The organism is Lysobacter sp. Soil_N_23 (assembly GCF_057656135.1).
This window is the reverse complement of record NZ_JBDGKY010000013.1, coordinates 1-56,889: the sequence shown is the minus strand read 5'-3', so window position 1 is coordinate 56,889 and position 56,889 is coordinate 1. Positions and strand designations below refer to the sequence as shown.

Genomic DNA, 56,889 nt, shown 5'->3' with positions numbered 1-56,889 from the left:
ACGGGCCGAGGTTATCGTTGCAACACGGCTAATGGACACTGGCAGAGTGGTGACATGGAACGCACGACACACGACACCGCAGCGGACTTCGCCTTGCTGTTCCCGGATTACCGGCCGACGGCGCTGATCGAGCTGCCGCAGCTGGCCAGGACCGCGCGCGTAGGCCGCGTCCTCGCCAAACTCGAAAGCCAGCGACCCTTCGGCAACTTCAAGGTGCTGGGCGGGATGATCGCCGGGCTGCGCGCGCTGATGCGCGCCAGCGGTGCGGCGTCACTGCAGGACCTGCTCGCCGCTGCCACGCGTGCGACGCCTCTGCCGCGACTGATCTGCGCAAGCGATGGCAACCATGGCCTGTCGGTGGCGCTGGCCGCGCAGCGCGCAGGCTCGGAAGCGTGCATCTACCTGCCATCGTCCGTCGGTCCGCTGCGCGTGCAGCGCATCGTCGATCGCGGCGCGCGGGTCGTCATCGTCGATGGAACCTACGACGATGCCGTGGATGCCGCAGCCGCGGTGGCCGCATCCGGCGACGGCTTGCTGATCGCCGATACCGACCCCGACCCCGGCAACCTCGTGGTCGCCGATGTCATGGCCGGCTACCGGTTGATCGCCGACGAGGCGGGAGTGCAGTTGCGCGAGCTGGGCGTGCGGCCGGGTCATGCCTTCATCCAGGCCGGGGTCGGCGGGCTCGCCGCGGCCATGGCCGACGGTTTGCGCGGGCACCTGCGCGATGGCGGGCGCCTGGTCGTGGTCGAGCCGCAAAGCGCTGCCTGCGTCGGCCGCGCGCTGGAAGCCGGCGAGCCGACACTGTTGGAGGGCGACCTGCACTCGGTCGCCGAAATGCTCGCCTGCGGCCTGGCCTCGGCGGCCGCCCTGCCTGCCCTGCGTCGCGCCGACGCGACAGCAGTGGCCGTCGACGAGTCCGGGCTGGCCGAGGCGGTGTACCTGTTGCGGGAGGCTGGCGGACCGGAGTCGACGCCCTCGGGCGCCGCCGGGCTGGCAGGGTTGCTGCGGGTCGCCGGGGATCGGGCCCTGGCGCAGGCTCACGGCCTGGGCAGCGACAGCGAGGTGTTGATCCTGGTCACCGAGGCGGCGCCCAAGCTTGACGAAAATTCGGCCTAACTCGCGGCCAACGTCCGTGATCCTGCAATGATCATGCGAACCATCATGGTCAGCTGACGGATCAGCTCCGGGTCTTTCCCGGGCGGCGAGTCCATCGCCGCCGCACCCATTGCGAACACGAGACGGGTAATGGCCTTGGCCACCAGCGCCGGTTCGCGCAGGGTGATGCCCTGGGCCCGGGTCAGGCGGATCAGGTCGACCCGCAATTCTTCCTCGAAGAAGTTCAGCTCACGGTCGACCGCGTGCTTGAAGGCGTCCGAGCCGACCGTGCCCTCGCGCAGCAGCACGTGCAGCAGCTTGTCGTCGGCGCGGACCTGTTCCATGAACGCTTCCACCGAACTGCGCACGATGCTGCGATCGGTCTTCGCCCGGTAACGCGCCTCGCCCACGATCTTGCGCAGGGAGCGGCCGGCCAGGTCGATCAGCGCCACGGCCAGCTCGTCGGTGTCGCGGAACTGGCGGTAGAAGCTGTTGGGGGCGATCCCGGCCTCGCGGGCGATCTCGCGCAGGCTCAGGGTCGAGACGCTACGGTGCGGGCCGATCAGCTTCAGCGCCGCGGCGAGGATGTCCTCGCGCGAAATCGAAGCCTTGCGACCAGCCGCGTGTTCGCCTTCGGCAGGCTCGCTTTTGGCAAGCGTGGCGGGGCCAGGCAGTTCAGGACGTTGGGTCACGAAGTCGGCTGGGCTGATCGAAGCTGGCATCATACGCGGGACCTATTAATGCACACATGTATACACACTTGTATGTGTGACTGTATAGTGGCCCCATGAACGCTGTCACCCGCCCCCGGCCCCCCCGAGCCGCCCGCGCGAGAAGTCCGCTGTCGCTGCTGCGCGCCTGGGTCGCCCCGGATGTCTTCGATTTCTGGGCCTCGCACCTGCACCCGACCTGGTCCTGGAACCGCCCGCTGGCGCGGATCGTCGCCAAACAGGCCCAGTCGCGCGATGCCGTCACCCTGCTGCTGCAACCCAATCGCCACTGGCGCGGCTTCCTGCCCGGCCAGCATGTCAACCTGGGCGTGGAAATCGACGGCGTGCTGATGACCCGCAGCTACAGCCTCAGCGACGCCCCGCGCGCCGACGGCCGCATCGCGGTGACGGTCAAGCACATCGAAGGCGGCCGCCTGAGCCGTCACCTGTGCCAGGACGCGCGCGTCGGCGACGTGGTCGATCTCGGCCAGGCCTTCGGCGAGATGACGTGGGCGAAGGGTGCCGACGGCGCCTGGTTGTTCCTTGCCGCCGGCAGCGGCATCACGCCGCTGATGGCATTGATTCGCGCACACGCGGCGAAGGAAATGCCGACGGCGCTGACGCTGCTCTACTGGGCACGCAGTCGCGACGAGCTGTGCTTCGTCGACGAGCTGCGCGCGCTGGCGCAGCGCTACCCGCAGTTCAACGTGCACTTTGTCCTGACCCGCGAGAGCGAACTGGCCGAGGGTGAGCGCAGCGGACGCATCGGCGGCGCACTGCTGTCGGATCTCGTTCCCGACCTTGCCCAGCGCGGTGTGTATGCCTGCGGCCCGGGCGGCTTCGTCGACAGCGCACGCGCATTGGTCGCGCCGAACGCACGCAGCTTCAGCGCCGAGGCATTCACGCCGCCGCCGCGCGACATCGAAGCGGAGGCAGATGGCCACGTTGAAGTCACCCTCGCCGCCAGCGGACGCACGCTGAGTGTGTCTCGTGGGCAGTCGCTGCTGACCGCACTGGAAAGCCAGGGCTTGAAGCTCGCCAGCGGCTGCCGCATGGGCATCTGCAACACCTGTGCCTGCGGCAAGGTTTCCGGCACTACCCGCCATCTGCATACCGGCGACGCCATCGGCGAGCCGGTGTCCGCGCTGAGGCTGTGCGTCAACGCCGCCAGCAGCGACCTCGTACTCGACCTGTGAGCGATCGAATGACCGCCCCGACTCTAAGCAAGCATGCCGCAAAGAAGCATCGCAACCGCCCGTTGACACCGGCCGAACTCGACCGTTTCGGCGAGGAGCTCGACGCCCTGCGCGCGCGCACCGTCGCCACCCTCGGCCAGCGCGACGCCGATTACATCCGCACCATAGTCAAGGCGGTGCGCTACATCGGCGTCGCCGGTCGCGTTGTGCTGTTCGCCGGCGCAATCCTCGGCAGCACGCTGCTGCCGGCGCTGTTCTGGCCGGGCTGCATTGCCGGCACGCTGCTGCTGGCGCTTGCCAAGATCCTGGAGAACATGGAGCTGGGCCACAACGTCATGCACGGCCAGTACGACTGGATGCGCGACCCCCATCTCGATGGCAAGACCTACGAGTGGGACATCGCCGGCACCAGCGACAACTGGCGCAAGACGCACAACTACAAGCACCACACCTACACCAACGTGCGCGGCATGGACGACGACATCGGCTATGGCCTGCTGCGGATCTTCCCCGAGCAGCGCTGGCGCCCGTTCTACCTGGTGCAGCCGATCGTGGCGGTGGTGTTCGCGCTGCTGTTCGAGTGGGGCGTGGCGATACAGGACCTGAAGGTCGGCCGCTGGATCGCCGGCAAGACCAGCAACGCGCAGATGCGCAAGGCGCTGCGCCCGGTCGCGCGCAAGATGGGCCGCCAGGTGGTGAAGGACTACCTCGTGTTCCCGCTGCTGGCCGGTCCGTTCTTCCTGCCGGTGCTGCTGGGCAACGTGGTGGCCAACGTCCTGCGCAACCTGTGGACCTACATGATCATCTTCTGCGGCCACTTCACCGCGGACGTCGAGACCTTCCCGAAGGAATCGGTGCGCAACGAATCGCGCGGCCACTGGTACCTGCGCCAGCTGCGCGGCTCGTCGAACATCGCCGGCGGCCGCCTGCTCAACGTGATGTCCGGCAACCTGAGCCACCAGATCGAGCACCACTTCTATCCCGACGTGCCGGCCAACCGCTATTCGCAGATGGCGACGGAAGTGCGCGAGATCTGCGCGCGCTACGGCCAGCACTACAACACCGGCTCGCTGCCCAAGCAGTTCGGCGAGGTGATCTGGCGGATCCTGCGTCACGCTTGGCCGAGCCGGCCGCGGAAGACGGCACCGCTGGTGCGGCAAGAGGCCTGATAGCCCCTCCCCCTGCGCGCAGGGGGAGGCTGGGAGGGGGTCGAGGCCGAAGGCCGAGTGGCCTCCGCAAGCTTTCAGACCACCGGAAACCTCAGGGCGCCGACGCCTGCGCCGCCTCGCACTTGCTGTCGCGACCGAACAGGTTGCCCAAGCGGAAGCCTTCCTTCTCGCATTCCGGATCGACTTTCACAGGCACAACCACCGGCACCTTCGCCGCCTGAGCCGCAACCCGCGCGCTCTGCATCTGCGCCAGCTTCGCGCGGATCTGCGGAATCGCCGCCAGTGTCGCGCGCTCGCCTTCCATGATCGCGTTGTTGCGCTGTTCGAAATCGGCCGGGCCGATCTCGTTCACGCTCGGGCGGATGACGACATCGGCGCGCGCCAGCTCCTGCTGGCCCAGGCGCTGGCCCATGATCGTGATCGACTGGTTGATGTTGCCCAGCACGCTGCCCGGGTTCTTGCCGCTGGCCTTGCTGGAAATGTCGACGGCGACGACGAAGTCGGCACCGAGCTGGCGCGCCGCATCCACCGGCACCGGGCTGACCACGCCGCCGTCGACGTAGTGGTACTGGCCGATGGTCACCGGCTCGAACACGCCGGGGATGCTGCTCGATGCCCGCACTGCCTGGCCGGTGTTGCCGCGCACGAACACCGTGCGCTCGCCGGTTTCCAGTTGCGTGGCGACCGCCGCGAACGGCTTGCGCATCTGCTGGATCGTCTTCTGCCCGACCTGCTGGTTGACGTAGTCCTGCAGCTTCTGGCCCTTCACCACGCCGCCGGAGAACAGGCTGTAGTCGCGGATCTGCGCCTCGTCGAGGGCGAAGGCCTGCTTCTGCATGGCGAAGGCGTCCATGCCGCTGGCGTACATCGCACCGACCACGCTGCCGGCGCTGGTGCCGGACACGACCTCGGGCTGGAAGCCGTTGGCTTCGAGCATCTTGATCACGCCGATGTGGGCGAAGCCCTTGGCTGCACCACCGCCGAGGGCCACACCAATCCGGATCTTCGGCGGCGGCGCCACAGGCGGCACGACCACCACCGGCGGCGGCGTCGGCTTGACCGCCTCACCGCCCCCGCAGGCAGCGAGCAGGACGGCGATGGAGGCCAGCAGCAGCGGGCGCAGGGCGGTGGAGGGCTTCATGGGGAACAAGGCGCTCAGGGCGATCAGCGGCGCAGCATACACGCGGGGAGGCGGGGGAAATCGGACTGCGGTAGCAACCATTCACCCGCTGTCTCGCGCCTCACCCGTCATCTCCCCGTAACCCGTCATCCCCCCGCAACCCGTCATCCCCGCGCAACCCGTCATCCCCGCGAAGGCGGGGACCCAGTGCCTCTGCTTCGAACTGTGAGCAAAGCAAGTCGCTGGGTTCCCGCCTTCGCGGGAATGACGGGATATGGGGAGGCTCAGAAGCCGTTGTCGCCGTCGAGGATCCGACCGAGCCCACCCAGCACCGAGCCCTCGCCACGATTCTGCCCGCCACCTTGCGGCGCCGCCGCCAGCATCCGGCCGGCCATGCGCGAGAACGGCAGCGACTGCAGCCAGACCTTGCCCGGTCCGGTCAGCGTCGCCAGGAACACGCCCTCGCCGCCGAACAGCATGCTTTTGATGCCGCCGACCGCGCGCACGTCCATCTGCACGCTGTCGTGGAAGGCCATCACGCAGCCGGTGTCGACATCCAGCCGTTCGCCGGCGCGCAGCTCGCGCTCGACCACGGTGCCGCCGGCATGGACGAACACCCAGCCGTCGCCCTCGAGCTTCTGCATGATGAAACCCTCGCCGCCGAACAGGCCGGTGAGGATCTTGCGCTGGAAGTGGATGCCGACGGTGACGCCGCGCGCGCCGGCCAGGAAGCTGTCCTTCTGGCAGATCAGGCGGCCGCCGTGCTCGTCGAGCTTCATCGCCAGCACCGTGCCCGGGTACGGCGCGGCGAACGCGACGCGCGCCTTGCCGTTGCCGGCGTGGGTGAACACCGTGGTGAACAGGCTCTCGCCGGTCAGCACGCGCTTGCCGGCCGACATCAGCTTGTCCATGAAGCCGCCGCCCTGGCCGGTATGGCGACCGTCGCCGAACACCGTGTCCATCTGGATCGAGGCGTCCTTGTACATCAGCGCGCCGGCTTCCGCTATCGCGCTTTCGCCCGGGTCGAGTTCGACCTCGACGAACTGCATGTCGTTGCCGACGATGCGGTAGTCGATGTCGTCGCTGCGCCCGCGCGACGGCGGCGGCGACGGCGGCAGGTGCGCGGGCGTTGTGTCGACCGACTCGGCGAACTCCGGCACCGACTTCACCGCCTGCCAGCCGGCCATTCCCTCGCGCCAGCACAGGTCGTTGGGATTGCGGCGCGCATGCGCCTGCGCGGCGGCCAGGTCGAGCGGGCCGATGCGCTGCGTGCTACCGGCGGGGACGAAGTACCACTGCGACATGACGGCATCCTGCGGGGGTATGGAAGCGGCGAGTTTAGCCGTGCCCGCCGCTGCCGAATCGGCCGGAAGTCATCCGCGAATCCCGAGTTCAGGCCAGCGCCTGGACCATGGCCTGTTCCAGCGAGCGCTCCGGATCGCGACGGATCTCGTCCAGTTCGCTCAGTTCCCAGCTGCGGCGCAGCCGCCCCTCGACCAGCAGCAGCGCGCGGTCGATGAACCGCTCGGCGACGTCGAGCGAATGCGTGGCCAGCAGCGCGGTCGTGCCGCGCTCGCTGCACAGGGCCCGCAAGTGGTTCTTGAGGGCGTAGGCGCTGGCCGGGTCGAGGCCGTTGAGGGGCTCGTCGAGCACCAGCAGCGGCGGTTCGCCCAGCAGGCCCAGGGCAACGCCGAGCTTCTGCCGCGTGCCCAGCGAGCACTCGGCCACCGGGTGATCGAGCATAGGTGTCAGCGAAAGCACGTCGCAAAGCCGCTGCGTGCTGTCGGGAATCCGGTCCAACCCGCGCGCGCCGGCGAACAGCTGCAGGCATTCGCGGCCGGTCAGCAAGGGTGGCAGACGGCCGGGATCCACGGTCATGCCCAGCTGCTGCTTCGCCATCCGCGGATCCAACGCCAGATCGATTCCATTGATCCGGATCCACCCTCGGCGCGGCGCCAGCACTCCCGCCAGGCACTGCAACAGCGTGGTCTTGCCGGCGCCATTGGGGCCGATCAGCGCAACGAACTCGCCACGGAGCAGCTGTAGGTCGATGCCGTCCAGCACCGGCCGCTGCGCGTAGCCGAAGCAAACCTGGTCCAGCTGAAGGATGGGGGTCATGGCGAGCGCCGAAAAAGTGGAAGGCAGAACCGCAGTGCAGGTAGCGACAGCACGGCCAGCGAGACGCACCAAGCCGTCATCAGCCCACTCACCGCGCCGCACAGACATGCTCCGGCCGCCGCCCACGTCAGCGCGCAAGCCAAAGCGAAAGCGGGATAGCGCAAAGCTGCGGCGAGAACTCGCCGGAGTGGCGCAGGCGCGGCCCGCAAGAGTTGGATCGACTCCAGCGCGACTTCTGCAGCGGCACGCAGCACGACCGCCATCCACGCCAGCGACAACACCATCAGCAGCGGCCCGAGGGCGGACAACGGCGCTGCGCCGGTCGGCATCGCCAGCAGCAGCACGCCGGCAAGCCAGGCATTTCCACCTTGCCGCCAGCGCGACAGCGCCGCGCGGCGTTGCCAGTCGAACAGGCAAGGCAGGCGAGGGTCGCCGAGTCCGTCGAGCGTCAGGGCCGCCTGTCGGCGCCCGCCAGTCGACCGCGGACGCGATGGACGCGACCGCGCGCGCAAGCCGATCAGTCCCAGCGCGGCACCGGCGCCGACGCCGGTGGAAACGACGATCAGTGCTGCCCCGATCAGGTCAAAGCGTCTTGCAACGGTCGCGACGAGGGTCAATGCAACCGTACATGCGCATAGAACCGCCAGCGCCAGGCCGATGCCGAACAGGAGTAACGCGTGGCGCGACTGCCGCGGCGGCACGGGTGCTGCGGCCCACCAGCCGGTGTGCAGCTCGTGCGCGAGCGCCTGCACCCGCCGTCGCAAGCCCATGCCGACCAGCATCGCCAGCAGCAACGCGATCGCCACCGGCCACCGCGCGATCATCTTCAGGCTCGCCTCGGCGGCGGCCAGGGGTGCGGGCCCGAAGCTGGCGGCGCTGGCGACGATCGGCGCGAGGACCATCAGGCCCAGCAACGCCAGCGCCGGAACCCGCAGCCACTGCACACCGGGCCGTCGCGACCAGGTCAGTCGTTGTTCGGCGAACCAGGGATGCCAGCTCATGACGTCATGCCTGGCTGAAACTCAGCCGTCCGACAGCGCTGCCAGCGCCGCATGCCGTGCGTGCAGTGCTGCGGTGTCGAACAGCGGCACGCTCGCATCATCGTTGCCGACCAGCAGTCCGATCTCGGTGCAGCCCAGGATCACGCCCTGGGCGCCGCGCGCGACGAGGTTGGCGATGATCCGGCGGTACTGCTCGCGCGACTCGTCGCGGACCTGACCAAGGCACAGTTCGTCGTAGATCACGCGGTGGACGATGCCGCGGTCGTCGGCTTCCGGTACCAGCACGTCCAGACCGTGGCCGGCCAGGCGCTGGCGGTAGAAGTCCTGCTCCATCGTGAAGCGGGTGCCGAGCAGGCCCACGCGCTGCAGGCCCTGGGCGCGGATCTCGTTGGCGGTGGCGTCGGCGATGTGCAGCAAGGGCAGGCCGCTGGCGGCTTCCACCGCGTCGGCGACCTTGTGCATGGTGTTGGTGCAGATCACCAGCAGCTCGGCGCCGCCGGCGCGCAGTGCGCGTCCGGCGTCGGCGAGGACCTGGCCGGCGGTGTCCCAGTCGCCGCTCATCTGCAGGCGCTCGATCTCGGCGAAGTCGACGCTGTACAGGATCAGCCGCGCCGAGTGCAGGCCGCCCAGCTGCTGCTTCACGGTCTGGTTGATCAAGCGGTAGTACGGCACCGTCGATTCCCAGCTCATGCCGCCGATCAGACCCAGCGTCCTCATCGGGTGTGTGCCTCGGCTTTGGCGGCGGCCTGCCTGCCGAAGCGCTCTCCGAAGAAGTCGCCGGCGTTCCAGGCCGGACGCTGTGGCGCGTCGGCGATCAGGCTGCCGATGCGGGCATTGAGCCGGGCCAGTCGCGCCGCGTCGGCGTACTGGATCGGTTGGCTGGTGTCGTCACCGGGCTGGTGGTAGCGCTGGCGCAGGAATTCTTCCTGGATCTTCTGCGCGCCCTCGCCTTTGTAGCCTCCGTCCAGATACACCGCCGGCACGCCGGCGCGGATGAAGGCGTACTGGTCGCTGCGCACGAACACCACCTCTTCCGGCGACGGATCCGGCGAGAGGTCGACGCCCACTTCCTTGGCCGCCTGCTGCACCAGCGCCTGCAGGCTGGAGTGCTCGATGCCGATCGGGACGACGTCGGCGGTCGGCGCCAGCAGCATCGGCATGTCCATGTTGACGTTGGCCACGAGCGCTTCGCGCGGCACGGTCGGATTGCGGGCGAACCACTCCGCACCCAGCAGGCCCTTCTCCTCGGCGGTCACGGCGACGAACAGCAGCGAGCGCTGCGTCGGTTCCGGTGCGTGGGCGAGGCGGTTGGCGGCTTCCAGCATCACCGCGATGCCAAGTGCGTTGTCGAGCGCGCCGTTGTAGATCGCGTCACCGTTGACCGGCGCGCCGATACCGACGTGGTCGAGGTGGGCGCTGAACACCACGTACTCGGCTTTCTTCGCCGCGTCCGTGCCGTCGATGCGGGCGACGACATTGCGCGAGTCCACCGGCGTGATCAGCGTGCGCGCCGCCAGCCTGACCGTGCCCGGAAGTTCGAACGCGCGCAGCTTGCCATCGCGCAGATCCTGGAACAGGCCCTTGGCGCTGCGGCCGTTGGCCGACAGCAGGGCATCGGCACTGGCGGCGCTGATGCCGGCGGCCACCTTCAGCTGCGGCCAGGTATCGATACCCTTGCCGTCGCTGCCGCGCAGGCGCATGCCCGGGCGGTTCCAGTTGCTGGCGCTGCGCGCCCACGGACGCTTCTTCTCGTCGTCATCGCTTTGCACCACGATCACGCCGACGGCGCCGCGGCGGACCAGTTCCTCGGCCTTGGTGCGACTGGAGGAATAGAAGGCGCGGCGATCATTGTCGAAGCGCGCCGGCGCACCGTTGAACAGCACCGCGATCCTGCCCTTGACGTCGACCCCGGCGAAATCGTCGTGGTCGAGCTCCGGGGCGTACACGCCCTGCCCCACGAACACCGCCTGCGCTTCCACGTGCGCGTCGGCCTCGTTGTAGTTGACGTTCGGCAGGAACTGCTCGCGGAACTCAAGTGCACGGCTGCGGCCGTCGCGATTGATCACCAGCTCGTTGCCTTCGGCCTGGATCACGCCACGCAGCATCGGCACGCGCTGGAAGTAGCTGCCGTCGTCGCCCGCAGGAGCCAGTCCGGTTGCGCGCATGCGCTGCGCGACATACAGCGACGCCAGGTCATAGCCGCGCGTGCCGGCCTCACGGCCTTCGAGCAGGTCGTCGGCGAGGAAGCGCACATCGGCTTCGATGCGAAACGCATCGGCCCCGGCGTTGGCGTCGTAGGCCTCCTTCGTCTGGGCAATGGGCGCGGTCGCCTCACGTTGGCAGGCAACGAGCAGGAAGGCGAGGCTTAGCAATGCGGCAGTGCGCATGTCGGATCCTATTGCCGAGGTCAGGGCGCGACGCTAGCACCGCGGGCCTGTCGGGCCAAATGCTGGCCGGGCTATGCTCGGCCGCACCGGAGGACCGCCATGACGTCAGTTGTTGCTTCCCTGCCCGCCCACCACATCGCGCAGCCACCCGCGCGCGGCGAGGCCTGGGGACTGGTCGCCGTGGTCGTTGGCGCCCTGCTCTGGTCGGCCTTCGCCCCCAGGGACCGGCTGACCTGGTTCATGGAAGTGGTGTGGGTGATCGTCGGCCTGCCGGTGGTGATGCTGGCCTGGCGACGCTTTCCGTTGACGCGACTGCTGTGCTGGCTGCTCGCCGCGCACGCGCTGGTGCTGATCTACGGCGGGGCCTACACCTACGCCGAAACGCCGCTGGGATTCTGGTTGCGCGACCTGCTCGGCTTCTCGCGCAACCCCTGGGACCGCGTCGGTCACCTGATGCAGGGCTTCGTCCCGGTGATCCTCGCCCGCGAGCTGCTGCTGCGCAGCACGCCGTTGCGTCGGGGCGGTTGGCTGGTCTACCTGGTGCTGGCCTCGGCGTTGAGCTTCAGCGCGCTGTTCGAGTTGATCGAGTGGTGGGCCGCGCTGATCTACGGCGCCGACGCCGATGCATTCCTCGCCACCCAGGGCGATGTCTGGGATACGCAGTGGGACATGTTCCTGTGCCTGTGCGGGGCGATCGCGTCGCTGCTGCTGTGGTCGCGACTTCACGACCGCCAGCTGGGACGCTGACGCCGACTCAGGGCTCCCGGCGCGGGGGGAAGCGCAGCACGGTGCCGTGCTGCTGGTCCGGGCGGTTCCACAGCACGGGCACTTCGCGCGGGCTGGGCGGTTCGAGTTCGTCGACTGCCGGGACCATCGAATCCTCTTCGTCTTCCCAGCTATAGCGCTTGCGCGGCGGCAGCGGATCCACCCGGCGCAGCAGCCACGCCGCCAGCACGCCCGCCGCAGCGCCGCCCAGGTGCGCCTGCCAGGACACGCCCGGCTCGCGCGGCAGGACAGTGAGCAGCATGCCGCCATAGAACATGAAGGCCAGCATCGCCGCGGCGATGCTGGCGCGATCGCGGCGCAGCAGGCCGAGTACGAACACCAGGAACATCAGGCCATGGCTGAGGCCGCTGGCGCCCAGATGATGCGAGCCCGGATCGCCAAGCAGCCAGGCACCGAGGCCCGAACCCACCCAGATCAGCGGCAGCGCCCGCAGCGTGGCGCGCGGGTACAGGCCGCCGGCGAGCGTGCCGAGCATCAGCAGGGCGATCGAATTAGCCGCCAGGTGCTCGAACGAGCCGTGCAGCAGCGGCGCGGCCAGCACGCCCAGCAACCCCTGCAGCGACCACGGCTGCACGGCCCAGGCGGCGACGTCGAAATGGCCCTGGGCGCTGAACACTGCCGCCAGCACCAGCACGAAGGCCAGGCTGAGGTTGAAGGCGCGCAGCCAGCGGTGCTTGTCGGCCTTGCGCTGGGCCGGGGTGTCGGGGACGGCTTCGGGCGTGGGCAGGTGCATGTTGAGCACATTGATCCGGCTGGCGGCGAAAACAAGCTGGGGCGGCGGGTTTCAATATCCCGAACCTCCACTTCCCGTCATTCCCGCGAAGGCGGGAACCCAGTGTCGTGGGCCTTCCGGATGATGGAGAGCCCAAAGTCGCTGGGTTCCCGCCTTCGCGGGAATGACGATTTCGGATGACGGTTTCGCTCGAATACCGGTTTGCGGCGGGGTTTACCAAGCAGCGGACACCCCCACCCCGTAAAATGCCCCGATGAACGCCCCCTACCCCGCTGTACGCCTCAAGAACGCCTGGAAATCCACCCACCCCTGGATCTTCCAGCGCCTGGTCGAAAAGCCCGCGCAGAAGCCCAAGCCCGGCACGATCGTCGATGTCTACGGGGTCGAGGGCGACTGGATCGGCCGCGGCTTCTACAACGGCCACTCGCGCATCGCCGTGCGCATCCTGGAAACCAACCCCGACGTCGAGGTCGACGCCGGCTGGTTCGCGCGCAAGATCGCCGAGGCCGTCTCGCTGCGCCGCGACGTGCTCAAGCTCGACGCCGTCAGCGACGCCTGGCGCGTGTGCCACAGCGAAGGCGACGGCCTGTCGGGCCTGGTCGTCGACCGCTACGGCGACTTGCTGGTGGTGGAGTTCTTCAGCGCCGGCATGTTCCGCCACCGCGAATGGATCTACGACGCGCTCAAGGCGCAGTTCCCGGGTTGCCGCTTCTACAGCTTCGCCGACGAGCACGTGCAGAAGCAGGAAAGCTTCGACTTCCGCGGCAGCGAACCGGTGCAGCCGGAGGTGATCAGCGAGTACGGCATCAAGTTCCGCGCCGACCCCGCCGGTGCCCACAAGACCGGTTTCTTCGCCGACCAGCGCGAGAACCGCGAGTGGCTGTCGCAGCAGGTCGAAGGCAAGCGCGTGCTCGACCTGTGCTGCAACACCGGCGGTTTTGCCGTCTACGCCGCCGCGCGTGGTGCCGGCGAGGTCATCGGCGTGGACATCGACGCCGACGTGATCGAGATCGCCAAAGCCAACGGCAAGCTCAACAACGTGCGCCCGCGCTTCATCCAGGCCGACATCTTCCCGTGGCTGCGCGATGCCGGCATCCGCGGCGACCAGTTTGATGTGGTCATCCTCGACCCGGCCAAGATGACGCGCGATCGCGAGCAGGTCATTCCGGCGCTGAAGAAGTACCTGGACATGAACAAGCTCGCCATGGGCGTGGTCAAGCCGGGCGGGCTGTTCGCGACGTTCTCGTGCACCGGCCTGGTCAGCGAGGAGCAGTTCCTCGACATGCTGCGCCGTGCCGCGTACTACGCCGGACGCACCGTGCAGGTGCTGAAGGTGGCCGGCGCCGGCGCCGACCATCCTTGGCTGGCGCAGGTGCAGGAGTCGCGCTACCTCAAGGCCGTGTTCTGCCGCGTGGTCGATTAGCCACCACCCGTTGTAGGAGCGAGCTTGCTCGCGATCAGCCCATTCGCTGCGGAATCGCAGGTTCGCGAGCAAGCTCGCTCCTACCCCCATGGCTGTAGCCGGGCAAGGCGTTCTCGGGGATTGAGACCGGACCGGCTAGACTGACGCCATGCCCGATCCGTCCCTGCTGCTGCTCGTCCTGCTCGTCGCGGTGATCACCGCGATCGTCCTCCTCGTCATCCTGTTGCTGCGCAAGCCCGAAGGCCAGTTCGACCGCCTCGAGCATGCCCTTCGCGAGGAACAGCGCGACGGCCGCGGCGAATTGCGCCAGCAGCTCGACAGCTTGTCGATGCAGCAGGAGCAGCGCATCGAAGGCTTCGCCACGCGACTCAACGACGCCGCCGCGCGCACCGACCAGCGCCTGGAAGACCTGCGCGAAGCGCTGACCGAGGATGCGCGCAAGGCGCGCAGCGAGACTGCACTGGCGTTGAAGGACTTCGCCACCGCGCTCGACAGCCGCGTCGGCGAGCTGACCCGCAACAACGAAACGCGCCTGGGCGAGATGCGCACCACCCTGGAAGCCAGGCTGCGGGAACTGCAGGCCGACAACTCCGCCAAGCTCGAACAGATGCGCGCCACCGTCGACGAGAAGCTGCACGCGACACTGGAAACCCGCCTCAGCGAAAGCTTCGGCAACGTCACCCAGATGCTGGCGCAGGTGCACCAGGGCCTGGGCGACATGAACAAGCTCGCCGCCGACGTCGGCGGCCTGCAGCGCGTGCTGACCAACGTGAAGTCGCGCGGCGTGTTCGGCGAAGTGCAGCTGGCCGGCCTGCTCGAACAGGTGTTCGCTCCCGACCAGTACGCTTCCAACGTCGCTACCGTGCCCGACAGCACCGAGCGCGTCGAATTCGCCGTGCGCTTTCCTGGTTCGTCGGGCGACGCCCCGGTGTGGTTGCCGATCGACGCCAAGTTCCCGCGCGAAGACTACGAGCGCCTGCTGGACGCCCAGGAGCGCGGCGAACCGGAGCTGGCGCGCGCTGCCGGCGACGCGCTGGAGCGTCGCGTCCGCCACGAGGCCGCCCGTATCCGCGAGAAATACATCGCGGTGCCGCACACCACCGAGTTCGGAATCCTGTTCCTGCCCACCGAAGGCCTGTACGCCGAAGTGTTGCGTCGCCCGGGCCTGGTCGACGCCCTGCAGCGCGACGTGCGCATCGCCGTGGCCGGCCCGACCACGCTGCTGGCGCTGATGACCAGCTTCCAGATGGGCTTCCGCACGCTGGCGATCGAGAAGCGGTCGAGCGAGGTCTGGCAGACCCTGGGCGCGGTCAAGACCGAGTTCGCGAAGTTCGGCACCGTCCTCGACGGCGTCAAGAAGAAGCTCGACGAAGCCAGCAACAAGATCGATGAAACCGGCCGCCGCACCCGCGTGCTGACCCGCAAGCTGCGCGATGTCGAAGCGCTGCCAGCCGAGGAAAGCCTGCGCCTGATCGGGCCGGACATCGAAGACCAGACCGACGATTGAGCTGCGTGCGCCCTGCCCCGTCGTCGTCCCGTCTGGACCCCACACCACCGTCGTCCCGGCGAACGCCGGGACCCAGGCCGACAGCGCCAACGGTCGCAGTGCTCCTGATCATCACAGCCCTGTCAGCGTGGCCACTGCTGACAGGCGCCCCCTGGCTCGAATCAGAACTCCCGGGCGGATTGCCTGCAGGCAACGCACTGTCCGCACTCTGCCTGTGCGCGTTGGCGGCCGTGCCGGTTGCGATGAGCGCGCGAGGCACCGCGCTCAGGCGCGCATCGCTGGCCATGCTGCTCGCGGCTGTGGCATGGCTCCCGGTATCGATCCTGCTCGCCGGCAACCTGGCCCTGAACTTTTCAGGTGGTCGCGGCGACATATGGTTGATGGTGACGTTCGCCGTTGTCGCCGGCGTGATGTGCACGCTGGCCTGGGCGACGATCGCTGCGACGGTGGCGATGTGCCGGCGCTGGACGTCGAGGTGAGCTCGGCCCCGCTCAACGGCAAGAGCAAGAGCACATGGATCCCGGCTTTCGCCGGGATGACGGTTATGAGGCGAAGGGGTTACGGGCCTGGATCCCGGCGTGCGCCGGGATGACGGTGAAAGGTGACTAGCCACCATCCGCCGGCATCACCGGCAACGCATCGACAGGCACCTGCGGATTGCTGTCGTCCTTCAGATAATCCGGCAGCGTGTCGGTCTCGTCGCCATTGAGGCGGTCGCCCTGGATCTGGTAGTCGCGACGTTGCATCCACGCATCACGCACCAGCGTGTAATCGTCCTCGGCGCCTTCGCGGAAGCTGTCGGTGGCCAGCAGCTGCGAGCGCACGTCGACCAGTTGCAGGCCCTGCAGCGGAATGCGCACTTTGTCGGCCTCGACCTGGCGCAGCGGGCTCAGCGGCGCATCGCCGAACAGGCCCAAGGTGTCACGCACGGTGCGCGGTCCGAACAGCGGCAGCTCGAAGTAACGCGAACTCTTCCAGCCCCAGACGCCGAGCGTCTGGCCGAAGTCCTCGCCACGATTGGGCAGCTTGGCGTCGGAGGCCGGGTCGAAGATGCCGCCGATGCCCAGCGTGGAGTTGAGGACGAAGCGTCCCAGCGACTGCCCTGCCTGCTTGGGCTTGCCCTGCAGCAGCGCATTGACCGCGGACACGGGCTGACCGAGGTTGTTGAAGAAGTTGCTTATGCCAAGACGAAAGGGACGCGGTACCACCTTGACGTAACCGCGCGCCAGCGGCCGCGCGACACCACGGTCGACGGCGTTGTTGAAGCGGTGCATCTTGCGGTTGTACTTCTCCCACGGGTCATAGACCGTCGGCATCGTCGCCGGCGTGGGCAGGTTCGGATCGGCGTAACCCTCTTCCGCGGTGCCGTACAGCGCGTCGTAGTCGCGCTCGGCCTGGGTGCGCTCGTCGCTCGGCGGCACCGGCGTCGGTTCGGTTTGCGGGTGCGGCTCGGGCGTGGGCTGTTCGACCGGCGTGGTCGGTGCCGGCTCGCTCGGCACTGGCGTTGCAGGCTCGGGAGTCGTCGGCGCCGGAATTGTCGGCTGTTCCGGCGGCGTCACCGGTTGACCGTCGATGCTCGCCTTCACGCACGCGCGCGCCTTGGCCGCGTCGTCACCGGCTTCCTTCATGCAGCGATCGAACTGCTCGCGCTGCTGGCCCGACAACGGGCGCGTGAGGATCTGCGCTTGGCCGAACAACGGCACGCAGGCGAGCACTAAAGCGATTAGGGGTGCGTGGGGGCGCATGGGTCGCAGTGTAGAGGCTCAGGGGGAGGCGCGGCCCGGCACCGGCGTGACCGTGGCCGGAACGCAGTGTTCGCACGGCTCAGCCGGCGAAGGCCAATGCTTCGTCGAGGCGGTAGGCGGCGCGCAGTTCGGCCAGTCCCGGCGGATCGCCATTGACCTGGGCTATCGAACTGCGGGCACACAGCTCCGAAAGCAACGCCAGTCCGGCGCTGTCGACCCGGCTGACAGCACCCAGATCGACGCGGCTCAGGCCCGGCCCGAGCGTGCGCAGTTGCGCCCACAGCGAAGCGACCGCGGCGCGCTCGAGCGCGCCGCTGAAGGCGAGGGTGTCACCGTCCTGGCGGACCGTCGCGGTGGTCATGCTCAGTTGCTGCTGGCGGCCGCCTGCAGCCTGCCCGCCTTGATGTCGGCGGCCACCTGCGGGATCGACTTCTGCTTGAGCGGCGTATCGAACTGGTTGCGGAAGGTCTGCACGAAGCTGACGCCCTCGACCATCACGTCGAACACCTTCCACTGCGTGCCGACCTTGCGCATCAGGTAGTCGACCGGCACGGCCTCGTTGCCCTGGCGCAGGTACTCGCTCGACACCTTGACGATGGCGCCGCCGCGGATCGGCGTTTCCGACTTCACCCGCACCTTGAGCTTGGTGTTGAGGTCGAGCAGGGACGAGCCGTAGCGCTGCATCAGGCTGTCGGCGAGCGCATCGGCGAACACCTTCACGTCGGCATCGGACGCGCCACGGCCATGCACGCCCAGCACCAGGCGGGCGGAGTAGTCGCGGTCGAAGATATTGTCGAATTCGCTGGCGATGAACTGGCGCAGCGCGCCGCGATCCTTGCTGAATTCAGCGCGGCGGCTTTCCAGCGTCGCCAGGATGCGGGTGCTGTTGCTCAGCACCAGCGCGCTCGGCGAACCGGCCGGAGCGGTGCTGCCGGCAGCAGGTGCAGCGGCAGGCGCGGCCTGCGCCAGCACCGCGGCGGGCGCGGCCACGGCCAGGGCGGCGGCGACCATCAGTGGGGCAAAGCGGGTCAGGGAAAGAACGCGGTTGGACTGGTTCATTTGGTCTTGGTCTCGTCCGTGGGGGCGGCATCGCCCTTCAGGTAGTCGGGAACGTCGGCAGAGGGTTCTGCGGCTTGGCCGGCATTGTCGGCGGGCTTGGCGCCACCGCCGCTGAACATGTACTTGCCGACCAGCTGGATCAGGTCGACCGCGGACTGGGTCAGGTAGATCTCGTCGCCGGGCTTGAGCGAGTCCGGGTCTCCGCCGGGGGCGAGATTGATATAGCTCTCGCCAAGCAGACCGCTGGTGAGGATGCTGGCGGCGGTGTCGGCCGGCAGCTTGTCGTAGCGCTTGTTCACCGCCAGGGTCACAACGGTGTCGAACTTGACGGGATCTACGTCGATCTTGTCGACATGGCCGATCGCCACGCCACCGATCTTGATCGGTGCATTAGGCCGAAGTGCGCCGATCGTCGAGAAACGGGCAGTCAACGGGTAGGTATCGCTGCGAAGACCCCAGCGGCCATTGGTCGAGGCCAGGGCCAGCACCAGCAGCGAGCCCAGGGCCAGCAACAGGAAGGCGCCGACGGCAAATTCGATACGGGGGGCGCGGATGCTCATCGATGGGTACTCATGAAGTGCGTCGCCTCAACGGGACATGCTTTAGCGAAACAGGAAGGCGGACATGACGAAATTGAACATCAGCACCAGCAGCGAGGCATTCACCACCGCGCGGGTGGTGGCGACCGAGGTGCCTTCGATGGTCGGTTCGGCGTGGAAGCCGACGTAGGAAGCGACCAGCGCGGCGGTGCCGCCGAACACGGCCGACTTCACCAGCGCCATCAGGAAGTCGTCGACAAAATCGACGCTGTCCTTCAAAACCTGCCAGAACGTGCCGGCATCGAGCCCGATCACGTGCACCGATTCGAAGTAGCTCGCGCTGATCGCGAAGCTGCAGAAGAAGCCGGTCAGCAGCGGCACGCACAGCACCGCCGCCCAGAAGCGGGGTGCCACGGCCTTGCCGACCGGGTCGATCGCCATCAGGCCCAGGGCGGTGATCTGGTCGGTGGCGCGCATCAGGCCCAGCTCGGCGGCAATGGAGCTGCCGGCGCGGCCGATGAAGAGCAGGGCGGTCAGCACCGGGCCCAGCTCGCGGTACATGCCCAGGCCGAGCAGGGCGCTGACCTGGGCGGTCGCGCCGTAGGTCTCCAGCGCGCGGTAGCCTAACAACGTCACCGAAAGTCCGACGAATGCACCACCAACGGCGATGATCGGCAGCGAACGTGCGCCGATCTTGTAGATCTCGCGGACCAGTTCCCTGAAGAAGTCGGGGGTCGGCTTGGAAGCCCGGAACACCGACAGCGAGAACAGGCCGGCGCGGCCTAGCGAGCGGGTCGCGGCTACGAAAGGCATCAGGAGATCTCCCTCATATGACTCCCTCCCCTGCATGCAGGGGGAGGGGCGAAAGCAACGCCACGGTGCTCATGCCGCCTCCGTCGCGCGCGGCGCGGCGTCGAAGGCGATCGGACCGTCCGGTTCGCCCTTGAGGAACTGCCGCACGAGCGGGTCGTCGCTCGCCTCCAGCTCTGCCGGGGTGCCGGAGAAGACGATGCCGCCATTGGCGATGACGATGGCATGGTCGGCCACCGGCAGGGTTTCGTGGACGTGGTGGGTGACCACGATGCTGGTCAGCCCCAAGGTGTCGTTGAGACGGCGCACCAGCGCCATGACCACGCCGCTGGCGATCGGATCCAGTCCCGTCAGCGGCTCGTCGTAGATCATCAGCGGCGGGTCCAGCGCCAGTGCGCGCGCCAGGGCGACGCGACGGGCCATGCCGCCGGACAGTTCGCGCGGGTAGGCGTCGGCCGCGGCGCGCAGGCCCACCGCATGCAGCTTCATCAGCACCAGCTGGCGGATCACCGGCTCGGGCAGGTTGGTGTGGGCGCGGATCGGCAGCGCGACGTTCTCGGCCGCGGTGAGGTCGGTGAGCAGGCCATTGCCCTGCAGCAGCACGCCGATGCCCTTGCGCAATTCCAGCAACGCGCGCCGGCCCTGCGGCACCGGCTTGCCGAGTACCTCGACCGAGCCCGCGGCGGGCGCGAGCTCGCCGGTCAGTGCTGCCAGCAGCGTCGACTTGCCGCTGCCGGACGGACCGAGCACGGCGACGATGCTGCCGCGCGGGACGTCGAGGTTGATGTCGTGCAGCACCGTACGTCCGCCGCGATCGAGGCGGAGCTGGTTGAGGCGGACGATGGGGCCTTCGTAGTTCATGCGAGGGGGTGCATTCCGGAACTGCCGTGCAGCGGATCGGCAGTTTCGCCGGAGATGGCTGAACGGGAAGCGGGACGGGCATTGTGGCAGGTTCGGCCGGGATGCTCGACCGCGTCGGGGGCAGGGGGCGCAAAAACGCAAAGTGCCAACTTGCCGCAACTCGGGCCGCCGGCATGTCGCCCCGGTTCTGTCTCAGCGCATGCGTCGCTGCTCCGGCAAGATAGTCGTGATGCCCGGCCATCCCGACTTCCGCCTCTATCATTCCAATGCCCTGGACATCCTGGCGCAGCTGCTCGCGCAGGAGCTGCGCAGTCCGGCGCCGGGGCAGTCGCTGCTGGCGCCCGACATCGTCCTCATTCCGCAGGTGGCGATGCGGCGTTGGCTGCAGGCCACCCTGGCCAGGACCTACGGCATCGCCGCCAACCTCGAGTTCCTCACGCCGGGCGAGTTCGTCCATCGCGCCCTCGATGCCAATGTGGCCGGGGGAGAGGGCGACCTCGACGCCGATACGCTGCACTGGCACCTGTATGCCGCGCTGGCTGATCCGGCCACGCTGCGGACACCGGCGCTGCGACCCTTGCGCGCCTACCTTCAGGGCGCCGATGCCCTCAAGCCGTGGTCGCTGGCCGGCGAACTGGCGGGCGTGTTCGAGAAGTACCAGGCCTGGCGCCGCGACTGGCTGCTGGCGTGGGAGGCAGGGCACGAGCCGGGCGACCCGCAGGCTGAGCTATGGCGTCGCGTGGCCGCTGGCGGCGGTCATCGCGCGCAGCGGATCGGCGAGTACCTGCAGCGTTTCGGCGACGAATCGGGTCCGCTGCCGGAGGGGTTGCCATCGCGTCTGTTCGCCTTCGCCACCTTGAACATGTCGCCCGACGTGCTGCGCGTGATCGCCACGCAGGCCCGGGTCGGCACGCTGCACTTCTATCTGCCCAGTCCGACGCGCAGCTACTGGGGCGACCTGCAGACCCTCGCCGAACAGTTGCGCAGCGGCGCAGACGACCCGTTCGCCACGGCAGCAGACGAAAACCCGATGCTGCAGGCATGGGGCGCGGCCGGTCGCGATTTCATGGCGGTGCTGGGCAGCTACGAAGTGGTACATCCGTCGCACGAGCATGCCCACTACGTCGATCCCGAAGCGACGGAAGGGGACCATCCCGAGAGCGACACGCTGCTCGGCCACCTGCAGCGCGATCTGCTGCACCGGCGCGCCCCGGCGGCATGGCGCGCGCAGGTGAATCGCAACGACCCGAGCGTGCAGGTGCATGCCTGCCACACCCGTCTGCGCGAAGTGCAGGTGCTGCACGACCAGCTGCGCGGCCTGCTCGACGACCCGCGCTTCGACCCGCCGCTGCAGCCGCGCGATATCGCCGTACTCGCGCCCGACATCGACCCGTACATTCCCTGCATCGACGCGGTCTTCGGTGGCCAGGCCGGGCGCGAGGACTTCATCCCCTTCGCCCTGGCCGACGCCAGCCCGCTCGCCGGCGAACCGCTGGCCGAACTGTTCCTGCGCCTGCTGGCGTTGCCGGTCTCGCGATTCGGCCTCAACGAGGTGCTCGACCTGCTGTCCAGTCCGCCGCTGGCCAACAGTGCCGGACTGGATGCGCCGGCACTGGAGCGCCTGCACGACTGGTTGCAGGACGCCGGCGTGCGCTGGGGCCTGGACGCCGGCCACCGCGAACAGCACGACGCCCCACGCGACGACGCCTACACCTGGGCCTTCGCCCTCGACCGGCTGCTGCTGGGCTATGCCAGCGGCAGCGACAACGACATTGCCGGCGTCGCGCCGTGGCCGGAGCTGGAGGGCAGTGCGGCTGATGCACTCGATACCTTGCTGCGGCTGATGCGCGTGCTGGCGCGCCACCAGCGCACGCTCGGCGAAGCGATGCCGCCTGCGCAATGGCGCGAGCGCCTGCTCGGACTGCTTGATGCGATGTTCCTGCGCCCCCCGGCCACGGTCGCCGGGCAACGCGCGCTGGAGCGCCTGCGTTCGCTGATCGGCGAGTTCGCCCTGTCGGCGCAGCGCGCCCGATTTGATGGGCCGGTGCCGGCGGAAGTGGTGCGGGCGCATTTTGCCGCGCGCCTGTCCGAAGCCGACACGCGCGCACCGCTGCTCACCGGTGGCGTCAGCTTCGGCCGGATGGTGCCGATGCGGCTGCTGCCGTTCCGCGCGATCTGCGTGCTCGGCCTCAACGATGGCGACTACCCGCGATGTGATCCCGCGGCGGGCCTGAACCGCTTGAGCGCGCAGCTGGGCACGGCCCATCGCCGCCACGGCGACCGCTCCTTGCGCGAGGACGACCGCTTCCTGTTCCTGCAGTTGCTGGCCTCGGCCGGCGACGTGCTGTACCTGAGCTACCAGGGCGCCGATCCGCGCGACGGCAGCCCGCGTGAACCCTCCGTGCTGGTGTCGGAGCTGCTCAACGTCATCGCCGACTACCACCCTGCCGATGCCGACGCGAAGGAAGCCCTGGTCGTGCGCCATCCGCTGCAGCCGTTCGCGCCGGCGGCGTTCGGCGATGCCGCCGAGCCGCGCCGTTTCAGCTATCGCGACGAATGGCATCCGGCCGCCAATCTCCACGGCGGCGAGCGGCATGCGCTTGGGCCCTGGATCTCCACCCCGCTGGCGGCGCCGGGTGCGGAGGCAGAGGTGCTGTCGCTCGACAGCTTGCGGCGTTTCCTGTGCGATCCGTCCGGCCAGTTCCTGCGCGAACGCATGGGCATGCGCCTGCCCGCCGAAGTCGAACTCGCCGACGACACCGAGCCGATGCTCCTGCCCGGCGGCGGCTGGACGCGCACGGCGCTGCAGCGTGCGGTGCTCGCTGCCCTGGTGGAGCAGCAGACCGACGGCCTGTACGAACGCCTGCTGGCGCGTGCGCAACTGCCCTCCGGTCCGCTCGGACGGTGCGAGTTCGAAGCGATGCTCGGCGAAATCCGGCCCTACGCCCGGCAGTTCGCGCAATGGCGCGGCGGACGGGAACCGCAGGCACTGACCGTCGAAGCCGACATCGACGGCACGCTGCTGCGTGGTCGTGTCGAAAACATCTACGGCCAGAGCCTCGCGCGCTTACGCATCGGCGAGCCGAACGGCCCGTCGGCCATCCGCGATGGCCTCGACTGGTTGCTGTTGTGCGCGGCAGGGCAGCGCAGCACCTTGGTGCAGTTCCACGACAGCGGCGAGGGCGCGCAGTGTCACGAGCGCCCGCCGCTGTCGGCCGATGCCGCACGTGAAGCATTGCGGCAGCTCATGCAGTTGCGCGCACAAGGACTGCGCGAAGCGCTCGCGTTCGCGCCCTACAGTGGCTGGGATCTGTACCGCGCGTTGCGCGATGGCGCTGCCGACGACAAGGCCTGGCAGAAGATGCGGGAACGCTGGACGGGCGGCACCAGCGGCCGCAAATGGGCCGAAGGCGAAGGCGACGCGATCAGGCTGACATTGCGTGGCCGTGACTTGCCCAACGACGGCGAGCTGCGCGAGACATTCGCCGCCATCGCCAGGCTGGTGTTCGACGCGGTGACCGGCACCGTGCCGGCGGAGCAGGGCGCATGAACCTGGCCCTGAGCGCGACCGATCCTTACCTGACCCTGCCGCTGCATGGAGTGCGCCTGATCGAGGCCAGTGCAGGCACGGGCAAGACCTTCACTCTCGCCACGCTGGTGACGCGTCTGGTCGTCGAGCGCGACCTGCGCGTCGGCAGGATCCTGGTGGTCACCTTCACCGAAGCGGCGACGCAGGAACTGCGTAAACGCATCCGTGAGCGGCTCGAGCACGCCGCCGCACTCGTCGGTACCGCAGAGGCAGAGGAAGAAGCAGCCGACACCGCGCTCACCCGGCAGATCATCGACAGCCACCTGGCTGCCGGCAACGAAACCCCGGTGCAGCTGCAGCGCCGCCTGCAGCGCCGCCTGCAGCGCGCCGTGCTGGAAGTCGACCTCGCCGCGATCTTCACCATCCATGGCTTCTGCGCGCGCGTGCTGCGCGAGCATGCCCTGGAGAGCGACCAGCCCTTCGCCGCGCCGCAGCTGCTGACGAGCGACGCCGACCTGCGCGACGCCCTGGCATCGGATCTGTGGCGCGCATTCGCCGCCAACGTCGAAGACGCGCGGGTGTTGCCGACGTTGTGGCACGGTCCTGACGAGCTGGCCAAGGACCTGCCAACCCTGATGTCGGCGGTGCCGCTGCTGCCCGTGGCGGGCGTCGTCGCCGATGACGACGGAACGGCCCGCGCCGACGTCGAGACATGCTTCCAGGCACTGAAGCGTGCGTTTGCCGAGCACGGTGACCAGGCGCGACGGACGCTGGAAGACGCCATCACGCAGGAGCTGCTGAACAAGTCCAGCTACAAGCCCGAACATGTGGCGCCGTTGTGGGACGCACTGGAACAGCAGATCCATCACGGCGGACCGTTCGACGAGTACCACGACAAGCTGCCCAATCTGCGCCCTGCCACGCTCAGCGAGCGAACCAAGGTCAAGCTCCGCGCGCGCTGCCCGCAATCGCCGCTGTTCGTCGCGGTGGGCGACTACCTCGATGCGCGCGCCCGCCACCGCCAGGAGCATGACCGCCAGCGTGTCGCGCTGCTGCACCGCGTTCGCGACGATGCCCGCCGGCGCCTGCGCCAGACCAAGCAGACCCTGCGCCTGCAGACCTACGACGACCTGATCGACGATGTCGCCGATGCGCTCGACAGCGACCACGGCGAAGTGCTGGCGCTACGGCTGCGCCAACAGTACGAGGTCGCCCTGGTCGACGAATTCCAGGACACCGACGCGCGCCAGTGGGGCATCTTCGAGCGCGTCTTCGGCGCAGCGCGTGCCGCCAGCGACGACCCCGGAGCGCTGTTCCTGATCGGCGACCCGAAACAGGCCATCTACGGTTTTCGCGGCGGCGACGTGCACACCTACCTGGCCGCCGCCGCGCTGGCCGAGCGTGCGCCACCGCTGGACCGCAACTTCCGCTCACGGCCGGGTGTGTTGCGCGCCATCGAATCGCTCTATGCCAACGCGGGCGATCGCCCCTTCGTCGTGGAGGGCATCGACTTCCATCCGGTGCACCCGGGTGAACGGCGCAGCGACGACGATTTCCTCATCGACGGTTCCGCCGCACCTGCACTGACTGTGCGCATGATCGCACCGGACGCCAATGGCGAGGCCCACAACGTGGAGCGTTCTCGCGAGCTTGCGACCGCTGCCTGCGTCGCCGCTATCCATGATGTTCTCAGCCGGGGCCGCGAAGGTAGCGCCACCATCGATGGAAAGCCAGTGCAGCCCGGTGACATCGCGGTGCTGGTGCGACGGCACAACGATGCCACCCGGATCCAGCGCGCGCTGACCGTGGTCGGTATTCCTGCGGTGGCGGCCGGCAAGCAGAGCCTGTTCGCCACCGACGAGGCCGCCGAGCTGCGCATGCTGTTCGAGGCACTGCTGCAACCGGCCGACGATGGCCGACTGCGCGCCGCGCTGGCGACAGTGCTGCTGGGTGTCGATGCCCACCAGATCGATGCGCTCGAACGTGACGGCGCCGACTACCGCCGTCGGCAACTGGAGGCGATGGCCTGGCGCGGGCGCTGGCAGCGCAGCGGCCCGTTCGCGCTGGTGTCGGACCTGTGCGCGGCCAATGCCGAGCGCCTGCTCGGCCTGCTCGACGGCGAACGCCGGCTCACCAACTACCTGCAGCTCGCCGAGCTGATGCAGGACGCCGACGCCCGCTCGCTGGGACTGCACGGCCTGGTCGATTGGCTGTGCCGCCGCATCGCCGAGGCCGACTCGGACGACGAGGCGCAGCTGCTGCGGCTGGAATCGGACGCGCAGTGCGTGCAGATCGTCACCCTGCACAAGAGCAAGGGCCTGGAGTACCCGCTGGTGTACCTGCCGTTCGCCGCGATCGGCGGCCAGGCGCCCAGTCCCGATCGTTATTGCATCGTCCACGACGGCGACCGCCGTCAGCTGCGCTGGCGGATCGACAAGGACGACCCGGACTGGCGCAGCGCCGCGGCGGAGTGGCGCACCGAGCAGTACGCCGAAGACGCACGCCTGCTCTATGTCGGCCTGACCCGCGCGCGCGATGCGCTGTGGCTGGCCAGCGGCGGCCTGTACGCCGCCGACAAGACCCGGCTCGCGCCCATGCTCGCCCATGCCGATGCGCTGCGTAGCCATCCCGACGTGGCGATCATCGACGGCGAGGTCATCGCACCCGCCACGCCACTGAACGCGGCGCAGATCATGGCGGTGGCGAACGCGCGCATGTCGCGCCGTGCGATCGCGCGCGACTGGTGGGTCTACAGCTTCACCCAATTGGCCCAGGCCGAGGCCGGAGCCGAAGCGGTCGTGGCCGTGGACGAGCGCGGCGCGATCGACGAACCGGCAGAAGCCGAGCCGCGGCTGGACGACGGCGACGCCTTCGACCCGCGCTTCAGTGGCAGCCGCTTCGGCAATGTGTTGCACGACGCGCTCGAACACACCGACTTCCTGGCGTGGCAGCCCTGGCGCGACGGCACCGGCGCGCCGCCCGGCCAGCAGGACATCCTCGCCGCCGCGCTGCGCAATGGCGGCTACGCCGAGGACGACGTGATCGACGGCCTGCCAACGCTGGAGCGGCTGGTCGGCCGAACCCTCACCACCGCCTTGCCCGAAGGCGGGCGCCTGTGCGAGCTCGACGCGAATGCGCGCCGCGCCGAGATCGAGTTCCACTTCGCCCTGCAGCCGACCTCGGTGGACGCGCTGATCGAGGTGCTGCATCGCTTCGGCGTCGTCGCCGCGCGCCGTGGCTTCGGCACGCGCCGCCGGCTCGAAGGCCTGATGACCGGCAAGATCGACCTGACGTATACCGTCGACGGGCGCTGGTACGTGCTCGACTACAAGTCGAACCGGCTGCCTGCCTATGACGGCGCCGCGCTGGACGCCGCGATGGCGCACAGCGAATACGACCTGCAGGCGCTGATCTACACGCTGGCGCTGCACCGCTGGCTGCGCTTCCGCCTGGGCGACACCTACGACTACGGACGCGATTTCGGCGGCGTGCGCTACCTGTTCTGCCGCGGCCTGGTCGAAGGGCAGGGCATCCACGCGCACAAGCCCGACATGGCCCTTGTCGATGCGCTCGACGCGCTGTTCGCGGGAGCGACGGCATGAGCCTGCTAGATGCACTGCACCGCGCCGGCGTGCTCAACACGCTCGACCACGCGTTCGCGCAGAGCCTGCGCCGGCTTGGCCGTCGCGATACCAGCACGGACCTTTTCGGCGCCGACACGCCCGACATCGTGCTGGCTGCCGCGGCACTGGCCTCCCAGGCCGTGGCCCGCGGCCACGCCGCATTCGATCCGGCGCAGCCCTCGTGGCTGCAGGACGAATCCGTCGACTGGCCCAGCGCGCGTGCCTGGCGCGACGCGCTCAAGGGCTCGCGCTGGATCAGCGAGCCGCAGGCCGATGCCATCGCCACCGGTGGTGCGCCGCTGGTATGGGAGAACGGCCTGCTGTACCTGCGTCGATACCGCGAGTACGAGCGCCGCCTCGCGGTCGGTCTGCGCCGGATCGCCCAGGCGCGTCTGCCAGTCGATGACGTCGATGGCCTGGCGCCGTTGTTCGCCGCCTTGTTTCCGCACGCCCACGATGACGACCGCCAGGCCCGCGCCGCCGCCCTGGCGTTGCTGCAGCCCCTGTTGCTGGTCACCGGCGGCCCGGGCACCGGCAAGACCACCACGATCACGCGGCTGTTGTTGCTGCTGATCGCCCAGGCAAGACAAGCCGACCTGCCGCCACCGCGCATCGCACTGGCGGCGCCGACGGGTCGCGCCGCCGAGCGCATGGCAGAGAGCCTGCGCGCCGCCAGCGAGAAGCTGCGCGGCATCGACGGCGTCGACATCGCCCTGTGCGATGCGCTTCCGGATACCGCGAGCACGCTGCATCGCCTGCTCGGGACGATCCCGGGCAGTCCGCGCTTCCGCCACGACGCCGGCAATCCGCTGGCGCACGACATCGTCGTCGTCGACGAAGCCTCGATGGTGGACCTGCCGTTGATGTGCAAGCTGGTCGAGGCGGTCGCCGATGGCGCGCGCCTGATCCTGCTCGGCGATCGCGACCAGTTGCCGTCGATCGAGGCCGGTGACGTGCTGGCGGCGATCACCGATGCCGCCGGCGATGGCGGCGAGTTGCCGCAGGCCCTGGCGCAACGGCTGCAGCCGTTGATCGGTCAGGTCCCCACATCCGCGCCGTCGGCCGGGTCGAATGCCTTGTCCGGTCATCGCGTCCAGCTCCAGCGAGGCTACCGCCAATCGGAAGCGCTCGACCTGGCGCCACTGGCGGATGCACTGCGCACCGGCGATGCCGATCGCACCGGGCAGTTGCTACGCACGAACGCACTGAGCGGCGTCCACTATCACGAAGGCATAAGCGACTCGCTGCTCGGACCGCGACGCGAGACGCTGTTGTCGGTGTGGCGGGAACTGCTGTTGATCGACGATCCGGCGCTTGCCCTGCAGCGCGCATCGGCCCTGCGCGTACTCACGGCGCTGCGTGACGGTGCGCAAGGCGCCAGTGTGCTCAACGCGCGCATCGAAGAGGCGCTGGCCGGCGCGCACCGCGATCCCTACTTCCATGGCCGGCTGCTGCTGGTGACGGAGAACAGTTATCGTCACGGACTGTTCAACGGTGACATCGGCGTCTGCCAGCGCGACGAGCAGGGCCATACCGTGGCCTGGTTCGCCGGTGGCAGCGAAGGCGTGCGCGGTTTCCATCCGGCGGCGCTGCCGGCGCACACCGGCGCGTTCGCGATGACGGTGCACAAGGCGCAGGGCTCGGAGTTCGACACGGTGTGGTTGCTTCTGCCGCGGCAGGATGCGCGCACGCTGTCGCGCGAGCTGTTGTACACCGCGGTCACGCGGGCGCGCAGCGAGCTGCATGTGTGTGCAAGCGAAGCCGTGCTACGCGCGGCGCTGGCGCGGCACGCGGCGCGAGTGTCGGGGTTGGCCTGGCGGCTGCGGGGGTAGCCGAGAAGTCGAAGGAAGCAAGGCGCCGCTTGTTGAGGGTGCGGCACGCGCCATCACGGACACGCGCCAAGAACTGCCGCACCGACTCCCCGCAGCTGGTCCTGATCGGATAGCGCCGCAATCCAAGGGCGCCCGAAACGCCGAGTGATGGCGCCCGGCCCGGCAGCCGCCATGATTCTTCTAGAGCAGCTGCTGTGAGATCTGTGGAAATGCCAGTTGGTCGTTCCGAGGCGCTTCGAGTGCGTGCGTTCTATGCATGTTCATGGGCGGAAAATTCAAAGCTCACTTTCAGTCGACTTAGAGCGCTGCTGAAAGGGATTACCTTGCGATGCTGAAGCTGTCCAACGACGATCCCTGGTGCAACATCGTGCGTCGCTGCGAATTTCTTGACGGAAGCAACGTCAAAAGCTCCGTTCGCGATAAATCTATGCAGATCTGCAGGATCAACTAGGTGCCTAGCCGCAAAATCATTTGCTTCATGCTCCTGATCGCTTTCAATCGTCCCCTTATCGAAGTCGATGAACTGCTCGCGTTTTCCGTGCAGCAACACATGTCCTAGCTCATGGAACAGAGTGAACCAAAGTTGGTCATTGGTCTTGTACCGAAGGCTGAGTTGAACTAGGGCCTTATCCTTATCCAGCCATCGTGTTGCGCCGCATACGCGTGCGCCTTCTGGCGCAGGAACGAAGATGATCACTATTCCATGGCTCGCACATCGTTCGACTAGAGGCCTAACAAAATCGGCGCTTGGCAATCGAGATAACGCCTTGAGCTCAGGAAGAGCCCTCTTCAGAGCGGCGGCGTCAAATGGGCCCGTCTGAACTCCTGAGGCCTCCTTCTCTCCCTTTGCCAACCAAGCCAACAGGGCCCATTCGTGTGATCTAAATGCTTCCGACTTCCTGTAGGCAGCTTGGACGTCCGACCAGACGTTTGGGAGGTAGTTCAACGATCCAACTCCGAAGAACGATCGAAGGCAGCGGACGAGATCTGTTCCTTTACTGTCTACCGGAATCCATCCGAGCTTTGCCATCGAGCGATGGGGGATGCTTGTCAGCCACTCTCGCTCGGCTTCCAAGCTGGCCGACTCTGTCAGTCGGGCCTGATGCTCCTTGTATCTGGCCTCCAATCCAAGCCAGATGCCAGCAGCCAACCCGAATACCGATTCAAGCTTCAGTGCGGTCTCGGGAGTAACGGGTTCTAGGCCACTCAAGAGCCTATTGACATGCTTCACCGAGAATCCCAGGCGCTGCGAGAGCTCTGATTGGGTCATCCCTGCTGCCTCACGGTGCTCGTCGACTACTTCCCCGGGAGGGACTGCGTAGTTGGGTCGAAAGCGGTTCTGGCTAGTCATGGGTGTCGACAATCTCAAGAATTCGGATGGCGGTGACCTTGGTCCAATCCAAGCCCCCCTCTTCGCGCGAGGGGGGCGGATCGTGGTCGGGTACGAAGATCAAGCGGTATGGGTGATCCAGATCGATGGACAGTTGCCCGCCGCGGTTGCCTTTAAGTTCGTGACAGCGCATCGGCCCGGTGTAAGGAAGGCCAAGATCGGACAAGCGTGCTGCGGCGGAGAGCACGCTTAGGCAAGTCATTAAACGCCGAGCCCTGCGAGGACCGTGTCGACGCTGCAACAGACGCTCGTCGTTGCATTCCTTTTCGAGCTTCTGGTCAGCGAACTGGATGTCCATTGGTGCCTGTATTGCATTTACCTATAAGGTTATATAAATTATACAACGTGGTCAACCTGAAGCCCGGAAGTCCGGGCCAGAGGGGCGGGCTGGCCTGAGTCCTCGACTACAGGAGCACCAACATGAGCATGCAAGACGGATCCTCGCCGGCTGAGATTGCGCAGGAGCAGGCGGCCAAGGCCGCCCATGGCACCACCATCATCGTCAACCTTGAACAGCGCGTAGTTCACCAGAACAAGCTGACCTACGCGCAGCTGGTCCACTTGGCGTATCCCCAAGATCCGCCTGCTGACGACTCCGACATTGTCTATACGGTCACTGTCAGCCATCCGACCCTAGGCGAACTTTCTCTAGCAAGGGGCAGCAAGCCGGTACCGGTTGCCGCAGGAATGGTGTGCCATGTCCGCAAGACCGGCCGTTCTTGAGCCAGTGCTCGATCCGTTTCTCGAAGCTGGGCTTCGGGTTTCGGTGCGCGGTGCATATCTCCTGGTCCACGACGTCCCCGTCGTGGACCAGGAGATCAAGTTGCGTCTCGGAGTCCTTGTAGCACCGATCGTCTACACCGAGACGGCCGTAAGTCCGCCCGCGACCCACCAGGTCTGGTTTGACGGCCCGTTTCCGTGTTTCGCCAATGGCGCGCCGATGGACCAGTTGCGTCACTCCGAAGTTCCGGGTGGCCTCGTCGCCCCTGACGTTCCAGCGCAGTTCTTCTTCTCCAACAAGGACGAAGGCTGGTCTGCCTATGCGAGCCACTTTGACCAGGTGATGCACTACTGGCGCCTGATCACCGATCAGGCGCGCGCACTTGATCCGAACTGCACTATTGGATTGGGTCGGGGTGAGGTGACCATCGAGAGCCTGAGCGGTCCCTTCCGGTATCCAGACGCGTGCTCCACCCGGGGGAACTTCATGATGGTGTCCGAGCGCCTGGCGGGGCTGTCGATCGCGATCGTCGGGCTCGGCGGGACCGGTTCGTACATCCTTGACCAAGTCGTCAAGACGCCCGTCGGATCGATCCACCTCTTCGACGGCGACGAATTTGAGATCCATAACGCGTTCCGCGCCCCGGGCGCTGCGCAGGAGGCGGATTTTGGAGCGCCGAAGGTCGAGTACTTTGCGCGACTCTACGCCCCTATGCACCGTGGACTTGTTCCGCACGCGGCATATGTGTCTGAGATCAACGTGGGCCTTCTGGCGCAGTTCGATTTCGTGTTCATCTGCGTGGATAGTGGACCGGCACGGAAGTTGATCAGCTCGGCCTTGATCGCGAATGGCGTGCCCTTCATCGACTGCGGCATGGACATGTCGTTGTCCCCCCAGCAGGAGATCTTTGGGACGGCCAGGATGACGCTAGTCACCCCCAAGAAGCATGATCACTTCTTTCATCGGGCTCCCACCATGGTAGATGCCGGTGATGGCCTTTACGAACAGAACATACAACTCGCAGACATGAACGCGATCAATGCCATGCTGGCCGTCATCCGGTGGAAGCAGTATTTCGGCTTCTACGCCTGCCTCGACGACGCTCATCAACTGGAGCTTTCCATCTGCACAATGGGATTGGCCCGAAGCGAGAGGACGGGCGAATCGGATGCGTGTTGATCGAATCGTCGCCGAGTTGGTCGAACTCGCACCCCAGGTCGTTGAACCTGGGAAGCTCTACGTGAGCTCCAAGTACAGCTCGGCGATACACCTTTGTTGTTGTGGCTGCGGGGAAAAGGTGGTGACTCCCCTCTCGCGAGCGGAATGGCGCGTTGAACTCCGAGATGGAAGAGTTACGGTCTGGCCATCGGTCGGCAACTGGTCGATGGCCTGCAAGTCTCACTACCTCATCCGGGATAGCAGGGTGATCTGGGCAGGAACGTTCACTGAGCGACAGATCGAGCAAGTCTTCGCAAGGGACCGACGGGCCATTCAGGAGATGCATCGGGCAAGCGCCGGAGGCGCGGGCGGCACTCCCCACGGTTATCGCGTGAGGTCATCAACTTGGCTGAGCAGCTTCTGGCGGTGGTGGGTGGGCAGGGAAGACTAGCTCAGCTCAACCGCGTTGAATGTAGTCAGGCGCATCCGCTCTGAGATCTGTCAACCGCGTTCTTGGCTAAATGAGGGGTCATTGTGACGAGGGCCGCCAACACAATGCATTGCACGCCAAATGACTGATCCGCCCTATTCCGGCGCGACCTAGTGGAAAGAGGGGCGAAACGCGCATCAGCCCGCCTATCCTTCTCACTCCTCCTCATCCACCTCCGACCCCACCGGCTCCTGCAGCGGCCTGGCCTTGCGCTTGGCCTTGGCGGCCGGCAGCCCGGCGACCTTGGCCAGCTCGGCGGTGATCGCTTCGGCGGCCGACTTCTCCGCCGCCTGGTAGCGCGCACGCACATTCGGGCACAGCACCTGCATGTAGTCGGCGTCGAAGTTGAGGCGCTCGACCAGGAAGTCGACGAACGCACGCACCTTCGGCGATTGCACGCGTCCGCGCGGGAACACCGCGTTGAACTCGTATTCCGGTCCGGTCCAGCCGGCCAGCACTCGCTGCACGTAACCCTGCTCGGCGTATGCCTTGACGGTGACGTCGCTGGCCAGCATCAGGCCTTCGCCGCACAGCAGCGCGCCACTGAGCGGGGCCGGATCGTTGGCGAGCAGCACCGGGTCGATGCGGTAGTCGACCGTGCGCGTGCCGTCGCTGAGCGGCCAGAAATACTGGCCGTTGCGCCGCGACTTCGGCATCGCCACGGTGCGATGGTGGATCAGGTCGTCCGGATGCAGCGGCTCGCCGTGGCGGGCGATGTAGTTCGGGCTGGCATAGACCTGGGTGCGGAACGTCGCCAGCTTGCGCGCGATCAGGTTGGAGTCGGGCAGGTTGCCCACGCGCAGGGCGACATCGATTTCCTTGTCGATGATGTCCAGTGCTTCATTGGTCAGCACCATGTCGACGCGCACTTCCGGATGGCGTGCGTGGAATTCGCCGAGCAACGGCGCGATCCAGGTGATGCCGACCGAATACGGCGCGGTGAAGCGCAACCAGCCGCGCGGGCCGCCCTGCAACTGGCCGACCGCGCTTTCGGCTTCGTCCAGTTCGCGGGCGATGCGCTGGCAATGCTCGAAGTAGATGTTGCCGGCTTCGGTCAGGCCGAGCTTGCGCGTGGTCCGGTGCAGCAGCTGCGCACCGAGACGGGTTTCCAGTTCCTGGACCTTGCGGCTGACGGTGGTCTTGGGCAGCTGCAGGGCGCGGGCGGCGGAGATGAAACTGCCGTGTTCGACCACCCTCACGAAGATCAGGGTGTCATTGAGATCGCGGGCCATGGCGGGGGCTCCTGGGTGGCGCGCCGGGGGAGGCGGGGCGGTCCGATGGGGTTTGGACCGATCACGGGACAATTATTCCCTCAATTACCGGCTAATCAAGTGCCGGTCGGAGGCCTACTCTGTCCCGCAGATTCCCCCAATCCCCCGCTGGCCCCTGCCATGTTGACTCCCCGCCAAGCCCGTTACGCCTTCTTCCCGCTGATGCTGATCGCCATGTCGGCGCTGATCGGCGTCGCCGTAGTCGTTGTCCAGCAAGGCCTCGCAGCGGGCCCGGACGAGTTCTGGATGCTGGCCTGGGTGCTGGCGTTCACTTTGGTGCTGCCGGCGGCGATGCTGGTTCTTCCCATCATCAGTGCTGTCCTGCAGCAGGCCACGCGTCGCGAAACCGTCCCGATGGCGGGAGAGAAAATCCCGCATTCGGGACATTGGGGTCGGATGTGAAATTCCCTGTCGCCCGTCCTGCCCAGCAGGCATCGGCGCAAAAGCCCTCGGCAGCCAGGACGCCCGTCGTCGTCCTGGGCGCCACGGGTTGCGTCGGTCGCGGCGTGGTCGAGGCCGCGCTCGCGGCCGGCCGGCCGGTCGTCGCGGTGGCCCGCGACAAGTCCGGCCTGCAGTGCCTGAAGGCGCACCACCCCAAGGCGGACCTGAGCGTGGTCGCAGGTTCCATCAGCAGCGACGCCGACGGCGAGCGCCTGGCCAAGGCGCTGGCCAAGCTGGGTCGCCCGATCGGCGGTGTGATCGCTGCCGTCTCGGGCAGCTCCGGTCGCGGTCGATTGCTCGACCATCCAGCCGCCTACCTGCGCCAGCGTCTGGACGAGGACCTTCTGCCGCACTTGGCGGCGGCGCGGCATCTGTTGCCGTTGCTGGCGCAGGGAAATCGTGGCGGTACCTATGTGCTGATCGGCGGCCCGGGCGCGGAACAGCCGTGGGCCGGTTACGGCCATCGCTCGATCGCCACAGCGGCGCTGCGCATGCTCGCGCGCGTGCTGCATGAAGAGGCACGCAGCATCGGCGTTCGCGTGCAACTGCTGTCGATCGACAGCCCGGTCAGCACCGAGCGCAATCGTGAACACGCCTGTCCCCAATGGCCCAGTGCGATTGCCGTCGGCCAGCGCGCATTGGCTCTTGTCGAACCGCACAACACGCCGACGGCGACTCAAGCGGTGGTTCGCTACGCCGACGTGACGCTGGTCGCCGGCGTCGATGTCGATTCCATCGACGCTGATTCGATTACCTCTCAGGACATTACCTCTCAGGTAAGGGACGAATACGAGGCCGAAGCTCAAGCTGACGCTCAAACCGCAACCGACGTCACCAAGGACCCTGAAGCACTACTGCCATCACGCTGTCTGCAGGACGCGCGCACGCTGCTCAGGAACCTGCTTTCACCAAGTATCGAATCACCGAATACCGAATCACCCAATACCAATAACAACAACCCGCCTTTCTCGAACCAGGAACCTTCCTCGCCATGAGCCCCCGCAAAGCATTGGCCCGCTCCACCTCCGGAGTCCCCGTCCTCGCCCTCGCGGTGAGTCTTCTGTTTGCTGCGGTCATCACCGCCTGCAGCAGCCAGGCCGAACCGGCCGCGGGCATGCCGCCGCCGCCGGAAGTCAGCGTCGCCCAGGTGCTGAGCAAGCAGGTCAGCGAGTGGGACGACTTCACCGGTCGCGTCACCGCGATCGAAACGGTCGAACTGCGTCCGCGCGTGTCCGGTTACGTCGAGCGCGTGGCCTATCAGGAAGGCCAGGAAGTGAAGAAGGGCGATCTGCTGTTCGTCATCGACCAGCGTCGTTACAAGGCGCAACTCGACCAGGCCCAGGCCGACCTCGAGCGTGCCCGCGCCGAGGCGCGCCTGGCCCAGACCCAGGACACGCGTGCGCAGACCCTGGTCGAGGCCAAGGCGATCTCGCGCGAGGAGTTCGAGACCCGCCGCGCCGCCACTACCCAGGGCAACGCCGCCGTGCGTGCGGCCGAGGCCGCCGTTGCCAACGCCCAGCTCGACCTGCAGTTCACCCAGGTGCGTTCGCCGATCAACGGCCGTGCCGGTCGCGCCGCGGTCACCGAGGGCAACCTCGCCCAGGCCGATTCGACGCTGCTGACCACGCTGGTTTCGCAGGATCCGGTGTTCGTCTATTTCGAAGCCGACGAACAGAGCTTCCTGCGCTACCAGGCGCTGGCCCGCGACGGCAAGCGTGCGCAATCGCAGAACCCGGTTCGCGTTGGCCTGGCCAACGAAGAGGGTTATCCGCACGAAGGCACGGTCGACTTCACCGACAACCAGGTCGATGCGGCCACCGGCACCATCCGCGCCCGCGCGGTGTTGCGCAATCCCGATCGCATCTTCACCCCGGGCCTGTACGCGCGCGTGCAGCTGGAAGGCAGCAGCAGCGTCAAGGCGATGCTGATCGACGAGAAGGCCGTGCTCACCGACCAGGACCGCAAGTACGTCTACGTGCTCGGCCCGAACAACGCCGCGACCCGCAAGGATGTGCAGCTCGGTCGCATCGCCGATGGCCTGCGCGTGGTCAATTCGGGCCTGGCGCCGACCGACAAGGTGATCGTGCACGGCGTGCAGAAGGTGTTCTTCCCGGGCATGCCGGTGTCACCCAAGCAGATCGCGATGGGCGCGCCTGCTCCTGAGATGAAAGTGGCGATGAAGTAACGACATGGCTCCTCCTCCTGCTTTGCAGGGGGAGGTTGGAAGGGGGTAGTGAGGCGCGCAGCGCCGAGCTCGCCGCCAGCGGCGAGCACCCCTCCCCAGCCCTCCCCTGCAAGCAGGGGAGGGGGCAAAACGCAGACCCCGTTTGGCGACGCCATTGGCGTCGCCCAGGACTTTGCGGCCTGAAAAGCCGCATCAGGAACCCCTCATGGACTTTTCAAAGTTCTTCATCGACAGACCGATCTTCGCCGCCGTGCTGTCGATCGTGATCTTCGCCGCCGGCCTGATCGCCATTCCCATCCTGCCGATCAGCGAGTACCCGGAAGTGGTGCCGCCTTCGGTAGTGGTGCGCACGGTCTACCCGGGCGCCAACCCGAAGGTGATCGCCGAAACCGTGGCCACGCCACTGGAAGAGGCGATCAACGGCGTCGAGAACATGATGTACATCAAGTCGGTCGCCGGTTCCGACGGCGTGCTGCAGATGACCGTCACGTTCCGTCCCGGCACCGACGCCGACGACGCGGCCGTGCGTGTGCAGAACCGCGTCGCGCAATCGCTCGCGCGCCTGCCCGAGGACGTGCGCCGGCAGGGCGTGACCACGCAGAAGCAGTCGCCGACCTTCCTGATGGTGGTGCACCTGACCTCGCCTGACGGCAAGTACGACACGCTGTACCTGCGCAACTACGCCCGCCTGCACGTCAAGGACGCGCTCGCGCGCATCCAGGGCGTGGGCGATGCGCAGGTGTTCGGCGGCGGCGACTACGCCATGCGCGCCTGGCTCGACCCGGACAAGATCGCTTCGCGCGGCCTCACCGCCGGCGACGTGGTCCGTGCGATGCGCGAGCAGAACGTACAGGTCTCGGCCGGCCAGCTCGGCGCCGAGCCGATGCCGAGCAGCGAGTTCCTGACCCTGATCAATGCCCAGGGTCGCCTGCGCAGCGTCGAGGAGTTCGGCAACATCGTGCTCAAGAGCGGCGAGAACGGTGAGATCGTGCGTCTGTCCGACGTTGCCCGCGTGGAACTGGGTGCCGGCGACTACACGCTGCGTTCCCAGCTCGACGGCAAGAGCGCGGTCGGCATCGGCATCTTCCAGGCGCCGGGCGCGAATGCGCTCGAGATCCAGGAGAAGGTGATCTCGACGATGGACGAGATGACCAAGCGCTTCCCGGCCGGCGTCAAGTACGAGGCCGTGTACGACACCACCATCTTCGTGCGCGACTCGATCAAGGCCGTGGTGACCACGCTGCTGGAAGCCATCGCCCTGGTGGTGCTGGTGGTGATCCTGTTCCTGCAGACCTGGCGCGCCTCGATCATTCCGCTGATCGCGGTGCCGGTGTCGGTCGTCGGTACGTTTGCCGCGTTGTACCTGCTCGGATTCTCGATCAACACCTTGAGCCTGTTCGGTCTCGTGCTGGCCATCGGCATCGTGGTGGACGACGCGATCGTGGTCGTGGAGAACGTCGAGCGCAACATCGAGGAAGGCCTGTCGCCGATGGATGCGGCGCACCAGGCGATGAAGGAAGTATCCGGCCCGATCGTGGCGATCGCGCTGGTGCTGTGCGCGGTGTTCGTGCCGATGGCGTTCCTGTCGGGCGTGACCGGCCAGTTCTACAAGCAGTTCGCGGTGACGATCGCCATCTCGACGGTGATCTCGGCGATCAACTCGTTGACCCTTTCGCCGGCCCTGGCCGCGCGCCTGCTCAAGCCGCACGGCGCTCCGAAGGATGCACCGTCGCGCCTGATCGACCGCGCGTTCGGCTGGGTGTTCCGTCCGTTCAACCGCTTCTTCAACTCCAGCTCCAACAAGTACCAGAGTGCCGTCTCGCGCACGCTCGGTCGTCGCGGTACGGTGTTCGCCGTCTATGCGGTGCTGCTGGTCGCCACCGGCCTGATGTTCAAGATCGTGCCGGCCGGCTTCATCCCGATCCAGGACAAGCTGTACCTGATCGCCGGCGTGAAGCTGCCAGAGGGTTCGTCGATCGCCCGCACCGATGCGCTGCTGAAGAAAGTCAGCGACATCGCCATGAGCACCGACGGCGTGGCGCATTCGATCGCGTTCCCGGGCCTCAATGCCCTGCAGTTCACCAACACGCCCAACACCGGCGTGGCGTTCTTCCCGCTCAAGCCGTTCAGTGAGCGCAACGGACGCACGGCCGAGCAGATCAACGCCGAGATCAACCAGAAGATCGCCGGGCTGCAGGAAGGTTTCACCTTCTCGTTCATGCCGCCGCCGATCCTCGGCCTCGGCAACGGCTCGGGCTACCAGATGTTCATCGAGGACCGTGGCAACCTCGGCTACGGCGCGCTGCAGAACGCGGTGAACTCGTTCCAGGGCGCGGTGTCGCAGACGCCGGGCATGGGCTTCCCGATCAGCAGCTACCAGGCCAACGTGCCGCAGCTCGACGCCGAAGTCGATCGCGTCAAGGCCAAGGCACAGGGCGTGCCGCTGACCGAGTTGTTCGACACGCTGCAGACCTACCTCGGCTCGGCCTACGTCAACGACTTCAACCAGTTCGGCCGTACCTGGCAGGTGATCGCCCAGGCCGACGGCTCCTACCGCGATAGCGTCGAGGACATCGCCAACCTGCGTACCCGCAACGATCGCGGCGAGATGGTGCCGATCGGCTCGATGGTGACGATCAAGCAGACCTACGGCCCCGACCCGGTGCTGCGCTACAACGGTTACCCGGCGGCCGACCTGGCCGGCGAAGCCGACCCGCGCCTGCTGTCGTCGGCGCAGGCCATGGGCCAGCTCGAGGAAATCGCCGCCAAGGTGCTGCCCAACGGCATGAGCCTGGAGTGGACCGACCTGAGCTTCCAGCAGGCCACGCAGGGCAACGCCGCACTCGTCGTGTTCCCGCTCGCGATACTGCTCGCCTTCCTCGTGCTGGCGGCGCTGTACGAAAGCTGGACCCTGCCGCTGGCAGTGATCCTGATCGTGCCGATGTGCATGCTCTCGGCTCTGGCCGGCGTGTGGCTCACCGGTGGCGACAACAACGTGTTCGTGCAGGTCGGCCTGGTCGTGCTGATGGGCCTGGCATGCAAGAACGCGATCCTGATCGTCGAGTTCGCCCGCGAGCTGGAAATGCAGGGCAAGAGCATCGTCGAAGCCGCGCTGGAAGCCTGCCGCCTGCGTCTGCGCCCGATCGTGATGACCTCGATCGCGTTCATCGCCGGCACCGTGCCGCTGGTGCTCTCGCACGGCGCTGGCGCCGAGGTCCGCTCGGCCACGGGCATCACCGTGTTCGCCGGCATGCTCGGCGTGACCCTGTTCGGACTGTTCCTGACGCCGGTGTTCTATGTCGCCCTTCGCAAGATGGTGCACACGACGCCGAAGTGGGTCAGCGAGCCCAGCTCGATGGGGAAGGCGCATGCATAAGGCCAACCCACTCACCGCACTGAATCGCAACGAGGATTCCACCGTGCAACTACCGCAAGCAATGACCGCGGCCGCCGTGGCCAAGGTCTTCGCCCCTTCGCTGCTGGCGCTGGCGCTTGCCGCCTGCGCGGTCGGTCCCGACTACGTGCGGCCGGACGTGCCCACGCCGGCAACCTTCGTCCGCGACGAGGGTGCGCCCGCTGCCGGCTCCACCGCGCCTGGCGACGGCACCGCCGCCGTCGCCCAGGAAGCCACTCCGCAGGCCAACGCCGAGTTCTGGACCAGCTTCAACGACCCGCTGCTGACGCGGCTGGTCGAGGAGTCGCTGACCGCCAACCACGACCTGCGCATCGCACTGGCCAGCTATGACCGTTCCAATGCGCTGCTTCGCAACGCCAAACTCGACCGCTTCCCGACCGTGACCGCCAGTGCCACGGGGACGGATTCGCGCGCCAGTGCCGACCAGGCACCGGGCGTGAACCGCAACGACCGTGACGGCGAGAACTACAACGTGCAGGCCGACGCCAGCTGGGAACTCGACCTGTTCGGTCGTGTTCGCCGCAATGTCGAGTCGCAGCGTGCCGAAGTCTGGGCCGCCGCGTCCGACCTGGACGCATTGCAGGTCGCGATCGTCGGCGAAGTGGCGCGTACGTACGTCGAACTGCGAGGTCTGCAGGAGCGCCTGCGTGTCGCCCGCGACAACTCGGAGAACCAGCGCGAAACGCTGCGCCTGGTGCAGGCGCGCTTCGACGCCGGTCGCGGTACCGAGTTCGACACCTCGCGTGCGCGGGCACAGCTCGAAGCGACCCTGTCGCGCGTGCCCAACCTGGAAGCCCAGGTCGCGGTGAGCATGCACCGCCTCGCGGTGCTGACCGGCAAGACGCCCGAAGCGCTGATCGGCGACCTGACGCCGCAGCAGGCGTTGCCGACGCTACCGGCGAGGCTCGACCCGGGTACGCCGGGTGACCTGCTGCGCAACCGTCCCGACGTGATCGCCGCCGAGCATCGCCTGCATGCGGCCACCGCCAAGATCGGCGTGGCCACGGCCGACCTGTTCCCGCGCTTCACGCTGTTCGGTTTGATCGGCAGCCAGGCGATCGACAGCGGCGCGCTGTTCGAACGTGACAGCGAGACCCGTCTGATCGGCCTGGGCATCGACTGGTCGTTCCTCGACATCGGCCGGGTGCGTGCGCGCATTGCCGCGGCCGATGCCGACGCCGCCGGTGACCTGGCCCGTTACGAGCAGGCCGTGCTGCTGGCGCTGGAGGACACCGAGAACGCGCTGGTGCGCTACTCGCGTGCCCGCGTCGAGGACCAGCACCTGGAGCAGGCCGCGATCGACAGCGCGACCGCGGCGCGACTGGCGCGCATCCGCTACGAGGCCGGAGCTGCCGACCTGTTCGAAGTGCTGGACGCCGAGCGCACCCAGCTCGTTGCCCAGGAAGCGTTCGCCGACGGCCGCACCCGTAGCGTCTCCGGCGCGGTCGCGCTGTACAAGGCGCTGGCCGGCGGCTGGCCGACCCGCGTGCCGCTGCGCGAGGACGTCGCCAAGCGCTGAACACCTTTCAAATCCAACCCGACGGCCGGTGGCGGCACGCTTTCCCCTCCCTCGAGCGTGACGTCATCGGCTGATCGGCGCGGACCACCGACATTCCGCAGGCTCCTCGCAGCCTTTTGCTTGCCGCAGGGGTCTCATCCCGTCCCTGTGGCGTTTTTTTTAGGTCGTCCAAAGCCCCTCTCCCGCTTGCGGGAGAGGGGTTGGGGTGAGGGCATGACGGCAAAGCAACGTCACTGGGTCCCCGCCTTCGCGAGGATGACGGTTTGACGGGTGCCACCGCAGACCGGGCAATGAATTGCCGAAGCGTCGTCCGCCGGGCCGGGGATTGCGCAGCAGTGGGCCATGGATGGCCCACGCCCCGCCTTCGGACAGGATGTCCGACGAAGGGGCGGAGCAATCCCCGGCCCGGTGGACGACGCCATTCCGCAGACGCAAGCCCAACACGCAACAGCACCAGAACCAGCACCAGCAGGTCCCTCATTGCGTTCGGGACGACAAGCACGCCAATACGACAAGCAACGCCAACCTTCACGCGAAGGGAAGAAGAACCTCTTTTTTATCCTCTCCGCCCCGGTGGAGTAGCATTTGCGTCCCCCACAGGAGCCGCGCCATGGCCGACAACGACAAGCCGTCCCGCGAACAGGCCGAAGCGGCCGTGCGCACCCTGCTGCGCTGGGCCGGCGACGATCCGAGCCGCGAAGGCCTGCTCGACACCCCCAAGCGGGTGGCCAAGGCGTACACCGACTGGTTCAGCGGCTACGCCGAGGACCCGGCCGACTACCTCAAGCGCACCTTCGAGGAAGTCGAGGGCTACGACGAGATGATCGTGCTGCGTGACATCGAGTTCGAGAGCCACTGCGAGCACCACATGGCGCCGATCATCGGCAAGGCGCACGTGGGCTACCTGCCGGACGGCAAGGTCGTCGGCATCAGCAAGCTTGCGCGCGTGGTCGAGACCTATGCGCGACGGTTGCAGGTGCAGGAGAAGATGACCGCGCAGATCGCGCAGGTGATCCAGGACGTGTTGCAGCCGCGCGGTGTCGGTGTGGTGATCGAAGGCGCGCACGAGTGCATGACCACGCGAGGCGTGCACAAGCGTGGCGTCAGCATGATCACGTCGAAGATGCTGGGAAGCTTCCGCGAGGATGCGCGGACGCGGGCGGAGTTCCTGCAGTTCATTGATGTCGGACCGGGGCGATAAGCGGTCTTTCAACGCGATCGGGAAGCGCTGGTCCTCAGTCAACCGTCGGCGCGTAGGTCGTCGCCTTGCCGACGCCGGATGACGTGAGCATTCCGCGTTCAACCAGGTCACGCAGGTCGCGCAGTGCGGTGTCGGACGAGACGCCAGCGAGCTTGGCCCACTTGCGGTTGGTGAGCGCTTCGTCGGATCCGTTGCGATCGAGTCCGTCGAGAACGCGGTTCAATACCTTCGCCTGACGTTCGCTGACCGGCTGGCCTTGCCAGCGATTCCAGAAACGCGCCTTGCGCAGCACGCTGTCGAGCGTGATCTCGGCGCGTTGCAGGGCGCGCCCGACGCAACCCAGGAACCAGAGCACCCATGGCGTCACGTCCAGGTCGCCTCGCTGGGCACTTTCCAGCATCTGGTAGTAGGTGCTGCGTTCGTTGCTTATCTGGCTGGAGACGCTGTAGTAGCGCTCCGGCAGGCCGTCGCCGCGCGCCAGTGCAAGGTCGCTGACTGCGCGTCCGACCCGGCCGTTGCCGTCCTCGAACGGATGCACGGTGACAAACCACAAGTGGGCGAGTGCGGCATGCACCAGCCATGGCGTCTTGTCGTCATTTTCGAACCAGGTAAGAAACCCGCGCATCTCCCTATCGAGACGCGAGGCCGGCGGCGCCTGGAAGTGCACGACGCGGCGATGGTCCGGCCCCGACACCACCTGCATGGGTCCGTCGTGATCGTCGCGCCAGCGGCCGCCGCGAACCCGCTGCAGCACGCCAAAACCCTCCGGGAACAAGGCCGCCTGCCAGCCGCGCAGGCGCTCGTCGGTGAGCGGGGCGTTCGCGTTCGCGGTCGCGTCCAGGAGCATGGCCACCAGGCCTTCGGTGCGACGGTCGACAGGCGCCAGCCCCTCGTTCTCGATGCCCAGGCGCCTGGCCAACGAGGATCGGACCGACAGCGGGTCAAGGCGCTCCCCTTCGATGGCGCTGGTCTGCAACGCGTCTTCGGTCAGCGCATGGAACTGCGTGCGCTCCCGCGATTCCAGTGCCTGATCCGCCATTCGACCCCCGAGCCGGCCCATCCGCGCGGACACGTCGGACAGCATCAGGGCCACCTCGCCGGGGTCCCAGGTGAGGTTCGGCCAATCGGGGTGTTCCCAGATCCAGCGGCTATGCATGGCGGGCCTTGCGGCGAAAACAGGTCAAATGCGCCGCACGGTTTGCGGCGTATCTGGAGATAATACGCCGCACTATCTGCGGCGCAAGTGCCCGTTACCCCAGTAACAGGCGGACAATCCCCGCAGCCGCCTCCCGCCCCTCGTACGCCGCGGTCACCACCAGATCCGCCCCACGCACACTGTCGCCACCGGCGAACACCCGCGCATTGGCCGTCTGGAACGGCAACCCGGCATCAACCGCCGCCTTCTTCCGCGACCCGCAGCCCGAAGCCGCCGGCTGCACGCGGATGCGCCCGTTGCCCTCCAGCTCGATCCCATGTGCCGACAGCCATTCCGGCGGATCGGGCTGGAAGCCGAACGCGATGATCACCACGTCGGCGGCAAGAACCGACTCGCTGCCTGGGACGATCTCGGCATTGCGCCGGCCCTGCGCATCAGGGTCGCCCAGCCGGGTCTCGGCCACGCGCACGCCGGTGACGTCGCCGTCCTCGCCGAGCAGCGCCAGCGGTTGCCGGTTGAAGAGGAACTGCACGCCTTCCTCGCGCGCATTGGCCACCTCGCGCGCCGAGCCGGGCATGTTCGCCTCGTCGCGGCGATAGGCGCAGGTCACGCGCGAGGCGCCCAGTCGCACCGCGCTGCGCACGCAGTCCATGCCGGTGTCGCCGCCACCGAGCACGACCACGCGCTTGCCGCGCAGGTCGGGCAGGGCGACGTGGTCTTCCCAGCCTGCGATCGGCTTGCCGTCGACTTCGTCCTCGCCATGCACCAGGCGTCCGTTCTGCACCAGGAAGGGCAGGGCCGGCAGGACGTTGCGCAGGTCCTGGCCCGGCAGGCCGCCGTCGGTGTAGCGATAGCTGCCCAGCCCCAGGAACACCGCATCGAACTCCGCCAGCAGCGTGTCCAGGCCGACGTCGCGACCGATCTCGACACCGAGTCGGAACTTCACGCCCATGCCTTCGAGCACGTCGCGGCGCGTGGCCATCACCGACTTGTCGAGCTTGAAGCTGGGGATGCCGAAGTGGAGCAAACCGCCGATCTGTTCATAGCGGTCGAACACCACCGCTTCGATGCCGGCGCGTGCCAGCCGATCCGCGCACGACAGACCCGCGGGACCTGCGCCGACGACCGCCACACGCTTGCCGGTGGCGACCACGCGCGAAAGATCCGGCCGCCAGCCGTCGGCGAGCGCGCGGTCGGCGATGTACTTCTCGACCGCGCCGATGGTGACCGCGCCGAAACCGTCGTTGAGCGTGCAGCTGCCTTCGCACAGGCGATCCTGCGGGCAGACGCGACCGCACACTTCCGGCAGCGGGTTGGTCTCGTGGGCGAGCGCGGCGGCTTCATGGATGCGGCCTTCGCGTGCCAGTTCGAGCCAGTTCGGGATGTAGTTGTGCAGCGGGCACTTCCAGGCGCAATACGGGTTGCCGCAGTCCAGGCAACGGCTCGCCTGGTGCTTGGCTTCGGCCTCGCCGAAGCGGCCGTAGAGCTCGTTCCAGTCGCCGCCCTGCCGAAGTTCGAGCGGGATCCGCGCCGGCATCTGCCGGGGGGTTTCGCGGAAGGCGAACACGGGCTTCTTTGCGTCCATCTTGCTCACGCAGGTCTCCGCATGCAGGCCACCTTGCGACACACCGTCATTCCCGCGCAGGCGGGAACCCAGCGTCGTTGCTCGGTTGCGGCTGAACCTGATCGAAAAGCGGAGTCACTGGGGAGTGCTGCCCTACGGCAGCCCAAAAGACCCCGCCGGCGCGGGAATGACGGGTTGTTAGGGCGAGGCGTCATGCCGCTCTCCGCAGGTTTTCGGCCAGCGACTCCAGGCTCGCCGCCTTCGGCTTCACCAGCCAGAACTTGCCCAGGTAGTCGCGCATCTCGTCGAGGATGCGCTGTGCCCAGGCGCTGCCGGTGAGGCGGATGTGCGACTCGAGCAGTTCGCGCAGGTGCGAGCGGTGGTTCTCGAAGCCGTCGGCGGCAATGCGCAGGATGTCGATGAGTTCGTGGTTGTAGCGGTCGACGAAATCGCGCTCGGTGTCGAGCACGTAGGCCATGCCACCGGTGAAGCCAGCACCGAAGTTGAGGCCGGTGCGGCCGAGCACGGCGACCACGCCGCCGGTCATGTACTCGCAGCAGTGGTCGCCGGCACCTTCCACGACAGCCGTCGCACCGGAATTGCGCACGGCGAAACGCTCGCCGGCGCGACCTGCGGCGTACAGTTCGCCGCCGGTGGCGCCGTACAGGCAGGTGTTGCCGAGGATCGGCGTTTCGTGGGCGACGTAGCGTGCGCCCTGCGGTGGCCGGATCACGATGCGCCCGCCCGCCATGCCCTTGCCGACATAGTCGTTGGCTTCACCGTTGAGTTCGAAATGCAGGCCGCCGGCGTTGAAGGCGCCAAAGCTCTGGCCGGCGGTGCCGTCGAAGCGCAGCGTCAGCGGCGTGTCGCTCATGCCGCGATCGCCGTGCACACGCGCGATGCGCCCGGAAAGCCGTGCACCAATGCTGCGATCGGTGTTGCGGATGGCGTGGCGGTACTCGCCGCCGCGCTTGTGGTCGATCACATCCGCCAGCTCGGCATCGAGTCGGGCGGCGAGGCCTTGCGGATCCGCGGCCGGTTGCGGTGCGCCGCAGTGGCCGCCATGGGCAAGGCCGGTGCCGGCCAGCAGCGGTGCCAGGTCCAGGCCGTGCTGGCGACCGCTGTCGCCGTCGACCTGGCGCAGCAGGTCGGTGCGACCGACCAGTTCGCCCAGCGTGCGCACGCCCAGTTGCGCCAGCCACACCCGCACTTCCTCGGCGAGCAGGCGGAAGAAGTTCTCGACGCGCTCGGGCAGGCCGGTGAAATGGTCGCGACGCAGCGCATCGTCCTGCGTGGCCACGCCGGTGGCGCAGTTGTTGAGGTGGCAGATGCGCAGGTACTTGCAGCCCAGCGCGATCATCGGCGCGGTGCCGAAGCCGAAGCTTTCGGCGCCGAGCAGCGCGGCCTTGATCACGTCCAGCCCGCTCTTGAGGCCGCCGTCGGTCTGCAGGATCACGCGCTCGCGCAGGTCGTTGGCGAGCAGTGCCTGGCGCGCTTCCGACAGGCCCAGCTCCCACGGGGTGCCGGCATAGCGGATCGAGGACAGCGGGCTGGCGCCGGTGCCGCCGTCGTGGCCGGAGATCGTGACCAGGTCGGCGCCGGCCTTGGCCACGCCGGTCGCAATCGTGCCGACGCCGGCATGCGAGACCAGCTTCACCGACACCAGCGCCTGCGGATTGACCTGTTTGAGGTCGAAGATCAGCTGCGCGAGGTCCTCGATCGAATAGATGTCGTGGTGCGGCGGCGGCGAAATCAGGCCGATGCCGGGCATCGCGTAGCGCAGGCGCGCGATCAGTTCGTTGACCTTGTGGCCGGGCAGCTGGCCGCCTTCGCCGGGCTTGGCACCCTGGGCGATCTTGATCTGCAGCACTTCGGCGTTGACCAGGTACTCGGGCGTCACGCCGAAGCGGCCCGAGGCGATCTGCTTGATCTTGCTGACCTTGTCGGTGCCGTAGCGGACCGGGTCCTCGCCACCTTCGCCGGAATTGCTGCGCCCGCCGAGGCGGTTCATCGCGATCGCCAGCGCTTCGTGCGCTTCCGGCGACAGCGCGCCCAGGCTCATCGCCGCCGAGTCGAAGCGGCGGACGATCGCCGACACCGGTTCGACTTCGTCGATGGAGATGGGCGTGGCCGCCGAGGCATCGACTTCAAGCAGGTCGCGCAGCGCCGCGGTCGGCCGCTCGTTGACTGCTTCGGCGTAACTCTGCCAGTCACCCAAGTCACCCGTCGTCACCGCGCGCTGCAGACGCGTGACCACGTCGGGATTGAACAGGTGGTATTCGCCGCCCGGCGTGTACTTGAGCAGACCGCCGATGGCGGGCAGGGCGTTGACGTTCCAGGCGTGGTCGGCGAGCTGGACTGCGTCGGCATGCAGGTCGTCGAAGCCGGCGCCGCCGATCCGCGACGGTGTGCCGGCGAAGCACAGGTCGACCACCTCGCGGTCGAGGCCGACGATCTCGAACAGGCGCGCACCGCGGTAACTGCCGATGGTGCTGATGCCCATCTTCGAGATGATCTTGAGCAGGCCCTTCTTGATGCCGCGCCGATAGCTGCGGCCGATCTGCGCGACCTCGCCGTGCTTGGTCTTGAGGATGCCGCGCACGCCCAGGTCGTGCAGCGTCTGGTAGGCCAGGTACGGGTAGACCGCGGTGGCGCCGAAGCCGAGCAGGCAGGCGAAGTGGTGCGGATCGCGGGCGGTGCCGGTCTCGATGATCAGGTTCGATTCGCAGCGGATGCCGGCGCGGGCCAGGTGCTGGTGGACGGCGCCGGTGGCGAGCAGCGCGTGCGCCATCAACCGGTCGGGCTGCGGGTAGCGGTCGCTGAGCACCAGCAGCACCTTGCCGGCGCGCGTGGCGGCCTCGGCTTCGGCGCAGATGCGCTCGAGCGCGGCCTTGAGGCCTTCGGCCGGCGCGTAGTGCAGGTGGATCAACGCATGCGACTGGTCGTACGGTGCCATCGCCAGCAGCTGGCGTAGCTTGCGCTGCGACAGCACCGGCGAGTTGAGATGGACGTGGCCGACATTGCCCGGGCCGTCGGCGAAGACATTGCCTTCGCGGCCCAGTTGCGTCGCCAGCGACATCACGCAGTCCTCGCGCAATGGATCGATCGGCGGATTGGTGACCTGGGCGAAGGCCTGGCGGAACTGGTCGTAGAGCGGCCGCACCTGCTGGCTCAGCACCGCCATCGGCACATCGTCGCCCATCGAGCCGATGCCTTCCTGCTCGGTCTCGGCCAGCGGACGCAGCACCTGCTCGCGTTCCTCGCGGGTGAGCTGGAAGAGTTTTTGAAAAGCAGAAAGCGTCTCCGCATCGAACGGCTCGGCCGCCAGCTGCGGGTCGATCAGCTCGGTCTGCAGGTAGGTCATGCCCTGCTTGAGCCAGCGCTTGTACGGTGCGCGTGCACGGTTGATGCGGTCGATCGCGTCGGAGTCGAGCAGCTCGCCCAGATAGAGGTCGGCGGCGATCATTTCGCCCGGGCCGAGCTTGCCCTTGGCCTCGATCTCCTCGGCCGGCAGTTCCCACACGCCGGCTTCGGAGGCGATCAGGAAGTGGCGGTCGCGCGTGCGCAGCCAGCGCGCCGGGCGCAGGCCGTTGCGGTCGAGCGTGCAGGCGGCGTAGCGGCCATCGACAGTGACGATGCCGGCCGGGCCGTCCCACGGCTCGGTGTTGAGCGCGTAGTACTCGTAGAACGCGGCGAGGTCGGCGTCCTTGTATTCCAACGACTGCGTGGCCGGCGGAATCAGGATCCGCATGGCCTTGAGCAGGTCCATGCCGCCGGCCTGCAGCAGCTCGAGCATGTTGTCGAGCGACTGCGAGTCGGAACCGTCGGTGGAGATCACCGGATCGAACTCGGTCAGGTCCAGCGCCGGCGTATGCCAGGCATGCACACGTGCCTGCGCCCAGGCGCGGTTGCCGGCGATGGTGTTGATCTCGCCGTTGTGCGCCAGCAGGCGGAACGGCTGCGCCAGCGGCCAGCGCGGCGTGGTGTTGGTGGAGAAGCGCTGGTGGAACACCACCACGCTGGCGGTCAGGTCGGTCCGCTGCAGGTCCGGGTACAGCTGGGCGAGGCGATCGGGCAGGACCATGCCCTTGTAGCCGATGCTCGCCGCCGACAGGCTGACCACATAGAAGTCGGCCAGCTCGCGCAGCGCCTGTTCGGCGCGACGCCGGGCGAGGAACAGCGAGCGCTGGAAGATCGCCGCATCGAACGCGCCGGCGGGCTTGACGAAGATCTGCTCGATGCGCGGCATCGTGCGCTTGGCCAGCTCGCCGCAGGCGCTGGTGTCGACCGGGACGACACGCCAGCCGGCGACGTCGACGCGCTCGCGTTGAAGTTGCGCGTTGAGCTCGTCGCGCGCACGTGCGGCGTCGGTTTCGTCATGCGGCAGGAACACCAGGCCTGACGCATAGTGGGAACCGAGCACGATGCCGGCCTCGCGCGCAAGCGCACGCAGGAAGGGATCGGGCTGGCGGATCAGCAGGCCGCAGCCGTCGCCGCTGAGGCCGTCGGCGGCGATGCCGCCGCGATGGGTCATGCGTACCAGCGCATCGATGGCGCGATCGACGATCGCACGGCTCGGGGCATCGTCGAGCTGTGCGATCAGGCCGAAACCACAGGCGTCCCGCTCGTCGCGGGGGTCGTAAAGACCGACAGGGCCGGTGCGGTACTGCTGCTCCATCGTTACTCCGTCGCTGTTGTGGCAGCTTGAAATCGTTGGACAACGAAACCTGGCTCGCAGCGACGCGGCATGACGGTCCGCTCGCGCAGTCCGTCCTGCCTTGACACTGGTTCAACCGAATAAAGCACAAATTGTGCGATGCGGCAATTTGCGTGGTGCGCATGACAATTGGCGGCGACCGATTGATGCTAAAGCATTGACGTTGCAAGGGTTTTTCAGCGAGAAACAGGGGATTTTGGTAACGCCTGAAACCATTGCCCATGACGATGCGCAACGGTGTCTGATGGACATGGCGTTCGCATCCATCACGTCATCGGGCGAACGCCGGGATCCAGGCTCTGGGCTTCCAGTCCCGGCTCGTCATCCCGGTGAACGCCGGGATCCAGGCCCGCGGGCTTCCAGCCCCCTGACGTCATCCCGGCGAAAGCCGGGATCCATTTGCTCTTGCTGTTGCCCTTGCCCGTCATTCCCGCGAAGGCGGGAACCCAGGGACGTTGGCCTTTGCTTCGCTCGGCAGGAACAGCAGCAAAGCCAAATGGGTCCCGGCTTTCGCCGGGATGACGTGATGGTGGGGATGACGTGATGGTGGGGATGACCACCAGCAGTTGGCAGGTCCGCCGCCGCGATAAACTCTTCCGATTCCCGACACACGCCCCTGCGGCCCACCCGTGACCGATTCGATTCCTGCCAGCGGCGCGCGCCGTAGCGCCGCGCTTGCCTTCATTTTCGTCACCATCCTGATCGACGTGCTCTCGTTCGGGCTGATCATTCCGGTGCTGCCGCACCTGATCGAGCAGTTCGCCGGCGGTGACACCGCGCACGCGGCCTACTGGGTGGCAGCGTTCGGCTTCCTGTTCGCGGCGATCCAGTTCGTGACCTCGCCGATCCAGGGCGCGCTGTCGGACCGCTTCGGCCGCCGGCCGGTGATCCTGATCTCGTGCCTGGGCCTGGGCCTGGACTTCGTGTTCATGGCGCTGGCACCGTCGCTGGCCTGGTTGCTGGTGGGCCGCATCATTTCCGGCATCACCTCGGCCAGCTTCACCACCGCCAACGCCTATGTCGCCGACGTCACGCCGGCCGAGAAGCGTGCCAAGAGCTACGGCCTGCTCGGCGCGGCGTTCGGTGTCGGTTTCATCGTCGGTCCGCTGATCGGCGGGCAGCTGGGCGAGATCGACCTGCGCCTGCCGTTCTGGTTCGCCGCCGGACTGGCACTGGTCAACTTCTGCTACGGCTGGTTCGTGCTGCCCGAGTCGCTGCCGAAGGAGAAGCGCAGTGCGCGCTTCGACTGGTCGCACGCCAACCCGCTCGGCTCGCTGGTGCTGCTCAAGCGCTATCCACAGGTGTTCGGACTGGCGGCGGTGGTGTTCATCGCCAACCTCGCCCATTACGTCTATCCGAGCGTGTTCGTCCTGTTCGCCGACTACCAGTACCAGTGGGGGCCGCGCGAGGTCAGCTACGTGCTGGCCATAGTGGGCGTGCTCAACGTGATCGTGCAGGCGGGCCTGGTCGGCCGGATCGTGCACGCGATCGGTGAGCGCCGCGCGCTGATCATCGGACTGTGCTTCGGTGCGGTCGGATTCGCGATCTATGGCTTTGCCGATGTCGGCTGGGTGTTCCTGATCGGTCTGCCGATCTCGGCGATCTGGGGCCTGGCGGCGCCGTCGACGCAGGCGCTGATCACGCGCCAGGTCGGCGCCGACGTGCAGGGCCGCATCCAGGGCGCGCTGATGAGCCTGGTCAGCCTGGCCGGCATCATCGGCCCGGCCGTGTTCGCCGGCAGCTTCGGCTACTTCATCGACGACCGCGCCCCGGTGCACCTGCCGGGCGCGCCGTTCCTGATCGCATCGGTGCTGTTGTTCGTCGCGGTGGGTATCGCCTGGCGCTACGCACGAGTGCCGGGCCCGGCGGCACCGGTAGTGGCGGCCGAAGCCGGCTGAACCTCAGTCGTCTCCTAGTGCCGCCAGCTGCTCGGCAGGAAACGGCAGCAACGCCCAGAATGCGGTGCTGTTGCCGGCCCAGCGGAACGCGCTCTCGTTGAGGATGTCGAGCAGCGTGTCGAAATCCTCGCCGTGTTGGGCGCGCCAGCCTTCGGCGTGTTCGACCAGTAACAGATAGCCGGCGGCCGGCCGCCACGACAGGTCGGCCAGGGCATCGGCGAGTGCATCCCAGTTGCCACCGAACCAGGCCGGGAACTGCCCCGCGGCGGCAAACCGCTGCATCAGCGCGGCCTTGTCGGCGCAATCGGCCAGGTCGACGCGCAGCACCGCGTAGTCCAGCGCCTCGCCCGCCTGCGCCATCGATTCGGTATCACGCGCATCGATGAAGTAAGCGCCACTGTGGGTCGGATCGGCCAGGATCGAGCGCAGGTCGGTCGCACTCATCGACGTGCCTCCAGTGGAGGCAGCTCGAAGCGGCGGAAGCTGCGGTAATGGTCCTGGGTGTACCAGTACTCCACCGGCGGATCACCGCCGGTGATGATGCGGCGCGCACCCCGGTCGCCGGAACCCGGCGTCTCGACCGTGTACTCACGGTAGTAGCCGCGCGGCTGCGCAGGCAGGCGCTGCTCGCGGTTCTGGAACACGCTGCCGTCCTGACGGTGGGCGTACGGACCGCCCTGTGCGATGCGGGCGAGAACGTCATGTGCCTCGCGCGGCAGGAAGTCGGCGTACTGCACCGCCGTCGCTGCCGGGGACGGGGCAGCCACCTGGCCGGCGGACGTGGCCACCGGCGGGTGCAGGTCACCGTTGTCGGAGCGCTTCGTCCACAGCCACAGGCCGATGAGGATGATCGCGGCGAGCAGACCCAGGTGACGACGGCGCATGGTGCCGATCAGCCGCAACGCAGGCCGGTGATCGCGCCGCGGTCGTTGACGTCGACGTTGATACGGTCTTCGCGGAAATCCATGGTCGCTGGCTGGCCCGGGCGCAGCACACGCGCGTCGCGACTGCTGGTGTCGCGCAGGATGCGGTTGACGACGTCGTCGTTGACGCCCTGCCCAATCGCCCAGCGCGCGGCTTCGACATTGCAGATGCCCGACGGCGGCACCGCGCCACCGGCAGAAGGCGGTGCCGAAGCGCAACCGGCCAGCGTCAATGCGATCACCGCGAAGGAAAGAGTGCGGAACATGGGGGTTCTCCGGTTGGGTCGACTTGGTGGGGCGCACCGTGCGCCCGCTGCCGTGTGCGGGGTGTAAACGCGGTGGAGGATAGCCGGTTGGCGGTGACTGCGATGCCTGTGCCGATCACTCCCGGTCAGGGGCCCGTCACGCTTCCAACAAGCCAAGTCGCTGGGTCCCCGCCTTCGCGGGGATGACGGGAATCGAGCGCGACGACGCCGTTCGGCAGTCTCTTGCGATATACAACGTGCATGACCGAACGCCCCTACGCCCCTGCCTGCGATCGCAACCGCGATCCGATCCTCGCGGTCCTGCGCCGTCATTTCGCCGATCGTCGCGACGTGCTCGAAGTGGGCAGTGGCACCGGCCAGCATGCGGTGTACTTTGCCGCGGCGATGCCCTGGCTGCGTTGGCAGTGCAGCGACCAGGCCGATGCCTTGCCGGGCATCCGCATGTGGCTCGATGAGGCGGCGCTGGGCAATACGCCCGATCCGGTCGAACTGGACGTGTCGGCCGGCCCGTGGCCGCGCGCCGACGGCAATGTCGATGCCCGCTTCGATGCGGCGTTCAGCGCCAACACGCTGCACATCATGGGTTGGCCCGACGTGCAGGCGTTCTTCGCCGGTCTCGGCCAGGTGCTCGCGCCGGGCGCGGTCGTCGTCGTGTACGGACCGTTCAACTACGACGGCCAATACAGCAGCGACAGCAACCGCGAGTTCGATGGCTGGCTGAAGGCGCGCGATCCGCGTTCGGGCATCCGCGACGCGGCCGAGGTCGATGCGCTGGCCGGAGCCATCGGCCTGGGCTTGATCGAGGATGTGGCGATGCCTGCCAACAACCGCTGCCTGGTGTGGCGCCGCGACGCCGACGTGGCGTTGACGCCGCGGCGCTAGAGTCGCTCATCGGCCGCGAGCCGGCCTGGCGGAGCGAGACGCATGGCACACAAGGTGATCTTCAACCTGCCCAAGCGCGAGCTGGGCCGCGAGGACATCGAGTTCGTGGTCGAGCGCGACGGCAAGCGCTTCGGCACATTGCTCGTGTCCAAAGGCGCGATCGAGTGGCGGCCGACCAACAAGGTCTATCGGCGCAAGCTGCGCTGGGAGCGTTTCGACCAGTTGATGCGGGAGAGCGGAAGCCCGGTCTAGCGCGGCGTAACTTTGCCAATTCTGGCGAACGTGCGCGCCGTCACGTCCGACCGTGCCCAATGGCAGGGGTGTGCAGGCGCCAACTCTCGCAACGATGCGGGGTTGGCCGTCTTCCACAGGGGTTGGGTAAATGCTTCTTCGTTCGTCTGCTGCGCCGCGCCTGCGCGCGCTGCCGTTGCTGGTTTCCTTGCTGCTCGCCGCACCGCTCACCCAGGCGCAGACCGCGCCGCCGCAGGACGTGGCCTACCCCGGCACGCTGTCGCTGACCATCGATGCCACCGACCTGAGCCACCGCGTGTTCCGCGCCAGCCAGCAGATCCCGGTGCAACCCGGTCCGCTGACGCTGCTGTACCCGCAGTGGATTCCCGGCAACCACTCGCCCAGCGGCCCGGTCAATCGCGTCGCCGGCCTGAAGTTCAGCGGCAACGGCCAGCCCATCGCGTGGCGTCGCGATCCGCTCGATGTCTACGCCTTCAAGCTGGTCGTGCCCGAAGGCGTCAGCACGCTGGAGGTCAGCTTCGACGTGCTGACGCCGACCGCCGGCGAGCAGGGTCGCATCACCATGACCCAGGACATGCTCAACCTGCAGTGGAACCAGGTCGCGCTGTACCCGGCCGGCCACTACGCGCGGCAGATCCAGATTGCGCCGGCATTGAAGCTGCCCAGCGGCTGGCAGGCTGGCACGGCGCTGGAGGTGGCCTCGAAGGAGGGCGACACGCTGCGCTACAAGCCGGTACCGTTCGACACGCTGCTCGATTCGCCGGTCTACGCCGGCCGCTACTTCAAGCAGGTCGATCTCGACCCCGGCGCGAAGGTGCCGGTGCGGCTGAACATTGTCGCCGATGATCCGAAGTACCTGGAGGCCAAGCCCGAGCAGATCGACGCCCACCGCAAGCTCGTCGACCAGGCCTACAAGCTTTACGGCGCGCGCCACTACGATCACTACGACTTCCTGTTCTCGCTGTCGGACCAGATGGGCGGCAACGGTCTGGAGCACCAGCGCTCCAGCGAAAATGGTGTTGGCCCGGAGTACTTCACCGAGTGGGGCAAGAACGCGGCCGACCGCGACCTGCTGCCGCACGAGTTCACCCATTCGTGGAACGGCAAGTACCGTCGTCCGGCCGACCTGGCCACGCCCAACTTCAACGTGCCGATGAGCGACACGCTGCTGTGGGTGTACGAGGGGCAGACGCAGTACTGGGGTTATGTGCTGGCGGCGCGCTCGGGCCTGTGGAGCGTAGAGCAGGCCCGCGATGCGCTGGCACTGGTCGCCTCCACCTACAGCAGCGACCGCCCCGGCTTTGCCTGGCGCAACGTGCAGGACACGACGCTCGATCCGATCATCAACTCGCGCAAGCCACAGGCGTACCGCAGCTGGCAGATGAGCGAGGACTACTACAGCGCCGGGCAGCTGATCTGGTTGGCGGTCGACAGCAAGCTGCGCGATCTCAGTGGCGGCAAGCGCTCGCTCGACGATTTCGCCAAGGCGTTCTTCGGCGTCAGGGACGGCGACTGGGACGTCAATACCTATGACTTCGATGAGGTCGCGCGCACGCTCAACGGTGTGGCCGCTTACGACTGGGCGAGTTTCCTGCGCGAGCGCGTCGACGCCAATGCCGCGCCGCTCGACGGTCTGGCCGCCAGTGGCTGGAAACTGGTCTACACCGACACGCCCAGCGAGTACCACAAGGCCATCGAGGGCGATCGCAAGTCGGCCGACTTCAGTGCGTCGCTCGGCATGTCGGTGTCGAACAAGGATGCGACGGTGAGCGGCGTTCGCTGGGACGGCCCGGCGTTCGACGCCGGCATCGCGCCCGGTGCCACGCTGCTGGCGGTCAACGGTTACGCGTTCGAGAACGACCGGCTCAAGGATGCGATCAAGGCCAACCGCGATGGTTCAAAGCCGATCGAGCTGGTGGTCAAGCACGGCGAGGTGGTGCGGACGGTGCGTCTGGATTACCGCGAGGGCCTGAAGTATCCCCACCTGGAGCGCATCGCCGGGACCCAGGATCGGCTGTCGAAGATTCTCGCGCCGAAGTAACTCGCTTTGCTGCATTTGAAGCGTCAAGCCGCCGGGGCTTGATGCTTCCGACTGGCGTCGTCCGCCGGGCCGGCAATTCGTTGCATGGTCTTCGGCGGCCCTCACCCCAACCCCTCTCCCGCAAGCGGGAGAGGGGCTAAAGAAAACCGTCAT

47 protein-coding genes are annotated in these 56,889 nt (G+C 67.5%); 23 read left to right on the top strand and 24 right to left on the bottom strand.

Features of this window, described 5'->3' with window-relative positions; genetic code table 11:
• The first annotated feature begins 54 nt into the window (after positions 1–54).
• Positions 55–1,119, top strand: a complete 1,065-nt coding sequence (locus AC3A3X_RS11260; protein WP_487583114.1) for a pyridoxal-phosphate dependent enzyme — start codon at positions 55–57, stop codon at positions 1,117–1,119.
• On the opposite strand, the gene fabR is transcribed toward AC3A3X_RS11260, so the two are convergent.
• Positions 1,116–1,772, bottom strand: coding sequence for an HTH-type transcriptional repressor FabR (gene fabR / locus AC3A3X_RS11255; protein ID WP_487583182.1), 657 nt, complete (start codon positions 1,770–1,772; stop codon positions 1,116–1,118). The two genes, AC3A3X_RS11260 and fabR, sit on opposite strands and share 4 nt — an antisense overlap.
• Positions 1,773–1,885: 113 nt before the next feature.
• Here fabR and AC3A3X_RS11250 point away from each other — a divergent pair, with 113 nt between their 5' ends.
• Positions 1,886–3,004 (top strand): ferredoxin reductase, encoded by a 1,119-nt coding sequence (locus AC3A3X_RS11250; protein WP_487583113.1) that lies wholly within the window; start codon positions 1,886–1,888, stop codon positions 3,002–3,004.
• An 8-nt stretch (positions 3,005–3,012) separates the two neighbouring features.
• Entirely contained in the window at positions 3,013–4,173 is a 1,161-nt protein-coding gene (locus AC3A3X_RS11245) for a fatty acid desaturase family protein (RefSeq protein ID WP_487583112.1), read from the top strand.
• A 91-nt stretch (positions 4,174–4,264) separates the two neighbouring features.
• Here the strand turns inward: AC3A3X_RS11245 and AC3A3X_RS11240 are convergent, their stop codons facing one another.
• From AC3A3X_RS11240 to AC3A3X_RS11215, 6 genes are all read right to left on the bottom strand, one after another.
• Positions 4,265–5,314 carry a patatin-like phospholipase family protein gene (locus AC3A3X_RS11240; protein WP_487583111.1) on the bottom strand — a complete coding sequence of 350 codons (1,050 nt, stop codon included), beginning with the start codon at positions 5,312–5,314 and terminating at the stop codon, positions 4,265–4,267.
• 263 nt (positions 5,315–5,577) lie between these two features.
• The gene (locus tag AC3A3X_RS11235; RefSeq protein ID WP_487583110.1) at positions 5,578–6,597 is read right to left on the bottom strand and encodes a TIGR00266 family protein; all 1,020 of its coding nucleotides are present in this window, start codon (positions 6,595–6,597) and stop codon (positions 5,578–5,580) included.
• An 88-nt stretch (positions 6,598–6,685) separates the two neighbouring features.
• On the bottom strand, positions 6,686–7,411 hold the full coding sequence (locus AC3A3X_RS11230) for an ABC transporter ATP-binding protein (protein WP_487583109.1): 726 nt from the start codon (positions 7,409–7,411) through the stop codon (positions 6,686–6,688).
• Positions 7,408–8,412 (bottom strand): hypothetical protein, encoded by a 1,005-nt coding sequence (locus tag AC3A3X_RS11225; protein WP_487583108.1) that lies wholly within the window; start codon positions 8,410–8,412, stop codon positions 7,408–7,410. Before AC3A3X_RS11225 ends, AC3A3X_RS11230 begins: the two co-directional genes overlap by 4 nt.
• 21 nt (positions 8,413–8,433) lie before the next feature.
• Complete coding sequence (locus AC3A3X_RS11220; protein WP_487583107.1) at positions 8,434–9,129, bottom strand: aspartate/glutamate racemase family protein; 696 nt, start codon at positions 9,127–9,129, stop codon at positions 8,434–8,436.
• Complete coding sequence (locus tag AC3A3X_RS11215) at positions 9,126–10,799, bottom strand: M28 family metallopeptidase (protein WP_487583106.1); 1,674 nt, start codon at positions 10,797–10,799, stop codon at positions 9,126–9,128. The genes AC3A3X_RS11220 and AC3A3X_RS11215 overlap by 4 nt, the downstream gene beginning before the upstream one ends.
• Positions 10,800–10,898: 99 nt before the next feature.
• Here AC3A3X_RS11215 and AC3A3X_RS11210 point away from each other — a divergent pair, with 99 nt between their 5' ends.
• Entirely contained in the window at positions 10,899–11,546 is a 648-nt protein-coding gene (locus AC3A3X_RS11210) for a DUF2238 domain-containing protein (protein WP_487583105.1), read from the top strand.
• 7 nt (positions 11,547–11,553) lie between these two features.
• Here AC3A3X_RS11210 and AC3A3X_RS11205 read toward each other — a convergent pair whose 3' ends face one another.
• Positions 11,554–12,318 (bottom strand): rhomboid family intramembrane serine protease, encoded by a 765-nt coding sequence (locus AC3A3X_RS11205; protein ID WP_487583104.1) that lies wholly within the window; start codon positions 12,316–12,318, stop codon positions 11,554–11,556.
• Between the two features lie 253 nt (positions 12,319–12,571).
• On the opposite strand from AC3A3X_RS11205, the gene AC3A3X_RS11200 reads away from it, so the two are divergent.
• The 3 genes from AC3A3X_RS11200 (at position 12,572) to AC3A3X_RS11190 (ending at position 15,727) form a co-directional block, all read left to right on the top strand.
• Positions 12,572–13,741 carry a class I SAM-dependent rRNA methyltransferase gene (locus AC3A3X_RS11200; RefSeq protein WP_487583103.1) on the top strand — a complete coding sequence of 390 codons (1,170 nt, stop codon included), beginning with the start codon at positions 12,572–12,574 and terminating at the stop codon, positions 13,739–13,741.
• Between the two features lie 148 nt (positions 13,742–13,889).
• Positions 13,890–15,248: a DNA recombination protein RmuC gene (locus AC3A3X_RS11195; protein WP_487583102.1), complete on the top strand. Its 1,359-nt coding sequence runs from the start codon at positions 13,890–13,892 to the stop codon at positions 15,246–15,248.
• A 98-nt stretch (positions 15,249–15,346) separates the two neighbouring features.
• Positions 15,347–15,727 carry a hypothetical protein gene (locus tag AC3A3X_RS11190; protein WP_487583101.1) on the top strand — a complete coding sequence of 127 codons (381 nt, stop codon included), beginning with the start codon at positions 15,347–15,349 and terminating at the stop codon, positions 15,725–15,727.
• A gap of 126 nt (positions 15,728–15,853) precedes the next feature.
• Here AC3A3X_RS11190 and AC3A3X_RS11185 read toward each other — a convergent pair whose 3' ends face one another.
• The 6 genes from AC3A3X_RS11185 to AC3A3X_RS11160 form a co-directional block, all read right to left on the bottom strand.
• The gene (locus AC3A3X_RS11185) at positions 15,854–16,993 is read right to left on the bottom strand and encodes an MlaA family lipoprotein (protein ID WP_487583100.1); all 1,140 of its coding nucleotides are present in this window, start codon (positions 16,991–16,993) and stop codon (positions 15,854–15,856) included.
• Positions 16,994–17,072: 79 nt separating this feature from the next.
• Positions 17,073–17,354, bottom strand: a complete 282-nt coding sequence (locus AC3A3X_RS11180; RefSeq protein WP_487583099.1) for an STAS domain-containing protein — start codon at positions 17,352–17,354, stop codon at positions 17,073–17,075.
• 2 nt (positions 17,355–17,356) lie between these two features.
• Positions 17,357–18,052: an MlaC/ttg2D family ABC transporter substrate-binding protein gene (locus AC3A3X_RS11175; protein WP_487583098.1), complete on the bottom strand. Its 696-nt coding sequence runs from the start codon at positions 18,050–18,052 to the stop codon at positions 17,357–17,359.
• Positions 18,049–18,612 carry an outer membrane lipid asymmetry maintenance protein MlaD gene (gene mlaD / locus AC3A3X_RS11170; protein WP_487583097.1) on the bottom strand — a complete coding sequence of 188 codons (564 nt, stop codon included), beginning with the start codon at positions 18,610–18,612 and terminating at the stop codon, positions 18,049–18,051. Before mlaD ends, AC3A3X_RS11175 begins: the two co-directional genes overlap by 4 nt.
• Before the next feature lie 42 nt (positions 18,613–18,654).
• The gene (locus AC3A3X_RS11165; RefSeq protein ID WP_200607968.1) at positions 18,655–19,404 is read right to left on the bottom strand and encodes an MlaE family lipid ABC transporter permease subunit; all 750 of its coding nucleotides are present in this window, start codon (positions 19,402–19,404) and stop codon (positions 18,655–18,657) included.
• A gap of 69 nt (positions 19,405–19,473) precedes the next feature.
• Complete coding sequence (locus tag AC3A3X_RS11160) at positions 19,474–20,262, bottom strand: ABC transporter ATP-binding protein (RefSeq protein WP_487583096.1); 789 nt, start codon at positions 20,260–20,262, stop codon at positions 19,474–19,476.
• A gap of 229 nt (positions 20,263–20,491) precedes the next feature.
• On the opposite strand from AC3A3X_RS11160, the gene recC reads away from it, so the two are divergent.
• Genes recC through recD form a run of 3 tightly spaced genes read left to right on the top strand, consistent with a single transcriptional unit; the run spans position 20,492 to position 29,246 of the window.
• The gene (gene recC / locus AC3A3X_RS11155; protein ID WP_487583095.1) at positions 20,492–23,812 is read left to right on the top strand and encodes an exodeoxyribonuclease V subunit gamma; all 3,321 of its coding nucleotides are present in this window, start codon (positions 20,492–20,494) and stop codon (positions 23,810–23,812) included.
• A 2-nt stretch (positions 23,813–23,814) separates the two neighbouring features.
• On the top strand, positions 23,815–27,393 hold the full coding sequence (recB, locus tag AC3A3X_RS11150) for an exodeoxyribonuclease V subunit beta (RefSeq protein ID WP_487583181.1): 3,579 nt from the start codon (positions 23,815–23,817) through the stop codon (positions 27,391–27,393).
• On the top strand, positions 27,390–29,246 hold the full coding sequence (gene recD / locus AC3A3X_RS11145) for an exodeoxyribonuclease V subunit alpha (protein ID WP_487583094.1): 1,857 nt from the start codon (positions 27,390–27,392) through the stop codon (positions 29,244–29,246). Before recB ends, recD begins: the two co-directional genes overlap by 4 nt.
• Before the next feature lie 250 nt (positions 29,247–29,496).
• On the opposite strand, the gene AC3A3X_RS11140 is transcribed toward recD, so the two are convergent.
• Together AC3A3X_RS11140 and AC3A3X_RS11135 are read right to left on the bottom strand one after the other, a co-directional pair.
• Complete coding sequence (locus AC3A3X_RS11140; RefSeq protein ID WP_487583093.1) at positions 29,497–30,597, bottom strand: ImmA/IrrE family metallo-endopeptidase; 1,101 nt, start codon at positions 30,595–30,597, stop codon at positions 29,497–29,499.
• A complete protein-coding gene (locus AC3A3X_RS11135; protein ID WP_487583092.1) occupies positions 30,590–30,934 on the bottom strand; it encodes a type II toxin-antitoxin system RelE/ParE family toxin in 345 nt (114 codons plus the stop codon). The genes AC3A3X_RS11140 and AC3A3X_RS11135 overlap by 8 nt, the downstream gene beginning before the upstream one ends.
• A gap of 122 nt (positions 30,935–31,056) precedes the next feature.
• On the opposite strand from AC3A3X_RS11135, the gene AC3A3X_RS11130 reads away from it, so the two are divergent.
• The 3 genes from AC3A3X_RS11130 to AC3A3X_RS11120 are packed head-to-tail and all read left to right on the top strand — an operon-like array spanning position 31,057 to position 32,966.
• Positions 31,057–31,359 carry a multiubiquitin domain-containing protein gene (locus AC3A3X_RS11130; protein WP_487583091.1) on the top strand — a complete coding sequence of 101 codons (303 nt, stop codon included), beginning with the start codon at positions 31,057–31,059 and terminating at the stop codon, positions 31,357–31,359.
• A complete protein-coding gene (locus AC3A3X_RS11125) occupies positions 31,334–32,536 on the top strand; it encodes a ThiF family adenylyltransferase (RefSeq protein ID WP_487583090.1) in 1,203 nt (400 codons plus the stop codon). The genes AC3A3X_RS11130 and AC3A3X_RS11125 overlap by 26 nt, the downstream gene beginning before the upstream one ends.
• Positions 32,526–32,966 carry a ubiquitination-like system serine protease family protein gene (locus tag AC3A3X_RS11120; protein ID WP_487583089.1) on the top strand — a complete coding sequence of 147 codons (441 nt, stop codon included), beginning with the start codon at positions 32,526–32,528 and terminating at the stop codon, positions 32,964–32,966. The genes AC3A3X_RS11125 and AC3A3X_RS11120 overlap by 11 nt, the downstream gene beginning before the upstream one ends.
• 194 nt (positions 32,967–33,160) lie before the next feature.
• Here AC3A3X_RS11120 and AC3A3X_RS11115 read toward each other — a convergent pair whose 3' ends face one another.
• Positions 33,161–34,237 carry a LysR family transcriptional regulator gene (locus AC3A3X_RS11115; RefSeq protein WP_487583088.1) on the bottom strand — a complete coding sequence of 359 codons (1,077 nt, stop codon included), beginning with the start codon at positions 34,235–34,237 and terminating at the stop codon, positions 33,161–33,163.
• 201 nt (positions 34,238–34,438) lie between these two features.
• Between AC3A3X_RS11115 and AC3A3X_RS11110 the strand changes: the two genes are divergently transcribed.
• The 6 genes from AC3A3X_RS11110 (at position 34,439) to folE (ending at position 43,037) form a co-directional block, all read left to right on the top strand.
• Positions 34,439–34,678 (top strand): hypothetical protein, encoded by a 240-nt coding sequence (locus AC3A3X_RS11110; protein WP_487583087.1) that lies wholly within the window; start codon positions 34,439–34,441, stop codon positions 34,676–34,678.
• Positions 34,675–35,712 carry an SDR family NAD(P)-dependent oxidoreductase gene (locus AC3A3X_RS11105; RefSeq protein ID WP_487583086.1) on the top strand — a complete coding sequence of 346 codons (1,038 nt, stop codon included), beginning with the start codon at positions 34,675–34,677 and terminating at the stop codon, positions 35,710–35,712. The genes AC3A3X_RS11110 and AC3A3X_RS11105 overlap by 4 nt, the downstream gene beginning before the upstream one ends.
• Positions 35,709–36,902 carry an efflux RND transporter periplasmic adaptor subunit gene (locus tag AC3A3X_RS11100; protein WP_487583085.1) on the top strand — a complete coding sequence of 398 codons (1,194 nt, stop codon included), beginning with the start codon at positions 35,709–35,711 and terminating at the stop codon, positions 36,900–36,902. Before AC3A3X_RS11105 ends, AC3A3X_RS11100 begins: the two co-directional genes overlap by 4 nt.
• Before the next feature lie 205 nt (positions 36,903–37,107).
• Complete coding sequence (locus tag AC3A3X_RS11095) at positions 37,108–40,278, top strand: efflux RND transporter permease subunit (RefSeq protein WP_487583084.1); 3,171 nt, start codon at positions 37,108–37,110, stop codon at positions 40,276–40,278.
• On the top strand, positions 40,271–41,836 hold the full coding sequence (locus AC3A3X_RS11090) for an efflux transporter outer membrane subunit (protein WP_487583083.1): 1,566 nt from the start codon (positions 40,271–40,273) through the stop codon (positions 41,834–41,836). Before AC3A3X_RS11095 ends, AC3A3X_RS11090 begins: the two co-directional genes overlap by 8 nt.
• A 610-nt stretch (positions 41,837–42,446) precedes the next feature.
• Positions 42,447–43,037, top strand: a complete 591-nt coding sequence (gene folE / locus AC3A3X_RS11085) for a GTP cyclohydrolase I FolE (RefSeq protein WP_158731956.1) — start codon at positions 42,447–42,449, stop codon at positions 43,035–43,037.
• A gap of 34 nt (positions 43,038–43,071) precedes the next feature.
• On the opposite strand, the gene AC3A3X_RS11080 is transcribed toward folE, so the two are convergent.
• The 4 genes from AC3A3X_RS11080 to AC3A3X_RS11065 form a co-directional block, all read right to left on the bottom strand.
• Positions 43,072–44,193 carry a Fic family protein gene (locus tag AC3A3X_RS11080; protein ID WP_487583082.1) on the bottom strand — a complete coding sequence of 374 codons (1,122 nt, stop codon included), beginning with the start codon at positions 44,191–44,193 and terminating at the stop codon, positions 43,072–43,074.
• 94 nt (positions 44,194–44,287) lie between these two features.
• A complete protein-coding gene (locus AC3A3X_RS11075) occupies positions 44,288–45,778 on the bottom strand; it encodes an FAD-dependent oxidoreductase (RefSeq protein WP_487583180.1) in 1,491 nt (496 codons plus the stop codon).
• A 190-nt stretch (positions 45,779–45,968) separates the two neighbouring features.
• Positions 45,969–50,435, bottom strand: a complete 4,467-nt coding sequence (gene gltB, locus AC3A3X_RS11070; protein WP_487583081.1) for a glutamate synthase large subunit — start codon at positions 50,433–50,435, stop codon at positions 45,969–45,971.
• A 305-nt stretch (positions 50,436–50,740) separates the two neighbouring features.
• On the bottom strand, positions 50,741–51,034 hold the full coding sequence (locus AC3A3X_RS11065; RefSeq protein ID WP_487583080.1) for a hypothetical protein: 294 nt from the start codon (positions 51,032–51,034) through the stop codon (positions 50,741–50,743).
• A gap of 69 nt (positions 51,035–51,103) precedes the next feature.
• Between AC3A3X_RS11065 and AC3A3X_RS11060 the strand changes: the two genes are divergently transcribed.
• Positions 51,104–52,372, top strand: coding sequence for a TCR/Tet family MFS transporter (locus tag AC3A3X_RS11060; protein WP_487583079.1), 1,269 nt, complete (start codon positions 51,104–51,106; stop codon positions 52,370–52,372).
• 3 nt (positions 52,373–52,375) lie between these two features.
• Here AC3A3X_RS11060 and AC3A3X_RS11055 read toward each other — a convergent pair whose 3' ends face one another.
• The 3 genes from AC3A3X_RS11055 to AC3A3X_RS11045 are packed head-to-tail and all read right to left on the bottom strand — an operon-like array spanning position 52,376 to position 53,561.
• Positions 52,376–52,816, bottom strand: coding sequence for a barstar family protein (locus AC3A3X_RS11055; RefSeq protein WP_487583078.1), 441 nt, complete (start codon positions 52,814–52,816; stop codon positions 52,376–52,378).
• Positions 52,813–53,256, bottom strand: coding sequence for a guanyl-specific ribonuclease (locus AC3A3X_RS11050; RefSeq protein WP_487583077.1), 444 nt, complete (start codon positions 53,254–53,256; stop codon positions 52,813–52,815). Before AC3A3X_RS11050 ends, AC3A3X_RS11055 begins: the two co-directional genes overlap by 4 nt.
• An 8-nt stretch (positions 53,257–53,264) precedes the next feature.
• Positions 53,265–53,561: an I78 family peptidase inhibitor gene (locus tag AC3A3X_RS11045; RefSeq protein ID WP_487583076.1), complete on the bottom strand. Its 297-nt coding sequence runs from the start codon at positions 53,559–53,561 to the stop codon at positions 53,265–53,267.
• A gap of 240 nt (positions 53,562–53,801) precedes the next feature.
• On the opposite strand from AC3A3X_RS11045, the gene AC3A3X_RS11040 reads away from it, so the two are divergent.
• The 3 genes from AC3A3X_RS11040 to AC3A3X_RS11030 all read left to right on the top strand — a co-directional run bounded on the left by AC3A3X_RS11040 (position 53,802) and on the right by AC3A3X_RS11030 (position 56,736).
• On the top strand, positions 53,802–54,443 hold the full coding sequence (locus tag AC3A3X_RS11040) for a DUF938 domain-containing protein (RefSeq protein ID WP_487583075.1): 642 nt from the start codon (positions 53,802–53,804) through the stop codon (positions 54,441–54,443).
• A 42-nt stretch (positions 54,444–54,485) separates the two neighbouring features.
• Positions 54,486–54,695, top strand: a complete 210-nt coding sequence (locus AC3A3X_RS11035) for a hypothetical protein (protein WP_487583074.1) — start codon at positions 54,486–54,488, stop codon at positions 54,693–54,695.
• 130 nt (positions 54,696–54,825) lie between these two features.
• Complete coding sequence (locus AC3A3X_RS11030; protein WP_487583073.1) at positions 54,826–56,736, top strand: M61 family metallopeptidase; 1,911 nt, start codon at positions 54,826–54,828, stop codon at positions 56,734–56,736.
• Positions 56,737–56,889: the final 153 nt, after the last annotated feature.

Bases quoted from the DNA above. Each gene is read 5' to 3' on its own strand.
- AC3A3X_RS11260 (WP_487583114.1), top strand. From the start codon at position 55: ATGGAACGCACGACACACGACACCGCAGCGGACTTCGCCTTGCTGTTC.
- AC3A3X_RS11250 (WP_487583113.1), top strand. From the start codon at position 1,886: ATGAACGCTGTCACCCGCCCCCGGCCCCCCCGAGCCGCCCGCGCGAGA.
- AC3A3X_RS11245 (WP_487583112.1), top strand. From the start codon at position 3,013: ATGACCGCCCCGACTCTAAGCAAGCATGCCGCAAAGAAGCATCGCAAC.
- AC3A3X_RS11240 (WP_487583111.1), bottom strand. From the start codon at position 5,314: ATGAAGCCCTCCACCGCCCTGCGCCCGCTGCTGCTGGCCTCCATCGCC.
- AC3A3X_RS11235 (WP_487583110.1), bottom strand. From the start codon at position 6,597: ATGTCGCAGTGGTACTTCGTCCCCGCCGGTAGCACGCAGCGCATCGGC.
- AC3A3X_RS11230 (WP_487583109.1), bottom strand. From the start codon at position 7,411: ATGACCCCCATCCTTCAGCTGGACCAGGTTTGCTTCGGCTACGCGCAG.
- AC3A3X_RS11225 (WP_487583108.1), bottom strand. From the start codon at position 8,412: ATGAGCTGGCATCCCTGGTTCGCCGAACAACGACTGACCTGGTCGCGA.
- AC3A3X_RS11220 (WP_487583107.1), bottom strand. From the start codon at position 9,129: ATGAGGACGCTGGGTCTGATCGGCGGCATGAGCTGGGAATCGACGGTG.
- AC3A3X_RS11215 (WP_487583106.1), bottom strand. From the start codon at position 10,799: ATGCGCACTGCCGCATTGCTAAGCCTCGCCTTCCTGCTCGTTGCCTGC.
- AC3A3X_RS11210 (WP_487583105.1), top strand. From the start codon at position 10,899: ATGACGTCAGTTGTTGCTTCCCTGCCCGCCCACCACATCGCGCAGCCA.
- AC3A3X_RS11205 (WP_487583104.1), bottom strand. From the start codon at position 12,318: ATGCACCTGCCCACGCCCGAAGCCGTCCCCGACACCCCGGCCCAGCGC.
- AC3A3X_RS11200 (WP_487583103.1), top strand. From the start codon at position 12,572: ATGAACGCCCCCTACCCCGCTGTACGCCTCAAGAACGCCTGGAAATCC.
- AC3A3X_RS11195 (WP_487583102.1), top strand. From the start codon at position 13,890: ATGCCCGATCCGTCCCTGCTGCTGCTCGTCCTGCTCGTCGCGGTGATC.
- AC3A3X_RS11185 (WP_487583100.1), bottom strand. From the start codon at position 16,993: ATGCGCCCCCACGCACCCCTAATCGCTTTAGTGCTCGCCTGCGTGCCG.
- AC3A3X_RS11180 (WP_487583099.1), bottom strand. From the start codon at position 17,354: ATGACCACCGCGACGGTCCGCCAGGACGGTGACACCCTCGCCTTCAGC.
- AC3A3X_RS11175 (WP_487583098.1), bottom strand. From the start codon at position 18,052: ATGAACCAGTCCAACCGCGTTCTTTCCCTGACCCGCTTTGCCCCACTG.
- mlaD (WP_487583097.1), bottom strand. From the start codon at position 18,612: ATGAGCATCCGCGCCCCCCGTATCGAATTTGCCGTCGGCGCCTTCCTG.
- AC3A3X_RS11165 (WP_200607968.1), bottom strand. From the start codon at position 19,404: ATGCCTTTCGTAGCCGCGACCCGCTCGCTAGGCCGCGCCGGCCTGTTC.
- AC3A3X_RS11160 (WP_487583096.1), bottom strand. From the start codon at position 20,262: ATGAACTACGAAGGCCCCATCGTCCGCCTCAACCAGCTCCGCCTCGAT.
- recC (WP_487583095.1), top strand. From the start codon at position 20,492: ATGCCCGGCCATCCCGACTTCCGCCTCTATCATTCCAATGCCCTGGAC.
- recD (WP_487583094.1), top strand. From the start codon at position 27,390: ATGAGCCTGCTAGATGCACTGCACCGCGCCGGCGTGCTCAACACGCTC.
- AC3A3X_RS11140 (WP_487583093.1), bottom strand. From the start codon at position 30,597: ATGACTAGCCAGAACCGCTTTCGACCCAACTACGCAGTCCCTCCCGGG.
- AC3A3X_RS11135 (WP_487583092.1), bottom strand. From the start codon at position 30,934: ATGGACATCCAGTTCGCTGACCAGAAGCTCGAAAAGGAATGCAACGAC.
- AC3A3X_RS11130 (WP_487583091.1), top strand. From the start codon at position 31,057: ATGAGCATGCAAGACGGATCCTCGCCGGCTGAGATTGCGCAGGAGCAG.
- AC3A3X_RS11125 (WP_487583090.1), top strand. From the start codon at position 31,334: ATGTCCGCAAGACCGGCCGTTCTTGAGCCAGTGCTCGATCCGTTTCTC.
- AC3A3X_RS11120 (WP_487583089.1), top strand. From the start codon at position 32,526: ATGCGTGTTGATCGAATCGTCGCCGAGTTGGTCGAACTCGCACCCCAG.
- AC3A3X_RS11115 (WP_487583088.1), bottom strand. From the start codon at position 34,237: ATGGCCCGCGATCTCAATGACACCCTGATCTTCGTGAGGGTGGTCGAA.
- AC3A3X_RS11110 (WP_487583087.1), top strand. From the start codon at position 34,439: ATGCTGATCGCCATGTCGGCGCTGATCGGCGTCGCCGTAGTCGTTGTC.
- AC3A3X_RS11100 (WP_487583085.1), top strand. From the start codon at position 35,709: ATGAGCCCCCGCAAAGCATTGGCCCGCTCCACCTCCGGAGTCCCCGTC.
- AC3A3X_RS11095 (WP_487583084.1), top strand. From the start codon at position 37,108: ATGGACTTTTCAAAGTTCTTCATCGACAGACCGATCTTCGCCGCCGTG.
- AC3A3X_RS11090 (WP_487583083.1), top strand. From the start codon at position 40,271: ATGCATAAGGCCAACCCACTCACCGCACTGAATCGCAACGAGGATTCC.
- folE (WP_158731956.1), top strand. From the start codon at position 42,447: ATGGCCGACAACGACAAGCCGTCCCGCGAACAGGCCGAAGCGGCCGTG.
- AC3A3X_RS11080 (WP_487583082.1), bottom strand. From the start codon at position 44,193: ATGCATAGCCGCTGGATCTGGGAACACCCCGATTGGCCGAACCTCACC.
- AC3A3X_RS11075 (WP_487583180.1), bottom strand. From the start codon at position 45,778: ATGGACGCAAAGAAGCCCGTGTTCGCCTTCCGCGAAACCCCCCGGCAG.
- gltB (WP_487583081.1), bottom strand. From the start codon at position 50,435: ATGGAGCAGCAGTACCGCACCGGCCCTGTCGGTCTTTACGACCCCCGC.
- AC3A3X_RS11055 (WP_487583078.1), bottom strand. From the start codon at position 52,816: ATGAGTGCGACCGACCTGCGCTCGATCCTGGCCGATCCGACCCACAGT.
- AC3A3X_RS11050 (WP_487583077.1), bottom strand. From the start codon at position 53,256: ATGCGCCGTCGTCACCTGGGTCTGCTCGCCGCGATCATCCTCATCGGC.
- AC3A3X_RS11045 (WP_487583076.1), bottom strand. From the start codon at position 53,561: ATGTTCCGCACTCTTTCCTTCGCGGTGATCGCATTGACGCTGGCCGGT.
- AC3A3X_RS11040 (WP_487583075.1), top strand. From the start codon at position 53,802: ATGACCGAACGCCCCTACGCCCCTGCCTGCGATCGCAACCGCGATCCG.
- AC3A3X_RS11035 (WP_487583074.1), top strand. From the start codon at position 54,486: ATGGCACACAAGGTGATCTTCAACCTGCCCAAGCGCGAGCTGGGCCGC.
- AC3A3X_RS11030 (WP_487583073.1), top strand. From the start codon at position 54,826: ATGCTTCTTCGTTCGTCTGCTGCGCCGCGCCTGCGCGCGCTGCCGTTG.